60 protein-coding genes and 2 pseudogenes (2 of these 62 cut by a window edge) are annotated in these 57671 nt (G+C 39.6%); 1 reads left to right on the top strand and 61 read right to left on the bottom strand.

The window, feature by feature from the left end; genetic code table 11:
- The 50 genes and pseudogenes from dxr to LIS78_RS21440 all read right to left on the bottom strand — a co-directional run.
- Nucleotides 1-1013, bottom strand: partial view of a 1-deoxy-D-xylulose-5-phosphate reductoisomerase gene (gene dxr / locus LIS78_RS21200; RefSeq protein WP_252284319.1) — the 5' portion only. Its footprint begins 136 nt before the window's first position; the window shows 1013 of its 1149 coding nt (coding positions 1-1013); its start codon is at nucleotides 1011-1013; the stop codon falls past the left edge of the window.
- Nucleotides 1014-1048: 35 nt separating this feature from the next.
- A complete protein-coding gene (locus tag LIS78_RS21205) occupies nucleotides 1049-1840 on the bottom strand; it encodes a phosphatidate cytidylyltransferase (RefSeq protein ID WP_195782009.1) in 792 nt (263 codons plus the stop codon).
- Between the two features lie 18 nt (nucleotides 1841-1858).
- Nucleotides 1859-2641 (bottom strand): undecaprenyl pyrophosphate synthase, encoded by a 783-nt coding sequence (gene uppS / locus LIS78_RS21210; RefSeq protein ID WP_195782008.1) that lies wholly within the window; start codon nucleotides 2639-2641, stop codon nucleotides 1859-1861.
- Between the two features lie 134 nt (nucleotides 2642-2775).
- A complete protein-coding gene (gene frr, locus LIS78_RS21215; RefSeq protein WP_013058847.1) occupies nucleotides 2776-3333 on the bottom strand; it encodes a ribosome recycling factor in 558 nt (185 codons plus the stop codon).
- Between the two features lie 2 nt (nucleotides 3334-3335).
- Complete coding sequence (gene pyrH / locus LIS78_RS21220) at nucleotides 3336-4058, bottom strand: UMP kinase (protein WP_028411409.1); 723 nt, start codon at nucleotides 4056-4058, stop codon at nucleotides 3336-3338.
- Nucleotides 4059-4134: 76 nt separating this feature from the next.
- Nucleotides 4135-5016 (bottom strand): translation elongation factor Ts, encoded by an 882-nt coding sequence (tsf, locus tag LIS78_RS21225; RefSeq protein ID WP_013058849.1) that lies wholly within the window; start codon nucleotides 5014-5016, stop codon nucleotides 4135-4137.
- 107 nt (nucleotides 5017-5123) lie between these two features.
- Nucleotides 5124-5843 carry a 30S ribosomal protein S2 gene (gene rpsB / locus LIS78_RS21230; RefSeq protein WP_013058850.1) on the bottom strand — a complete coding sequence of 240 codons (720 nt, stop codon included), beginning with the start codon at nucleotides 5841-5843 and terminating at the stop codon, nucleotides 5124-5126.
- A 158-nt stretch (nucleotides 5844-6001) separates the two neighbouring features.
- Nucleotides 6002-6391 carry a hypothetical protein gene (locus tag LIS78_RS21235; RefSeq protein ID WP_434092365.1) on the bottom strand — a complete coding sequence of 130 codons (390 nt, stop codon included), beginning with the start codon at nucleotides 6389-6391 and terminating at the stop codon, nucleotides 6002-6004.
- A pseudogene (locus LIS78_RS21240) lies at nucleotides 6391-7161 on the bottom strand (ATP-binding cassette domain-containing protein); the annotation flags it as partial. The pseudogene LIS78_RS21240 and the gene LIS78_RS21235, both read right to left, overlap by 1 nt.
- Nucleotides 7136-7924 carry a flagellar assembly protein FliH gene (gene fliH / locus LIS78_RS21245; RefSeq protein WP_116076178.1) on the bottom strand — a complete coding sequence of 263 codons (789 nt, stop codon included), beginning with the start codon at nucleotides 7922-7924 and terminating at the stop codon, nucleotides 7136-7138. The pseudogene LIS78_RS21240 and the gene fliH, both read right to left, overlap by 26 nt.
- Entirely contained in the window at nucleotides 7917-8936 is a 1020-nt protein-coding gene (fliG, locus tag LIS78_RS21250) for a flagellar motor switch protein FliG (protein WP_025750326.1), read from the bottom strand. The genes fliH and fliG overlap by 8 nt, the downstream gene beginning before the upstream one ends.
- Before the next feature lie 11 nt (nucleotides 8937-8947).
- Nucleotides 8948-10530 (bottom strand): annotated as a pseudogene (gene fliF / locus LIS78_RS21255) (flagellar basal-body MS-ring/collar protein FliF).
- A 49-nt stretch (nucleotides 10531-10579) separates the two neighbouring features.
- Nucleotides 10580-10870: a flagellar hook-basal body complex protein FliE gene (gene fliE / locus LIS78_RS21260; protein ID WP_209150628.1), complete on the bottom strand. Its 291-nt coding sequence runs from the start codon at nucleotides 10868-10870 to the stop codon at nucleotides 10580-10582.
- 12 nt (nucleotides 10871-10882) lie between these two features.
- A complete protein-coding gene (gene flgC / locus LIS78_RS21265) occupies nucleotides 10883-11257 on the bottom strand; it encodes a flagellar basal body rod protein FlgC (protein WP_434092366.1) in 375 nt (124 codons plus the stop codon).
- A 172-nt stretch (nucleotides 11258-11429) separates the two neighbouring features.
- On the bottom strand, nucleotides 11430-12209 hold the full coding sequence (codY, locus tag LIS78_RS21270) for a GTP-sensing pleiotropic transcriptional regulator CodY (protein ID WP_013058882.1): 780 nt from the start codon (nucleotides 12207-12209) through the stop codon (nucleotides 11430-11432).
- Nucleotides 12210-12237: 28 nt separating this feature from the next.
- Entirely contained in the window at nucleotides 12238-13638 is a 1401-nt protein-coding gene (gene hslU / locus LIS78_RS21275) for an ATP-dependent protease ATPase subunit HslU (RefSeq protein ID WP_252284321.1), read from the bottom strand.
- 16 nt (nucleotides 13639-13654) lie between these two features.
- Complete coding sequence (gene hslV / locus LIS78_RS21280; protein WP_013058884.1) at nucleotides 13655-14197, bottom strand: ATP-dependent protease subunit HslV; 543 nt, start codon at nucleotides 14195-14197, stop codon at nucleotides 13655-13657.
- Between the two features lie 14 nt (nucleotides 14198-14211).
- On the bottom strand, nucleotides 14212-15114 hold the full coding sequence (xerC, locus tag LIS78_RS21285) for a tyrosine recombinase XerC (protein WP_047930786.1): 903 nt from the start codon (nucleotides 15112-15114) through the stop codon (nucleotides 14212-14214).
- Between the two features lie 65 nt (nucleotides 15115-15179).
- Nucleotides 15180-16484, bottom strand: a complete 1305-nt coding sequence (gene trmFO, locus LIS78_RS21290) for an FADH(2)-oxidizing methylenetetrahydrofolate--tRNA-(uracil(54)-C(5))-methyltransferase TrmFO (RefSeq protein ID WP_013058886.1) — start codon at nucleotides 16482-16484, stop codon at nucleotides 15180-15182.
- Between the two features lie 206 nt (nucleotides 16485-16690).
- The gene (gene topA, locus LIS78_RS21295; protein ID WP_195782001.1) at nucleotides 16691-18766 is read right to left on the bottom strand and encodes a type I DNA topoisomerase; all 2076 of its coding nucleotides are present in this window, start codon (nucleotides 18764-18766) and stop codon (nucleotides 16691-16693) included.
- A 154-nt stretch (nucleotides 18767-18920) separates the two neighbouring features.
- Entirely contained in the window at nucleotides 18921-19802 is an 882-nt protein-coding gene (dprA, locus tag LIS78_RS21300; protein WP_195782000.1) for a DNA-processing protein DprA, read from the bottom strand.
- Between the two features lie 63 nt (nucleotides 19803-19865).
- Nucleotides 19866-20768, bottom strand: a complete 903-nt coding sequence (gene sucD / locus LIS78_RS21305) for a succinate--CoA ligase subunit alpha (RefSeq protein ID WP_013058889.1) — start codon at nucleotides 20766-20768, stop codon at nucleotides 19866-19868.
- A gap of 18 nt (nucleotides 20769-20786) precedes the next feature.
- Nucleotides 20787-21947: an ADP-forming succinate--CoA ligase subunit beta gene (gene sucC / locus LIS78_RS21310; RefSeq protein ID WP_013058890.1), complete on the bottom strand. Its 1161-nt coding sequence runs from the start codon at nucleotides 21945-21947 to the stop codon at nucleotides 20787-20789.
- A 369-nt stretch (nucleotides 21948-22316) separates the two neighbouring features.
- Complete coding sequence (gene rnhB, locus LIS78_RS21315; RefSeq protein WP_252284322.1) at nucleotides 22317-23084, bottom strand: ribonuclease HII; 768 nt, start codon at nucleotides 23082-23084, stop codon at nucleotides 22317-22319.
- A gap of 107 nt (nucleotides 23085-23191) precedes the next feature.
- The gene (gene ylqF, locus LIS78_RS21320) at nucleotides 23192-24058 is read right to left on the bottom strand and encodes a ribosome biogenesis GTPase YlqF (protein ID WP_195781998.1); all 867 of its coding nucleotides are present in this window, start codon (nucleotides 24056-24058) and stop codon (nucleotides 23192-23194) included.
- A gap of 21 nt (nucleotides 24059-24079) precedes the next feature.
- Nucleotides 24080-24631: a signal peptidase I gene (lepB, locus tag LIS78_RS21325; RefSeq protein ID WP_252284323.1), complete on the bottom strand. Its 552-nt coding sequence runs from the start codon at nucleotides 24629-24631 to the stop codon at nucleotides 24080-24082.
- A 179-nt stretch (nucleotides 24632-24810) separates the two neighbouring features.
- Complete coding sequence (gene rplS, locus LIS78_RS21330; RefSeq protein ID WP_013084808.1) at nucleotides 24811-25155, bottom strand: 50S ribosomal protein L19; 345 nt, start codon at nucleotides 25153-25155, stop codon at nucleotides 24811-24813.
- A gap of 161 nt (nucleotides 25156-25316) precedes the next feature.
- A complete protein-coding gene (trmD, locus tag LIS78_RS21335) occupies nucleotides 25317-26057 on the bottom strand; it encodes a tRNA (guanosine(37)-N1)-methyltransferase TrmD (RefSeq protein WP_195781996.1) in 741 nt (246 codons plus the stop codon).
- Nucleotides 26057-26569 carry a ribosome maturation factor RimM gene (gene rimM / locus LIS78_RS21340; RefSeq protein ID WP_252284324.1) on the bottom strand — a complete coding sequence of 171 codons (513 nt, stop codon included), beginning with the start codon at nucleotides 26567-26569 and terminating at the stop codon, nucleotides 26057-26059. The genes trmD and rimM overlap by 1 nt, the downstream gene beginning before the upstream one ends.
- A 12-nt stretch (nucleotides 26570-26581) precedes the next feature.
- On the bottom strand, nucleotides 26582-26965 hold the full coding sequence (locus LIS78_RS21345; RefSeq protein WP_014458417.1) for a YlqD family protein: 384 nt from the start codon (nucleotides 26963-26965) through the stop codon (nucleotides 26582-26584).
- A gap of 151 nt (nucleotides 26966-27116) precedes the next feature.
- Nucleotides 27117-27347, bottom strand: a complete 231-nt coding sequence (locus LIS78_RS21350; RefSeq protein WP_013058898.1) for a KH domain-containing protein — start codon at nucleotides 27345-27347, stop codon at nucleotides 27117-27119.
- Between the two features lie 11 nt (nucleotides 27348-27358).
- Nucleotides 27359-27631: a 30S ribosomal protein S16 gene (gene rpsP, locus LIS78_RS21355; RefSeq protein ID WP_013058899.1), complete on the bottom strand. Its 273-nt coding sequence runs from the start codon at nucleotides 27629-27631 to the stop codon at nucleotides 27359-27361.
- Between the two features lie 136 nt (nucleotides 27632-27767).
- Nucleotides 27768-29111: a signal recognition particle protein gene (gene ffh, locus LIS78_RS21360; RefSeq protein WP_013058900.1), complete on the bottom strand. Its 1344-nt coding sequence runs from the start codon at nucleotides 29109-29111 to the stop codon at nucleotides 27768-27770.
- 12 nt (nucleotides 29112-29123) lie between these two features.
- Entirely contained in the window at nucleotides 29124-29456 is a 333-nt protein-coding gene (locus LIS78_RS21365; RefSeq protein WP_013058901.1) for a putative DNA-binding protein, read from the bottom strand.
- 204 nt (nucleotides 29457-29660) lie between these two features.
- Nucleotides 29661-29795: a hypothetical protein gene (locus LIS78_RS31510; RefSeq protein ID WP_268241086.1), complete on the bottom strand. Its 135-nt coding sequence runs from the start codon at nucleotides 29793-29795 to the stop codon at nucleotides 29661-29663.
- Nucleotides 29796-29931: 136 nt separating this feature from the next.
- Entirely contained in the window at nucleotides 29932-30930 is a 999-nt protein-coding gene (gene ftsY / locus LIS78_RS21370; protein WP_195781994.1) for a signal recognition particle-docking protein FtsY, read from the bottom strand.
- A gap of 25 nt (nucleotides 30931-30955) precedes the next feature.
- A complete protein-coding gene (gene smc, locus LIS78_RS21375; RefSeq protein ID WP_252284325.1) occupies nucleotides 30956-34516 on the bottom strand; it encodes a chromosome segregation protein SMC in 3561 nt (1186 codons plus the stop codon).
- A 77-nt stretch (nucleotides 34517-34593) separates the two neighbouring features.
- On the bottom strand, nucleotides 34594-35340 hold the full coding sequence (gene rnc, locus LIS78_RS21380; protein WP_013058904.1) for a ribonuclease III: 747 nt from the start codon (nucleotides 35338-35340) through the stop codon (nucleotides 34594-34596).
- Nucleotides 35341-35521: 181 nt separating this feature from the next.
- On the bottom strand, nucleotides 35522-35755 hold the full coding sequence (acpP, locus tag LIS78_RS21385; RefSeq protein WP_013058905.1) for an acyl carrier protein: 234 nt from the start codon (nucleotides 35753-35755) through the stop codon (nucleotides 35522-35524).
- A 138-nt stretch (nucleotides 35756-35893) separates the two neighbouring features.
- On the bottom strand, nucleotides 35894-36634 hold the full coding sequence (gene fabG / locus LIS78_RS21390) for a 3-oxoacyl-[acyl-carrier-protein] reductase (protein WP_013058906.1): 741 nt from the start codon (nucleotides 36632-36634) through the stop codon (nucleotides 35894-35896).
- 1 nt (nucleotide 36635) lies between these two features.
- Nucleotides 36636-37580 (bottom strand): ACP S-malonyltransferase, encoded by a 945-nt coding sequence (fabD, locus tag LIS78_RS21395; protein ID WP_195781991.1) that lies wholly within the window; start codon nucleotides 37578-37580, stop codon nucleotides 36636-36638.
- A gap of 3 nt (nucleotides 37581-37583) precedes the next feature.
- Nucleotides 37584-38588, bottom strand: a complete 1005-nt coding sequence (plsX, locus tag LIS78_RS21400) for a phosphate acyltransferase PlsX (protein ID WP_195781990.1) — start codon at nucleotides 38586-38588, stop codon at nucleotides 37584-37586.
- Between the two features lie 20 nt (nucleotides 38589-38608).
- A complete protein-coding gene (gene fapR / locus LIS78_RS21405; RefSeq protein ID WP_013058909.1) occupies nucleotides 38609-39172 on the bottom strand; it encodes a transcription factor FapR in 564 nt (187 codons plus the stop codon).
- A 192-nt stretch (nucleotides 39173-39364) separates the two neighbouring features.
- A complete protein-coding gene (locus tag LIS78_RS21410; protein ID WP_195781989.1) occupies nucleotides 39365-39550 on the bottom strand; it encodes a hypothetical protein in 186 nt (61 codons plus the stop codon).
- A gap of 127 nt (nucleotides 39551-39677) precedes the next feature.
- A complete protein-coding gene (recG, locus tag LIS78_RS21415) occupies nucleotides 39678-41726 on the bottom strand; it encodes an ATP-dependent DNA helicase RecG (RefSeq protein WP_252284326.1) in 2049 nt (682 codons plus the stop codon).
- A complete protein-coding gene (gene sdaAA, locus LIS78_RS21420; RefSeq protein WP_014458410.1) occupies nucleotides 41719-42606 on the bottom strand; it encodes an L-serine ammonia-lyase, iron-sulfur-dependent, subunit alpha in 888 nt (295 codons plus the stop codon). The genes recG and sdaAA overlap by 8 nt, the downstream gene beginning before the upstream one ends.
- A gap of 98 nt (nucleotides 42607-42704) precedes the next feature.
- Nucleotides 42705-43367, bottom strand: coding sequence for an L-serine ammonia-lyase, iron-sulfur-dependent subunit beta (gene sdaAB / locus LIS78_RS21425; protein ID WP_252284327.1), 663 nt, complete (start codon nucleotides 43365-43367; stop codon nucleotides 42705-42707).
- A gap of 212 nt (nucleotides 43368-43579) precedes the next feature.
- The gene (locus tag LIS78_RS21430) at nucleotides 43580-44608 is read right to left on the bottom strand and encodes a PTS sugar transporter subunit IIC (protein WP_252285366.1); all 1029 of its coding nucleotides are present in this window, start codon (nucleotides 44606-44608) and stop codon (nucleotides 43580-43582) included.
- Between the two features lie 196 nt (nucleotides 44609-44804).
- Nucleotides 44805-46472 carry a DAK2 domain-containing protein gene (locus LIS78_RS21435; RefSeq protein ID WP_252284328.1) on the bottom strand — a complete coding sequence of 556 codons (1668 nt, stop codon included), beginning with the start codon at nucleotides 46470-46472 and terminating at the stop codon, nucleotides 44805-44807.
- Nucleotides 46473-46488: 16 nt separating this feature from the next.
- A complete protein-coding gene (locus LIS78_RS21440) occupies nucleotides 46489-46851 on the bottom strand; it encodes an Asp23/Gls24 family envelope stress response protein (protein ID WP_013058913.1) in 363 nt (120 codons plus the stop codon).
- Between the two features lie 314 nt (nucleotides 46852-47165).
- Between LIS78_RS21440 and rpmB the strand changes: the two genes are divergently transcribed.
- Nucleotides 47166-47354 carry a 50S ribosomal protein L28 gene (gene rpmB, locus LIS78_RS21445; protein WP_013058914.1) on the top strand — a complete coding sequence of 63 codons (189 nt, stop codon included), beginning with the start codon at nucleotides 47166-47168 and terminating at the stop codon, nucleotides 47352-47354.
- A 57-nt stretch (nucleotides 47355-47411) separates the two neighbouring features.
- Here the strand turns inward: rpmB and spoVM are convergent, their stop codons facing one another.
- The 11 genes from spoVM to priA all read right to left on the bottom strand — a co-directional run.
- On the bottom strand, nucleotides 47412-47492 hold the full coding sequence (gene spoVM, locus LIS78_RS21450; protein ID WP_016765421.1) for a stage V sporulation protein SpoVM: 81 nt from the start codon (nucleotides 47490-47492) through the stop codon (nucleotides 47412-47414).
- Between the two features lie 79 nt (nucleotides 47493-47571).
- Nucleotides 47572-48219: a thiamine diphosphokinase gene (locus LIS78_RS21455; RefSeq protein WP_195781984.1), complete on the bottom strand. Its 648-nt coding sequence runs from the start codon at nucleotides 48217-48219 to the stop codon at nucleotides 47572-47574.
- Between the two features lie 116 nt (nucleotides 48220-48335).
- Complete coding sequence (gene rpe, locus LIS78_RS21460; protein ID WP_013058916.1) at nucleotides 48336-48992, bottom strand: ribulose-phosphate 3-epimerase; 657 nt, start codon at nucleotides 48990-48992, stop codon at nucleotides 48336-48338.
- 2 nt (nucleotides 48993-48994) lie between these two features.
- Entirely contained in the window at nucleotides 48995-49876 is an 882-nt protein-coding gene (gene rsgA / locus LIS78_RS21465; protein WP_013058917.1) for a ribosome small subunit-dependent GTPase A, read from the bottom strand.
- Between the two features lie 13 nt (nucleotides 49877-49889).
- On the bottom strand, nucleotides 49890-51935 hold the full coding sequence (gene pknB, locus LIS78_RS21470) for a Stk1 family PASTA domain-containing Ser/Thr kinase (protein WP_252285367.1): 2046 nt from the start codon (nucleotides 51933-51935) through the stop codon (nucleotides 49890-49892).
- A gap of 5 nt (nucleotides 51936-51940) precedes the next feature.
- On the bottom strand, nucleotides 51941-52684 hold the full coding sequence (locus LIS78_RS21475; protein ID WP_013058919.1) for a Stp1/IreP family PP2C-type Ser/Thr phosphatase: 744 nt from the start codon (nucleotides 52682-52684) through the stop codon (nucleotides 51941-51943).
- Between the two features lie 4 nt (nucleotides 52685-52688).
- The gene (gene rlmN / locus LIS78_RS21480) at nucleotides 52689-53780 is read right to left on the bottom strand and encodes a dual-specificity RNA methyltransferase RlmN (RefSeq protein WP_013058920.1); all 1092 of its coding nucleotides are present in this window, start codon (nucleotides 53778-53780) and stop codon (nucleotides 52689-52691) included.
- Between the two features lie 2 nt (nucleotides 53781-53782).
- Complete coding sequence (gene rsmB, locus LIS78_RS21485) at nucleotides 53783-55123, bottom strand: 16S rRNA (cytosine(967)-C(5))-methyltransferase RsmB (protein ID WP_252284329.1); 1341 nt, start codon at nucleotides 55121-55123, stop codon at nucleotides 53783-53785.
- Entirely contained in the window at nucleotides 55116-56054 is a 939-nt protein-coding gene (fmt, locus tag LIS78_RS21490; RefSeq protein WP_195781983.1) for a methionyl-tRNA formyltransferase, read from the bottom strand. The genes rsmB and fmt overlap by 8 nt, the downstream gene beginning before the upstream one ends.
- 10 nt (nucleotides 56055-56064) lie before the next feature.
- Nucleotides 56065-56538 carry a peptide deformylase gene (def, locus tag LIS78_RS21495; RefSeq protein ID WP_013084828.1) on the bottom strand — a complete coding sequence of 158 codons (474 nt, stop codon included), beginning with the start codon at nucleotides 56536-56538 and terminating at the stop codon, nucleotides 56065-56067.
- Between the two features lie 70 nt (nucleotides 56539-56608).
- Nucleotides 56609-57671, bottom strand: the final stretch of a protein-coding gene (gene priA / locus LIS78_RS21500; protein WP_195781981.1) for a primosomal protein N'. 1352 nt of this gene lie beyond the right edge of the window; only the last 1063 of its 2415 coding nucleotides appear in the window; its start codon lies beyond the right edge, outside the window — the gene reads right to left on this strand; it ends in the stop codon at nucleotides 56609-56611.

Consider the following 57671-nt stretch of genomic DNA (forward strand, 5'->3'; position numbering starts at 1 on the left):
ATGTGACCATCTAGAAAGGCTTGAACAGCTTCTTCATTAGCTGCATTTAAAACAGTCGGAAGTGTTCCACCCGCTTTGCCAGCCTGAAATGCAAAAGCTAAACAGCGAAAACGCTCTTCATCCATTTTAGCGAAATGAAGCTGGCCAATATCCGCCAAACTTAAACGCTTGGTGTTAGGCAAAGACATGCGTTTTGGATACGTTAACGCGTATTGAATTGGCACGCGCATATCAGGCGTTCCAAGCTGAGCAATAACGCTTGTATCAGAATACTCTACCATAGAATGAATGATGCTTTCCTTATGTAACAATACATCAATTTTCTCATAGGGAAGATCAAAAAGCCAATGTGCTTCAATCACTTCTAGTCCCTTATTCATCATCGTTGCCGAATCAATTGTAATTTTAGCTCCCATTGACCAGTTTGGATGATTTAACGCATCTTCAACCGTTACTCCCTGTAGTTCTGCTCTCGTCTTATCTCGAAAACTCCCTCCAGAAGCCGTTAAAATTAAACGGTCTATTGCTTTTTGATCTTGCCCTTGCAAACTTTGAAAAATAGCCGAGTGCTCACTGTCTACCGGTAAAATATCAGCGCCATATTCCTTGGCTGCTTCCATGACAAGGTGACCAGCGGTAACAAGTGTCTCCTTATTTGCAATAGCAATTGTTTTTCTCATTTTGATTGCTTCTAGCGTAGGAGTCAACCCTACACTTCCAAGAACAGCATTTACCAAAACTTCTGTGGATGGATGAGTTGCCACTTCCACAAGCCCTTCTTCTCCATAAACAAATCGAATAGAAGGGAATTCTGCTTGCAGTGACAGACAATCTTCTTTCTTCATCACAGAAACAAGGGCTGGCTTACACTGCTGAATAATCTTTCTTGCTTCATTAATATTTCGACCTACAGAGATTGCTGAGAGCTCAAAATGCTCAGGATGCGCTCGAACAATATCAACGGTTTGAGTACCGATTGAACCTGTAGCTCCTAACAAGGAAATTTTCTTCAAGTATATTCACTCCTATTAAAACAAAGACATCTTTTTTATAGAGATAATAAAAAAGCTAAAATTGGCATGATGAACATTAAACTGTCAAAACGGTCTAAAACCCCACCATGACCTGGTAAAATCTTCCCTGAATCTTTTACACCATAGTGACGTTTGAACGCTGATTGTACAAGATCGCCCATCTGTCCAAATAACGATACGATAATACCAATTACAAGTAGTTCGATCATGGTTTGATCAATATTTGCTAACAGCTTAAATACAACGGCTACTACGATCGCGCATACGACGCCACCAACAAAACCTTCAATTGTTTTATTAGGGCTGATTTCCGGCCATAGCTTTCGTTTCCCCATTGCTCGTCCAATAAAATAAGCTCCTGAATCCGTCGCCCAAATAATAAGGAAAGCAAAGAACAAATAAGCTAACCCGAACTCTTGACGAACCTCGATAAAATAATGAAAGCCAAAGCCAACATATACTGTCGTTAATAAAATAAACCCAACGTCATCGAAGGTAAATTTATTTTTGACGACAACCGTGTACATCAACAGAAGAAGGACAGCAGCAAGCGCTACTTCTATCTTATGTTCACTTAAGAATTGAAATGCAACATCTCTTCCGTTTGGCAGTAAAAACATCCAAGTTAGCAATAAACTAATGATACTTGGAAAAGACATTGCTTTCAAATGTTTCATTTTTAAAAGTTCAATTACACCAACTGTTCCGATTACATACATGATAAGGGTAAAAGGTAACCCTCCAATTAAAACAATCGGCACAAATACCGCAAGTGCTACAATCGCGGTGATAATGCGCTGTTTCATCTTGTTTTCCACACCTTCTTATACACCACCAAAGCGGCGACCGCGCTTTTGAAACGCCTCGACTGCTTCGATTAAATGATTTTCTTTAAAATCTGGCCATAATACTTCTGTAAACCAAAACTCTGTGTAAGCTAGTTGCCAAAGCATAAAATTACTTAAGCGAAGCTCGCCGCTTGTACGAATAAGCAAATCCGGATCTGGAAGGCTTTTGCTCATCAAATAGGAAGAAAATAAATTTTCTGAAATAGAAGAAGAATCTACTTTTCCCTGCTCTACATCTTCTACCAATGACTGAATAGCGCCTATAATTTCGTGACGGCTACCATAATTGAGCGCGAAGTTTAAAATCAGCCCCGTGTTATGCTTTGTTCTTTCAATTGCGTTATCCACGGCTCGAATCGTATGGGCAGGGAGCTCACTTTTATCTCCCATAATACGAACTTGCACATTTTTTTCAATTAGCTCAGGCAGAAAGGTTGTTAAAAATTCTTCTGGCAGTTTCATTAAAAACTCGACTTCAGTTTTGGGGCGCTTCCAATTTTCAGTGGAAAATGCATATAAAGTTAATACTTTAACACCTAATTCATTGGCCAGTCTGGTCACATGACGCACTACCTTCATTCCTTCATGATGGCCCATCATGCGAGGAAGAGCTCGTTTTTGCGCCCAACGACCGTTCCCATCCATAATAATTGCGATATGTTCAGGAACAGGGTGCTGTTTCACTTGATCTTTTCGTTCTGACAAAGACAGTGTATTTAAATCTTGACTTTTCTTCCATGCTTGAAATTTTCTTAACATGCAAAGGTCCCCCGTTGTACGCTCTCACATAAACGTGTGGCTTATGTGAGTTTTTTCTTACTACACATTATTAACAAAAAAACCCCCTGTAAACAATAGAGGGTCTTTTACAATATATTTTACCTTGAAATGACTTAAACTGCCATAATTTCTTCTTCTTTATCTTTCGCCACTTTATCCACTTTTACGATATGGTCATCTGTTAGTTTTTGAATGTCATCACTGTAGCCGCGTAAATCGTCTTCAGTAATTTCACCTTTTTTCTCTAACTTTTTGAAATCGTCGTTTGCATCACGGCGTACGTTACGAACCGCAACTTTTGCTTCTTCAGCATATTTTTTCACCATTTTCACTAACTCACGACGACGCTCTTCCGTTAAAGCAGGAATCGATAAACGGATAATAGTTCCATCGCTTGTAGGTGTTAATCCTAAATCAGATTTTAAAATGGCTTTTTCAACTTCACCAATTTGTGATTTGTCATAAGGCTGAATAACAAGCATACGAGCTTCTGGTACGCTTACTTGCGCCAATTGGTTGATCGGTGTTGGTGCACCGTAGTATTCTACCGTTACGCGGTCAAGAAGTGACGCGCTTGCACGTCCAGCACGAATTGATGCTAGTTCACGACTAAATGATTGAATTGCTTTTTCCATTCTTTCTTTTGCGTTTTGCAACACTTGTTTTGGCATGTTTATTTCCCCTTTACAATTGTTCCAATGTTTTCGCCTGTTACGGCACGTTTAATATTGCCTTCTTCCGTAATTGAAAAAACAATTAGCGGAATATCGTTGTCCATACATAATGAAGAAGCTGTAGAATCCATAACAGCTAGTCCATCTTTTAAAACATCAATATACGTTAATGTTTCGTATTTTACAGCATCAGGTACAAGCTTAGGATCTGCATTATAAACGCCATCTACATTGTTTTTAGCCATTAAGATAACGTCAGCCTCGATTTCAGCTGCACGCAAAGCTGCTGTTGTATCTGTAGAGAAATAAGGGTTTCCTGTACCCGCGGCGAAAATAACAACGCGTTTTTTCTCAAGATGACGAACAGCTTTTCTTCTAATATAAGGCTCTGCTACTTGTCTCATCTCGATAGAAGTCTGAACTCGTGTTTGCACACCAATGTTCTCTAAGCTATCTTGAAGAGCCAGCGAGTTCATTACTGTTGCCAGCATTCCCATATAATCAGCAGCTGCACGATCCATACCCATTTCACTACCAATTTTACCACGCCAAATGTTTCCACCACCAACGACTACAGCAATTTCCACACCTAATTCATAAACGGCTTTTACTTGTTCAGCAACAGATTTGATGATGGATGGGTTAATACCAAAACCATCTTCACCAGCTAATGCTTCTCCACTTAACTTTAATACGATACGATTATATTTTGCTTGACTCATGCTTACCTCCATCGTTAACGGTGAGATCTCTTTTGTAAAAAAGGGAACACACAGTGTTCCCTATACGGTCAAACCCTTACTTTTTAACTTGGTTCATTACTTCTTCAGCGAAGTTGTCTTGACGTTTCTCAATACCTTCTCCTACTTCAAAACGAACGAAGCTTTCAACAGTAGCGCCTTTGCTCTCAACGAACTGACGTACTTTTTGATCAGGATTTTTAACAAATGTTTGATCTAGTAAGCAAATATCTTCGAAGAATTTGCCAAGGCGACCTTCAACCATTTTTGCAACGATTTTTTCTGGTTTGCCTTCGTTTAATGCTTGTTGAGTTAATACTTCGCGCTCACGCTCAGTTTCTTCAGCAGAAACTTGGTCACGAGAGATGTATTTAGGGTTGATTGCAGCGATGTGCATAGCAACGTCTTTTGCAACAGCTTCTTCAGTTGTACCAGATAATACTGTTAACACACCGATACGTCCGCCAGCATGTAGGTAAGCACCGAATGCATCAGCATCAGTTTTTGTTGCTACAGCGAAACGACGTAGAGATAATTTTTCTCCGATTGTAGCGATTGCAGAGTTGATGTGTTCTTCAACAGTTGCACCGTTTTCCATTTTTTGAGTAGCAGCTTCAGCAGCGTCAGCTGGTTTGTTAGCTAAAATGTGAGCAGCTAATTCTTTTGTTAATTTTTGGAAACCTTCGTTTTTCGCAACGAAATCAGTTTCAGAGTTAACTTCTAAGATAACAGCTTCGTTACCTTGAGTTTCGATGTAAGTTAGACCTTCAGCAGCAATACGGTCTGATTTTTTAGCAGCTTTTGCAATACCTTTTTCACGTAAGAAATCGATTGCTTGCTCCATATCACCGTTAGTTTCAGTTAACGCTTTTTTACAATCCATCATACCAGCGCCAGTTTTTTCACGTAATTCTTTTACCATTTGAGCAGTAATTGCCATAATGTGTAGCCTCCTTGTTTGGGTATGTAATTAATGTATATAAATGGGTTAAATCTTTTCAAAAAAAGGTGATAAAAGGCTATTCCCCCTTATCACCTTTCACGGAATTAAGCAGTAGTTGTTTCAGTTTCAACTGCTGTTTCTTCACCTTGTTTAGCTTCTAAAATAGCATCAGCAACTTTAGAAGTTAAAAGTTTAACAGCACGAATTGCATCATCGTTTGCAGGGATTACATAGTCAATTTCGTCTGGATCACAGTTAGTGTCTACGATACCAACGATTGGAATGTGTAATTTTTTAGCTTCCGCTACTGCAATACGCTCTTTACGAGGGTCAATGATGAATAATGCATCTGGAAGTTGTTTCATATCTTTAATGCCGCCTAAGAATTTTTCAAGACGCTCTAACTCTTTTTTAAGTTGAACTACTTCTTTCTTAGGTAGTACTTCGAAAGTACCGTCTTCTTGCATTTTTTCGATATCTTTTAAACGTTTGATACGTTTTTGGATAGTTGAGAAGTTAGTTAATGTACCACCTAACCAACGTTGGTTAACGAAGTACATACCAGCGCGAGCTGCTTCTTCTTTAACAGAATCTTGAGCTTGTTTTTTCGTACCTACGAATAAAACAGTACCGCCGTCTGCAGCTAATTCTTTAACGAATTTGTACGCTTCTTCTACTTTCTTAACTGTTTTTTGAAGATCGATAATGTAGATGCCGTTACGCTCAGTGAAGATGTATTTCTTCATCTTTGGGTTCCAACGGCGAGTTTGGTGACCGAAATGTACACCAGCTTCTAGTAATTGTTTCATTGAAATTACTGACATGTGTTTTTCCTCCTAATGGTTTTAAGTCTCCTCCGCTTATTTCATCTTCAGCCGAAACTACAAAAAGTAGCACCATCAACCGAATCAACAAGCGTGTGTAATAACACCAAAAACAAATATAGCACACTCCTTTTTCACAAGCAAGCGTTTCATTAAGTTTATTGATGAAATTTCAATAATAATTCAATTTCAGTTTTCCCTCTGTGTAAATGTTTTGCAATTTCTTTAATTGTTAAACCTTGTTTCTTTAAATAAACGGAAAATTCTTTTATCTCTTCACATGACAAATCTTGAATTTGGTCTGTAGTTAATTCTTCAAACGATGTGCTTATACGTTTCTGACTTTCTTCTATAGAGAGAAGTTCATACAGTGACTCAGAAGGCTCACTTTTTAGATTCACTCTTTGAACAGGTACGTCTTCTTCCTCTACCAAAGGTGATTTCGCGCTGTTTTTTTCCGTTTCTGAAGAAAAGGCAATGGGACGCTGTTGAAGCTTTCGTAGAAACTTCTCGTTTTGTTCCTGAAATTCAGCGAGATATGACCCCAGGTAACAGAATCCATCATCATCATGACGCTCAACCCCTCATCTCGAAAGTATTCAGCAATAGAAGTAGCTGTATATGCTGCTTTCATTCGAAGTAGAGCAGGCTGATCAGAGGTAGCAACTACTACAACGGAGCGCTTTAACCCTTCCTCTCCAAGATCTCGTTCAATAAACTCTCTAACTTCTCTTCCTCGCTCGCCTACAAGGGCAATGACATTCATATCTGCTTTTGTATTGCGTGCAATCATCCCGAGCAGCGTACTTTTCCCAACACCGCTTCCTGCAAAAATGCCTATGCGCTGCCCTTGACCTACTGTTAGCAAACTATCAATCGTTCGTACCCCTACTTCAATCGGCTGTTCAATAGGCGGACGCTCTAAGGGATTAGGGGGGTCTTGATCGGTTAAAACAAACGGCAAATAATGAGAAAGTTCAGACCCATCTAAAGGGTTCCCTAACGAATCAAGCACTTGACCTATTAACTCTTTCCCCACGCTTACCTGCAGAGGTTTTTCTGTCGTTTCCACTAGGCAGCCAGGTCCGATATATCGAACAGATGTATAAGGCATTAAAACGACGTGCTCACCGTTAAAACCAACAACTTCTGCACGAATTTTATCTCCTCGTTCACTAAGATGAATAAAGCAAACATCTCCTATTGACGTTCTAGGTCCTTTAGATTCAATCATCATTCCTACTACCCGGCTGACTTTCCCGTACCGTTTAAAAGAAGATGTGCGCGGGATTTCATGAATGAGTTGTGCGACTTTCATGTTTACTCTCCTCTAACAAACGTTCTTTTAATTTTTTCTTCATTTCCGTTAACTGACTATCAAAAGAAGCAACAAGACGCCCATAAGAAGAATCGATGACACAATCCATTTCCTGAAGATTTTCATCTGCATAAATAAACAGCCCGGTTTCTCCGTTCAATAAATCGAACAGTTCTCGTTTATGTTCACATACATATGCATATTTTTTCGGAGAAACAAAAAGCTGGATTTCTTTATGTTCTCTAACTTCTTTTAAAGACCTTGCAACAAGTGATAAAAATGATTCATTTCTTTGAAGCTGCTCATTTAAAATCGTTTCAGCTAGGGTGAAACCTAATTCAAAGATGACTTCTTCAGATTGATTTATATATTCGTAGTACTGATTCTTTGTTTCGTCAACAATGTTTCGCGACATGGCTAATACATGTTCATACTCTTGTTTTCCTTGAAGCAGCCCTTCTTCGTATCCTTCTTCATAGCCTCGCTTTTGTTCTTGTTGAAACAGCAGCACCTTCTCTTCTTCCCACTGCTTTTTCAAACGTTCAACTTCGTTTTGAGCTTGTTTGCGGTAGGCGTCTGCCTCGGCCTTTATTATTTCAGCTTCACTGTGCGCTTGCTCAATAACGTGCTGTGCATTTTCTTGCTGAAGATGTTCTTCTGTGGGCTCATCTTGTATCGGAAAACCAAATGGAATGACTTGAATGTGCTTAGCATTTTCGTCTGAAAGTTTGTTCGTATAAGTTGATTTAATGATATTAGACAATAATATCGTCTCCTCCACCTCGAGCTAGTACAATTTCACCAGCATCTTCTAAACGTCTAATTGCAGCAACGATACGTGACTGAGCTTCCTCTACATCTTTCAAACGCACAGGACCCATAAATTCCATTTCTTCTTTAAACGTTTCCACCATACGGCTAGACATATTTTTAAAAATAATAGATTTCACTTCTTCACTTGCTACTTTTAAGCTCAACAATAAATCATCATTTTCTACATCTCGTATCACACGCTGAATAGAACGGTTATCGAGCGTTACGATATCCTCAAATACAAACATTCGCTGTTTGATTTCTTCTGCTAATGCCGGATCTTGAATCTCAAGCGTATCAATAATAATTTTTTCAGTCGCTCGGTCTACTCCATTTAATACTTCAACTACTGCTTCTAAACCACCTGTTTGAGTATAGTCTTGGGTAACAGTAGCAGAAAGCTTTCTCTCTAAAATTTGCTCCACTTCATTAATGACTTCCGGAGATGTACTTCCCATCGTTGCAATCCGCCTTGCAATATCCGCTTGCCTTTCCTGAGGCAGTGATGATAAGATTTGTCCTGCCTGCGGCGGCTCTAAGTAAGATAAAATAAGAGCAATCGTCTGAGGATGCTCATGCTGAATAAAATTTAACAGCTGCATAGGATCAGCTTTTCTGGCAAAGTCAAACGGACGAACTTGCAAAGAAGAAGTTAATCGATTGATAATCATCATAGCCTGCTCTGGTCCAAGTGCTTTTTCTAACACCTGTTTCGCATAGCTTACTCCTCCTTTTTCAAGGTAGTTTTGAGCAAGCGTTATTTGTTCAAACTCATGAAGCACAGCTTCTTTTAGAGACGGCTCTACTTTTCTCACTGAAGAAATTTCAAGCGTTAGTTGCTCAATTTCATCTTCACTGAGATGTTTATAGATAGAAGCTGATACATCCGGACCGAGAGAAATCAACAAAATTGCTGCTTTTTGCTTTCCAGTTAACTCATTTTTTTGCATAGCCTTTACCATTAGCTTTCCTCCTAATCCTCACTAATCCATGTTCGCAGCAGTTTTGCAAACTCTTCCGGGTCTTGCTTCGCTAACGTTTCAAGATTGCTTTTTGTTTGCTGTTCAGCACTTAAAACAGGAGCTTTTTGTGCCGCTTCATATGCTTCAAAAGTTTCATCATACTCTTCATGATATTCGTCTTCATCTAAGTCTTGACGCCTTTTCCTAACCAACAGCACAATAAGAACAACAATAATAAGCAGCAGTGCTCCTCCGATTACGTACATCCACAATGGAATTGAACTTGCTGTGTTGTCAGATGTTTCTTGTCCATTAAACGGCTGAACAGAAACGGTAATCTTATCGCTGACCGCGTTATCGGAGAGAGCTTTCGTATTTGCATCTTTTGAAATAGAAGTACGGACAATTGGACCTAACATTTTTTGAACGTCTGACTCAAGCGTATCCGAAACTTGTGATTTCCCTTTTGCATTGGACGGATCTATCATTACTTGAATGCCAAGGTCTTGAATTTTATATGGACTTTCGACGATTTCTTTATGAATTCGATTCACTTCATAATTAATTCGTTCTTCATGTTTTTCGTAGTCTCCGTCTCCACTTGTTGTGCTAGATGAGTAATTTGTTGTATCTTCTTCTCCTGTTCCAGCAACGCCTCCATCTTGAGCATTTTTACCAGAAAATGTTTCATTAATTTTTTCAGCGCTAACTGCAATTCCTTGCATATTATCTTTATCAACAGGCTCTACTAGTTTTTCTTCGCGATTTTCCTGTGTAAAATCAAGATCTGCTGTAACAGAGACCATTACTTTATCTTGACCGACCAGTCTTCCTAGCATTTGCTGTACTTGACGCTGAATATCTCGCTCAACTTCTTTTTTCGCTTCGTTCTGCGAAGCAAATGAGCTAGAAGCTGAATTCGTTTCATTTCCTTTTAAATCAAAGTACTCAAAATATTGGTTCATGATGACGACATTATCTGTAGGAAGGTTTGGCACACTTTTGGATACTAAATGATAAAGAGATTTAATTTGCTGATCATCAAATTTATAACCAGCCTTTGTATTAAGTACAATGCTTCTCCCTGCTTTTCATTCGCCCATACGCTTTCGTTGGGAAGGGTAATCATCACTTTTGCATCGTTGACCCCTTGAATGTTTTTCATTAAGTTAGCCAATTCAGTTTGCATCGCATCGAGTTTTAACACATCAAATTCATTATCTGTCATACCAAAGCTTGCATTTTTCCCAAAAAACGAATAGTCGATACTTCCGCTATCAGGAATTCCTTGTGCAGCTAAATCAACTTTTAGCGAGTCAACGCTTTGTTCCGGCACCGAAATGGTTGTTCCGTTATCAGAGATTTCTGAAGGAACGCTTCTAGCATCAAGCTCTGCTTTGATTTGTCCTGTTTCTTGAGCCGATAGATTGCTATAAAGAGGGACAAATTTATCTTTGTTTAAAAAAACAGATGCTAAACTAATGACTAGAATAGCCGCAAGAGGAGCAGCGATAAGGGCTATTTTCTGTCCTTTTTTGCGGTTATTCCAAAAGACTTTCATCTTATCTTGATAAAGAGCTATTCTTTCATTCATGGTATTCCTCCGGTTATTACTATTTTCATTTTCTTTAATAACCGCTCAATTACATTTGCATTCTCATCATTTCCTGATAGGCTTCAACAGCTTTATTGCGTATTTCAAGAGCCGTTTGCATCGTAATACTTGCTTTTTGAGCAGTAATCATTACATCTTGGAGTTCGACGTTTTCTCCTTTAGCAAGCTTTTCAGTCGCTATATCTGAAGCGCGTTGAGTATTGTTTAACTCATTGATTGAGTCTTTTAAAAACGTTGAAAACTGTTGAGTTGTTTGTCCAGTGCTAGTAGAAGCTGCTGTTTTTGCTATTGCTGTTTGATTGCTGATACCATTAATCATTTTATCGCTCCTTTATTTCCCAATTTCTAACGCCTTTGTTAATATACTTTTGTTTGTATTAAAGACCGTAACGTTTGCTTCATAGGATCGAGTAGCACTAATTAAATCCGTCATTTCCTTTAAAGGATCTACGTTCGGCATCTGCACGTATCCTTGGTCATTCGCATCTGGATGCGTCGGGTTATATACTAAATTAAAAGGAGTATTATCTTCTACGATATCTGTGACTTTTACACCGTTGTTCTGACTTTTATTTATTTCGGAGTGTAAGAGGGACGAAAAAGAAGGCGAACGATCAGACTGCATGACAACCATTTTTCTTTTGTAAGGCTGCCATAAGTCCTGAACAATATGTAATAAAAGTAACGATTTGTAATCAACTAGTATCTTTTTACTATTTAAAGATTCTATAATATAATTTTTAGATTTTTATATGAAGTTTGTTAAAGATTTATAAAAATAGTGAACGAATCGTCTTAACTCACTGCGAATCTTTTCGTACTGAGAGCATAAAAAAAAAGCACACGGACTTTGCCCGTGTGCTTTTTGGTTCATACACTTAGTTAGATTTTAATTTTTCAAGCTCTACTAAGAATTTGTTGTTAAGAACTTTAATGTAAGTTCCTTTCATTCCTAAAGAACGTGATTCGATAACGCCAGCGCTTTCTAATTTACGTAGCGCATTTACGATTACTGAACGTGTAATTCCAACGCGGTCAGCAATTTTACTTGCTACTAATAGTCCTTCATTTCCATTTAACTCTTCAAAGATGTGCTCAATAGCTTCTAACTCACTGTATGATAATGAGCTAATTGCCATTTGTACAACAGCTTTGCTACGTGCTTCTTCTTCAATTTCTTCTGCTTTTTCACGAAGAATTTCCATACCTACTACCGTTGCACCGTATTCAGCAAGGATTAAATCATCGTCTTCGAACTGACGGTCTAAACGAGATAGTACAAGCGTACCTAGACGCTCTCCGCCTCCGATAATTGGAACGATTGTTGTTAGTCCTGCATCAAATAAGTCTTTATTTTCAACTGGGAAAGCTGTATATTGACTTTCAATGTTTAAGTTAGAAGATGTTTCTTGAATGTTAAATAGGCTTTGAGTATATTCTTCTGGGAACTGGCGTGCTTCTAACATATCTTTCATGCGCGCATTCTCAATTTGCTGTTTAACAGCGATTCCTAATAATTTACCGCGACGGCTTACTACGAATACGTTTGATTCGATCACTTCGCAAAGTGTTTCAGCCATTTCTTTAAAGTTTACTGGTTTACCAGCTGCTTTTTGTAGCATTGCATTAATCTTTCTAGTTTTCCCTAATAAATCCATTAGTACTCTTCCTCCTGCGATTTCAGTTCTATAAAATAAATTGACTCAAATCTTTGTTTTTAGCGATTTTTTCTAATTTTTCTTCCACGTACTGCGGAGTAATCACAATTTTCTCTAATGTTACTTCTGGTGCTTCAAACGATAAATCCTCTAGCAAACGTTCTAAAATCGTATGAAGCCTTCTTGCACCAATATTGTCTGTATCTTGATTTACCTGATATGCAATTTCTGCAATCTTACGTATAGCATCGTCAGAAAATTCAATTTGTATACCTTCAGTTTCCAATAATGCCGCATATTGCTTTAATAACGCATTATCTGGCTCTACTAAAATGTTTATAAAATCTTCAACGGTTAGCTTCGTTAATTCAACGCGAATTGGGAATCGACCTTGCAATTCTGGAATTAAATCCGACGGTTTTGATACATGGAAAGCACCGGCTGCTACAAATAAAACATGATCAGTTTTGACTGCGCCATATTTTGTAACAATCGTTGACCCTTCTACAATTGGTAAAATATCTCGCTGCACGCCTTCGCGTGAAACATCAGCGGAAGATGAATTACCACCTTTCTGAGCAATTTTATCAATTTCGTCAATGAAAATAATTCCGTATTGTTCTGCACGATTCACAGCTTCTTGCGTCACTTCATCCATATCAATCAATTTTTGCGCTTCTTCATTTGTTAATACTTTTCGTGCATCTTTAACAGTAAGTTTGCGCTTTTTTTGTTTTTTAGGCATAAAATTGCTTAAGGCATCCTGCATGTTCATGCCCATTTGTTCCATACCCGAACCTTGTAACATATCAAACATAGAAGGCTGTTGCTCTTCTACTTCAATTGTGACATAATGATTTTCAAGCTCTCCTAAAGCAAGCTGATGAGCAATCTGCTTGCGCTTCGTTGCAATATTCGTTTCCTCATCTTGATCAGGATCCGTATCGCTTGACTGTGTACCGTTTGAAAAAATCATTTCAAACGGATTTTTAAACGATTGCTGCTTCTTTTTGCTTGGAACAAGAAGCTCTACTATCCGCTTGTTTGCATTTTCTTCTGCGCGATCACGCACGCCGTTCATTTTTTCTTCTTTCACAAGTCGCACTGACGTTTCCACTAAATCACGAACCATTGATTCTACATCGCGTCCTACATATCCAACTTCCGTAAATTTTGTTGCCTCAACCTTAATAAAAGGTGCACCGACAAGCTTAGCTAAGCGGCGTGCAATCTCGGTTTTACCCACACCTGTAGGACCAATCATTAAAATGTTTTTCGGCACAACTTCATCACGTAAAGATTCGTCTAGCAGACCGCGTCGATAGCGATTTCGCAGCGCAACAGCGACCGCTTTCTTTGCCTTCGTTTGACCAATAATATACTGATCGAGCTTTTCTACAATTTGTCGAGGTGTTAAATGAGAATTCATAAAAAAATCCCCTTTCCTACAGTTCTTCTACAATAATATGATCATTTGTATAAACACATATCTCACTTGCTACATCTAAAGCTGCTTTTGCAATTTCTTTAGCTGTTAAATGTTCGCCTGCATGTTGTTTTAATGCACGTCCCGCTGATAAAGCATAATTTCCGCCTGATCCAATTGCTAAAATGCCGTCGTCCGGTTCAATAACTTCACCCGTTCCTGATACTAACAGTAAGTTATCTTTGTTCATAACAATAAGCATTGCTTCTAACTTTCGCAATACTTTGTCACTTCTCCATTGTTTAGCAAGCTCAACGGCTGCACGCTGAAGATTTCCGTTATACTCTTCAAGCTTCGTTTCAAATAATTCAAAAAGAGTGAATGCATCAGCTACTGAACCTGCAAAGCCGGCAAGAACTTGCCCTTGAAATAGACGTCTTACTTTTCGAGCAGTATGTTTCATCACAACAGCGTTTCCGAACGTTACTTGTCCGTCCCCAGACATGGCACATTGACCGTTATGCTGAACCGCAAAAATCGTAGTAGCATGGAAAGTAGACAAATTAACTCCTCCTTTTATGCGCGAGGATGGTGATTCATATAAACTGCCTTTAAACGATCCTTCGTCACATGTGTGTATATTTGAGTGGTTGATAAATGTTCATGACCTAGCATTTCTTGAACTGTACGTAAATCTGCCCCTTCATTTAACATATGAGTCGCAAAAGTATGCCGTAAAACGTGTGGACTAATATGTATATTCTCAGCGGTCTTCTTTACTAACTGATCAATGACTAAGCGTATGCCTCGGTCTGTCAACGGTGTCCCCTTATAATTTAAAAAGAGCGAATGAGTATCAGAAGGAGCCTTTTTTAAAAGAAGCTTTCTTCCATTATCTATATATACTCTAAGAGCGTCCTTGGCATAACAGCCAAATGGCACGTACCGTTGTTTTTTCCCTTTGCCATATACGAGCAAAGTTTGAAGTGAAAAATCTATATCGCTAAGCTTAATAGATGCACATTCACTCACTCGTATTCCGGTGGCATACAGCAATTCTAATAGAGACTGATTACGCTGCCCTAACGAAGTTGTTAAGTCATTCATTTGAAATAATTTCACAATCTCCTCTTCATACAGGAAGCGAGGATTTCGCTCTTCCTTTTTAGGAAGGGTAACGAGCGCAAATGGATTATCTTCTACTAATTCTTCTCTATTTAAGTAACGATAAAACGTTCTCAAACAAGAAATTTTGCGTGACATCGATCTTTTTGAATACTGCTTTTCATATAGGCGTGTTAAAAACAGCCTTGCATCAGCATATGTAACACTTTGTAGGTTTTGTATTTGCTCTTCCTGCATAAAAGACATGAAGATACCTATGTCTTTTTCATAGCAGTCAACTGTATATTTTGAATAATTTTTCTCAATTTGTAAATATTCTAGAAAGGAATTTAATACATCTTTAACAAATTCCAGTGTTATCACCTCACAAGGGCTACTAAATATTATCACAATTAAGTAGCCCTTGCAAACAATTTTGATTATTTTGTTGTAAAATTCTGAATAGTTTCCAATGCTCTTTTAGCAAGCGTTTCATTTCGTTCTTGTTTGTTTTTGATTCGCACTTCCAATTCTTTGAATAAGCCAAAGTTGGCATTCATCGGCTGGAAGTTTTTAGCGCTTGTATGTGTGATATAGTGAGCCATACTGCCAATCGCCGTTTCCTGCGGCAATACAACCAATTCTTCACCAAGTACAAGTCGAGCTGCGTTCATTCCTGCCATTAATCCGCTCGCCGCTGATTCTACATATCCTTCTACTCCCGTCATTTGTCCAGCAAAGAATAAGTCATCACGCTCACGATATTGATACGTAGGCTTTAACAATTTAGGAGAATTAATAAACGTATTTCTATGCATAACTCCGTAGCGTACTACTTCTGCATTTTCTAAACCTGGGATTAAGCTTAATACTTCTTTTTGTGCTCCCCATTTTAAATGTGTTTGGAAACCTACGATATTATATAGTGTACCTGCTGCATCATCTTGACGAAGCTGAACAACTGCATAAGGTCGCTTTCCTGTTTTCGGATCTTCTAACCCAACTGGTTTCATTGGTCCAAAGAGCATTGTTTTTTCTCCGCGTGAAGCCATTACTTCAATTGGCATACATCCCTCAAAATAAATTTCTTTCTCAAATTCTTTTAAAGGAACCGTCTCTGCATTGATTAATGCTTCATGAAAACGTTGGAATTCTTCTTTTGTCATCGGACAGTTTAAATAGGCAGCTTCCCCTTTGTCATAGCGAGATTTAAGATATACTTTATCCATATCAATGCTGTCTTTTTCAATAATAGGTGCAGCCGCATCGTAAAAATATAAATAATCTTCACTTGTTAACGCGCGCAGCTTTTCCGATAAATCTTTTGACGTTAACGGACCTGTTGCAATAACAGTTGGTCCTTGTGGAATTTCCGTAATCTCTTCATTAACAACCGTTACGTTCGGATGATTTTTAACACTTTCCGTCACACGAGCGGCAAATTCGTGACGGTCAACAGCCAGTGCTCCACCTGCTGGAACCGCACACTCGTCTGCTGAACGAATAATTACAGAGTCTAATAATCGCATTTCTTCTTTTAAAACGCCAACTGCATTTGTTAATGTATTCGCACGCAGTGAATTACTACATACTAATTCAGCAAATTTGTCCGTATGATGAGCAGGTGTTTGCTTCACTGGTCTCATCTCATAAAGACGGACTTTTAAACCGCGCTTTGCGATTTGCCAAGCTGCTTCACTTCCAGCAAGGCCTGCTCCGATAACATTAATTACTTGTTCATTCATTGTAAATCCTCCAACTTCATTTCTATCTTTTCTATCATTTTCCTTATTCATTCACTTGTCTTTTCCTTTTTTAACGGGACAAAGAAAATGCGACATTACTCAATGTCGCTAATAACGTTTCCATTTTAGCACATGAAGCAATGTCGCCGCATCTTATATAACTGCTATTTTTAAATTTAAAGTGTGGGAATTCATCCCATTCTCTTTTACTGCTGAGCTTCCTCTTTATAATCACAACTTGTACAGACGACTTGAGTTCCTTTTTTCTGTTTCTTCTCCACAAGCAGATTTTCACATTTCGGACATTTTCTTGCAATTGGCTTATCCCAAGATACGAAGTCACAGCCTGGGAATCGATCACAGCCATAAAATGTACGCTTTTTCTTCGATTTTCGCTCAACGATATTTCCTTCTTCACATTTCGGACACTTTACGCCAATTTCTTTTACAATTGGCTTCGTGTTGCGGCAGTCAGGGAAATTAGAGCATGCCATAAATTTTCCGTAGCGCCCCATTTTGTATACCATAGGTGAACCGCATTCTTCACAATCTTCTCCGGCAGGTTCATCTTTAATCTCCACTTCGCGCATTTCTTTTTCAGCATGTTCTAAGCGTTTTTCAAAATCACTGTAAAATTCGTCAATAACACGCACCCATTGAACATTACCATCTTCCACTTCATCCAAATCGTTTTCCATTTTAGCTGTAAACTCTACATCTAAAATTTCCGGGAAAAACTCCAATACAAGCTCTAGTACAATTTCTCCAAGTTCTGTTGGAACAAAACGCTTGTTATCGAGCGCTACGTACCCGCGCTTTTGAATCGTGTCAAGTGTTGGAGCATATGTAGACGGTCGACCAATGCCTAGCTCTTCTAATGTCTTGACTAAACGAGCTTCTGTATATCTTGGCGGCGGCTGTGTGAAGTGCTGCTTTTCATCGATGTCCTTAGAATAAGCTACTTCTCCTTCTTCTAAGTCTGGAAGAAGATTTTCTTTTTCCTCCACTTGATCATCATTGCCTTCAACATACACTTTCATAAAGCCTGGAAATTTAACTTTCGAGCCGTTCGCTCTAAATGTTACGTCTCCATTTTTCAAATCTACAGCCATTGTATCCATAATTGCAGGTGCCATTTGACTAGCAACGAAGCGCTCCCATACTAACTTATACAGTCGATACTGATCACGCGATAAGAACTCTTTTACCTCTCCTGGTTTACGAAGAGCTGAAGTTGGACGAATCGCTTCGTGGGCATCTTGCGCATTCGAATTTCTCTTTTCTTTACGCTTTTCCGTTGCCACAAACTGATTTCCGTATGCGTTCGTAATGTAATCTCTAGCTTCTGTTTGAGCTGTTTCTGAAATACGAGTAGAATCGGTACGCATATACGTGATAAGACCTACTGTACCTTCTTTTCCTAAATCAATTCCTTCATATAATTGCTGCGCAATCATCATTGTTTTTTTCGCTCGGAAGTTCAGTTTCCGCGCTGCCTCTTGCTGTAATGAAGACGTGGTAAAAGAAGGAGCTGCATTACGCTTTCGCTCACGTTTTGTTACTTTAGAAATTGAAAATTCATTTCCATCTAATTGTTTAACAATGTTGGTTACATCATTTTCATTTGATAGTTCTACTTTTTTCCCTTGATATTCGATTAACTGGCCTTCAAATTGGTCGTTTCCTTTTTGAAAAGTTGCTTTTACCGTCCAGTATTCTTCTGGGATAAACTTTGCAATTTCTTTTTCACGATCAATAATTAACCTCACTGCAATTGATTGAACCCTTCCGGCACTTAATCCTTTTTTCACTTTTTTCCACAGCAATGGACTGATGTTATAGCCAACCAGCCTGTCAAGAATACGGCGTGCTTGTTGAGCATCTACTAAATCCATATTAATTGCTCGTGGATGTTTAAAAGATTCTTTAATCGCTTCTTTTGTAATCTCGTTAAATACTACGCGACAGTCCGATGCAATGTCTACATCCAAACTGTGCGCCAAGTGCCATGCAATCGCTTCTCCTTCACGGTCTGGATCGGCTGCTAGGTAAATCTTTTTTGCTTTTTTAGCCGCTGTTTTTAGTTCTTTTAAAACCGGGCCTTTCCCGCGAATTGTAATATATTTCGGATTGTAATCCTGTTCAATATCAATTCCCATTTGACTTTTAGGTAAATCGCGAACATGTCCCATCGATGCTTTTACTTTATATTTCTTTCCTAAATAACGTTCAATTGTTTTAGCCTTTGCAGGCGATTCTACAATTACTAGGTAGTCAGACATCTATTTGTTCCTCCTCAAGAGGTAGAATAAAATCTTCATTATTATTAAATATTTGGTTCTTGTTTGTCAAATGTCAAAAAGATAAGTCATACGATTTTACTACGTATCTCACTAGTATTTCATACCATGCAAGAATATGACTACTTTGAAACATTCATCTTATATACATCATTTCATCTGTAATATCAGCAGCGCTTTGCACAAGTTTTGCCCCTAATTGGATTAACTTATTCGTTCCACATGATGTTTCTTCAAAAATAGAACCCGGTATGGCAAATACTTCTCTTCCTTGCTGAAGCGCCTGGTCGGCGGTAATAAAAGATCCACTTCTTTCTTTTGCTTGCACCACCAACGTGCCTCCTGTTAATCCGCTAATGATTCTGTTTCTGCGAGGGAAAAACCATTTCGTCGGCTTCATAAACGGGGCATATTCAGAAAGCAGCAAATGATGCTGCGCAATTTCTCTTGCTAAATTTTGGTTTCCTCTTGGGTAAATATTATAAAACCCTCCGCCTAAAACTGCAATCGTTTTAGCTTTTTCAGCGATAGCCAGTTCATGAGCAGCCTGGTCAATTCCTAAGGCTAGTCCACTTACAACGACAAATTCTTCATGCAGCATCGGCTTAACAATATGAGTCAGAGCTGCAGTTCCATATGAAGTGGGATTCCTTGTTCCTACAACGCTTAAGCTTTCTGGAGCGTGTAGAAGAGAAACCTTTCCTCTTGCAAATAATACCCAAGGCGGATCATAAATATGGCGCAAAAGCTCAGGATATTCATCATCTAGGATGGTGATACATTGAATATTCTCAGCGTCATATTTATCTAGAATATCTCGTATTGGAATAGTTTGCAAATCTTTTTTTATTTGATTAGCACGTTCAATCGAGAGAGTCAATAGTTTTTGAAGCTGTGATGGAGAGTACTCGTAGAGATTTTGTAATGAAGAATTCTGTTGAAGTAGCGTAAAAATTTGTTTCCAATTAACAGATGGACAATGTGCTAAATGAATTAATTTTTCCCGTAAATCAGACATTCTACAATCTCCTTTTTAAATGGACAAAATAGCCCCCGGTCAAAGGAGGCTATATGTCTTCTATTAATGAGTCTTACACTGCTCGTAAATGCCTTGTTCTTTTAACACTTTAATAAGTGTTTCTCCCATAACAGATGGTGTTTCAGCTACTTGGATACCGCACTCATTCATTGTTTTAATTTTTTCAGACGCTGTCCCTTTACCACCTGAAATAATAGCACCAGCATGGCCCATACGTTTTCCTGGAGGTGCTGTTTGACCGCCAATGAAGCCGACCACAGGTTTTGTCATATTTGCTTTTACCCATTCTGCCGCTTCTTCTTCTGCCGTACCGCCGATTTCCCCAATCATAATTACTGCATACGTATCTTCATCTTCATTAAACGCTTTTAATACATCGATAAAGTTCGTGCCATTCACTGGGTCACCGCCGATACCAACAGCTGTTGATTGGCCAATGCCAGCTTCAGAAAGTTGATGAACAGCTTCATATGTTAATGTACCAGAACGTGAAACTACACCTACATGACCTTTTTTGTGAATGTACCCTGGCATAATTCCAATTTTACATTCTTCCGGTGTAATAACACCTGGGCAGTTAGGTCCTACAAGGCGCGTACGTTTTCCTTCCATATAACGCTTTACTTTTACCATATCTAATACTGGAATACCTTCCGTAATACAAATAACTAAATCTAAATCTGCGTCAACTGCTTCAATAATGGAGTCAGCTGCGAATGCTGGCGGAACATATACAACAGAAGCCGTTGCGCCTGTTTTTTCTTTTGCCTCGGCAACCGTATTAAATACCGGAACACCTTCTACTTCTAAGCCGCCTTTACCTGGCGTTACGCCACCAACAATTTTTGTTCCATATTCTAACATTTGCTGTGTATGAAAAAGGCCAACTCCGCCTGTAATTCCTTGTACAATTACTTTTGTATCTTGATTAATAAATACGCTCATTCCTATCCCCCAGCCTTTCTATTTCACTAGTGAAACGATTTTTTGTGCGCCGTCTGCCATAGATTCAGCAGCTGTGATATTTAAGCCTGATTTTTGTAAAATTTCTTTTCCAAGTTCAACGTTTGTTCCTTCTAAGCGAACAACTAATGGAAGGCTTAATCCAACTTGTTTCGTTGCTTCAACAACACCTGTTGCAATAACATCACATTTCATAATCCCGCCAAAAATATTAACGAAAATACCTTTTACATTTTGGTCAGATAAAATAATTTTGAATGCTTCTGTTACTTTTTCAGCAGTTGCGCCGCCCCCAACATCCAGGAAGTTAGCAGGGTCGCCTCCGTAATGCTTAATAATATCCATCGTTGCCATTGCTAAACCTGCACCGTTTACCATACAACCGATATTACCGTCTAGTGAAATGTAGCTTAAGTCATATTTAGATGCTTCAATTTCTTTAGCATCTTCCTCTTCAAGGTCACGATATTCAAGAATATCTTTTTGACGATACAGGGCATTTGAATCAAAGTTTAACTTCGCATCCAATGCCATAACGTCCCCGTCACCTGTTACAACTAGAGGATTAATCTCTGCGATTGAGCAGTCTTTTTCAACAAATACTGTATATAAACCTGTCATGAATTTAACTGCTTTTCCAACTAATTCTTTTGGAATATTAATATTAAATGCAAGTCTGCGAGCTTGGAATGCTTGTAAACCAATCGCAGGATCTACATATTCTTTAAAGATTTTTTCAGGCGTTTTTTCCGCCACTTCTTCAATTTCAGTTCCACCTTCTTCAGAACCCATCAATACAACTTGAGACGTTGCACGATCAAGAACTAAACCGATGTAGTATTCTTTCTTAATATCGCATCCCTCTTCAACTAACAAGCGCTTAACTTCTTTTCCTTCAGGGCCTGTTTGGTGCGTTACGAGGGTCTTTCCTAAAATATCTTGTGCATATGTACGAACTTCATCTAAGTTTTTTGCTACTTTGACACCGCCCGCTTTACCGCGTCCACCAGCATGGATTTGTGCTTTCACCACTGATACTTGTGAACCTAATTCCTTTGCTGCTTCAACTGCTTCTTCAACAGTAAAAGCTACTCGACCGTTTGGTACTGCAACCCCATATTTTCTGAGTAGTTCTTTTCCTTGATACTCATGGATATTCATTTCCCATCCTCCTAACATAATCAACCACAAAACTATACTGCACAAAATAGACTGCGCTTTCATTGTATAAAAATAATTGTCTAATTGTCTACTATTCTAGTGAAAAATATTGAAATAATAAGAAAATTGATATTTTTATGGAGATAGTACTTAACCATACCTTATGAAGTCGATGAGGCTTTGCGGACGTTAAACGTGTGGTTGATTATATAAATCAACCTTCATAACTAAAGCAAACTGAGAGGAAAATAATTTACGAACTTTCCCCGCAGCAATATCTCCGCTTAAATAGACTAGATTCTTTTTGAGCCTAAAATCCCGCGCGTGAAACATGCGCTAAAAAGCAGAGATATGCTCGGGTATCATGTTCTATTTTACTTGGTTTTTTATCGGTGCAAAAGATCGGCGATGTTCTGGCAAAACTCCATATTGTTCGATTGCTTCTAAATGTTGTTTTGTTCCATATCCCATATGTTTTTCGAATCCGTATGCAGGATAGCGTTCACCAAGTTCTTTCATCATTCGATCTCGCGTCACTTTTGCAATAACAGAGCTTGCAGCAATCGAAATGCTTGTAGCATCGCCTTTGATGATTGACTGCTGCGAAATAGGCACCGGCAGCTTCATCGCATCAATAAGCAGTTCATCAGGCTGAACAGCTAGCAGCTCAATTGCTTCAGTCATTGCCTTTTTTGTTGCTTCATAAATGTTAATAGAATCAATGACCTCTGCGTCTATAATCCCTATACCGATAGCGACAGCATTTTCACAAATTTCTTCATAAAACGCTTCTCGCTTTGCTTCTGATAACTTCTTTGAATCCGTTAGACCAGGGAGAAAAAAATCAGGAGGTAAAATAACAGCAGCCGCTACTACCGGGCCTGCTAACGGTCCTCTTCCTACTTCGTCTACTCCGGCAATATAAGTTGCTCCTTGACTGTATAATTCATTTTCATATGTCATCATTTTATCAAACTGTTTCTTCAAGCGCTCAGCAGCTTCAAATTGCCTTTGTTTTTGAATAATAACCTGCTGCACACCTTTACGCTCATCTTGCGCATATGCCTTAAATAAAGCATCTTCCGGGCTTCTCACTTGCTTTAGTTCCTCTTTTATTTCCTTAACACTCTTTTTCATTAGTTCCACCTTCTTTATATCAACTTTTTCATACTGCATCTTCACATAAAAAACGCCTCATGCTGAAAAGGCAGAGGCGTTTTTTGTTTCAGTTCGCAATGTGTTGCTTACAGCTGCTGTTCAGCTTCATTTGGATCATCAAATGTAAAGGTGCCAATTTTATCCGTTCGAATTTCTCGAAGAACAAGCTCAGCTGTTTTATCATAATCCACCATGCCGCCACCCATTAAACAGCCGCGGCGCGATCCAATTGCATCAAACAGTTCCACAATATCTTCAGGGATTTCATTTAAATCATAACGCTGCTTTAACTGTTCCGGATAATGGCTAGATAAGAAGCGCAGAGCATAAACAGCAACATCTTGCATATTTAAAATAGTATCTTTGATAGCACCCGTTGTCGCAAGCTTATATCCAACTGTTTCATCTTCAAACTTAGGCCACAAAATACCAGGTGTATCAAGAAGCTCCAGCTCATTTCCTACCTTAATCCACTGCTGTGCCTGCGTCACCCCTGGACGGTCTCCGGTCTTCGCAATTTTTTTGCTGGCAAGGCGATTAATCAACGTCGATTTACCGACGTTAGGAATCCCTACAATCATCGCTCGGATGGCGCGGGGTTTTTTGACTCCTTTTGCGCGCATACGGTCAAACTTCTCTTGAAGAAGTTCTTTCGAAGACGAAACAATTTGTTTCATTCCTTTACCTGCTTGTGCATCAATAGCTAAGGCATAAATACCTTGTTCTTTATAATAATCTAACCACTGCTGAGTAACGCGCGGATCCGCTTTGTCCACTTTATTCAGCAATACGATTCTCGGTTTATTCACAATAATCTCGTCAATCATCGGATTTCGCGATGATTGCGGAATGCGTGCATCAACTAGTTCGTATACAATATCAATCAATTTTAGCTTTTCAGTTACTTGTCTTCTGGCCTTGGCCATATGACCAGGGAACCATTGAATTGTCATATTTTACTCACCTTTTATTTTTTACTTTGCAAAACGCGCTTCTTTAATTGGCCAGTATACGGCGCTCGTTTTACCAAGCACCTTGTCCATGCTCACAAAGCCAATCTGACGGCTGTCTTTACTGTAGCGTCGATTGTCCCCCATCACGAACAAATAACCTTCTGGCACGGTCTTTTTACCCGTTACATCTTCTAGTTTAAAATCTTCGGTTAAATTACCGTCAATCACTTCTTTTTTATACTGATCTAAATAGGGCTCTTCATAAGCTTTTCCATTTACATACAGCGTATCATTTCGATACTCAATATGATCACCCGGCAGTCCGATAATACGTTTTATGTAATCTTTTTCCGCTGTAGCATGAAAAACAATAATATCAAAGCGATCAGGATCACCAATCTTATAGGAGAACTTATTTACAATCATTCGATTTTGGTCATGCAGCGTAGGCATCATAGAAAGTCCATCTACTACAATCGGTGCAAATAAAAAATAGCGAATTACAACAGCTAACAGTACGGCAATGGCGATTGCTTTTATCCATTCCCACAGTTCATTTTTCTTTCGAGCCATCTTCAGTCCTCCAACTCTTATGTCGTACCTTTATTTTAAACGATAATGTTTGAAACGCCTAATAAATAAATAGAATAAAAAATGATGACTTGTGCGTCTATTTTTTACTGTCAGAGAACGAATCGTTCTAAAAAAACATTTGAAAAAAGGAGCTTGTATGAACAAGCTCCCCTTTACTATTATCGAATTTCTTTAATACGCGCAGCTTTACCACGTAATTCACGTAGGTAATAAAGTTTCGCACGGCGTACTTTACCGCGGCGCATTACTTCGATTTTTGCAATTTTTGGCGTATGAAGTGGGAATGTACGCTCTACACCTACACCGTAAGAAATCTTACGTACTGTAAATGTTTCGCTGATACCACCGCCACGACGCTTAATAACAACACCTTCAAATACCTGAACACGTTCACGAGTACCCTCAACGATATTTACGTGTACACGTACAGTATCACCAGGACGGAACGTAGGAAGATCTGTTTTTAATTGTTCTTTTGTAATCTCTTCGATTAATTTTTGCATCGCGTGTTTCAACTCCTTCCAACAGACGCTCATACCAATGCTTTTCAATCATTGCAGCGGAACATCGTTATAGGTGACCAGACATCTGCCCAAGCCACAAAATCTATCTTAGCACACTCTTATACCGTATGCAACAGAGTTTATGCATAAATTTTATGGATTTATGAAAGGTGATTTTCTTCTTTTAATTGAGCTACTAGTTTCTTTTGCTCTTCCGTTAGCTCCATTTTTTCAAGCATATCCGGTCTTCGAAGCAACGTGCGCTTTAAAGACTCTTTTTGGCGCCACTGTTCAATTTTTTTATGATTTCCTGACATAAGTACTTCAGGAACTGTTAAGCCTCTAAAATCAGCAGGACGCGTATAGTGCGGGTGCTCTAATAAACCGGTGCTGTGTGAGTCTTGTACAGCTGAGTGATTATTGCCAAGCACATCAGGAAGCAGGCGAACAACGCTATCGATTACAACCATTGCACCAAGCTCTCCTCCGGTTAATACATAGTCACCAATTGAAATTTCATCGGTTACCAGCTGCTCACGAATTCGTTCATCATACCCTTCATAATGGCCGCAAATGAAAATTAGATGCTCTTCTGCTGCTAGTTCTTCTGCTTTTGCCTGCGTATAGCGTTCTCCTTGCGGACAAAGCAAAATCACCCGGGGCTTTTTTGCTGTTTCAGTGAGCTTTTCTACGGCGTCAAAAATAGGCTGCGGCGTTAATACCATTCCAGCACCTCCGCCGTAAGGATAATCGTCCACATTTTGATGTTTGTTCGTAGAATATTCTCGAAAATTAACTACATTCATTTCAACCGCATTTTTTTCCTGCGCTTTTTTCAAAATTGATTCGCCAAAAACACCGTCAAACATAGAAGGAAATAACGACAGTACATCAATTTTCATTAGTCCAATAACCCTTCCATTACTGTAATAACAATCTCTTTTTCATCTATATCAATAGATTGTACTACGTCGTCGATATAAGGAATAAGAACTTCTTTTCCGCCTTTTCTAACAACCCACACATCATTAGCTCCCGGCGTTAAAATTTCTTTGACCGTTCCTACCTCTACTCCGTCTTCTGTTTTTACTGTACAGCCAATAATTTCATGGAAATAGAATTCACCGTCTTCTAAATCCGTTAGCTGCTCCTCAGGGATTTTCACTTCGCAGTTTTTATACTGCTCAACATCATTTACGTTTTGATAGCCTTCGAATGTAAGCAGATCAAAATTTTTATGCCTGCGGTGGCTTGCTACCGTTACTTCCACCGGCTCGCTTTGCTTTTCTTTGAAGATATAAAGTTTATTTCCTTTTTCATAGCGCTCATCAGCAAAATCCGTAGTTGATACAATACGAACTTCTCCTTTTACACCATGGGTATTCACAATTTTTCCAACCTTAAACCATTTCATGCTTCTTCACCTCTATCTAATCTCAACAACTTTGCTATCTTTTATAATAATTGTTTTACTTTCTTTTATCTTTTCCCAATCATCGCCGATTTTTACCTCTACTAAGGCATCCAGTTCCGTTTCAACGAGTTCGCTCCCTAAAGGAAGCTTTTCTAATTGCGTCAGCTGAAAGTTCAACACTTCAATTTTTTCAAGGCGAGCGGATTTTTCTTTTTCAAATTGACTATGTAATAAAGAAGAACCTTTATTGGCTTTTTCCATGTGCTTTAACTGAAATTTCAGCTGTTCCATTTCTTTTTCAAGTGCCTGCTTGCGGTTTACAAAACGATTTTCAAGATCTTGTTTGCTTGCTTCAGTTAACACTTGTTTCACAACCACTTTTTGAATAATGTTCAAAACGTTCCCTCCGCCCTCAAGATAGTGACCTTGTGCTTTTTGCATGCATATTGACATAGCTGCTTCTTGCTCGCAAAAGACTTACTGTGATCAAAACGTTCATCTTATCATAACATAAAAAAAGGGCGAGGTTATCCCTCTCCCTTTTTGATTACTCTTGAATTTTCACATACACTTTTTTACCTTGCTGTGATGCTGCTGCATTCACAACAGTTCGAATCGCTTTTGCAACGCGGCCTTGTTTGCCGATTACTTTGCCGACATCTTCTTGGTGAACAGTAAGGATGTACGTCACTTGACGTTCATCTTCTTGTTCCTCCACTTTAACATCAGCTGGATAATCAACAAGCGGCTTTACAATTGTTTCGATTAGTGATGTCATCTCGAGTGAAATTATTTTCCTAATTTAGCATTATGGAATTTTTCCATGATGCCTTCGTTAGAGAAAAGGTTACGAACTGTATCAGATGGTTTAGCACCATTTTGTAACCATTTAAGAGCTAGCTCTTCATCGATTTTAACTTCAGCTGGTTGAACTACAGGATTGTAAGTTCCAACTACTTCGATGTAACGTCCATCACGTGGTGAACGAGAGTCTGCTGCTACGATACGATAGAAAGGAGATTTTTTAGCTCCCATACGTTTTAAACGAATTTTTACTGCCATTTTATAAAGCACCTCCGAATATGTTTCAACAAGATAATATAATATCAAATAGGTAAAATGTTTGTAAAGGTTTTTTTCTTAACACTAGAAAAATATTTTATTTTCTTTGGTTTTTCAGTCCAAATCAAGCGTTTTATCATGAAAAGAATGGAAGTTTCATACCCTTTTTCTTGCCTTTTGACATATTTGTCATTTGTTTCATCATTTTTTTCATGTCTTCAAATTGTTTAAGCAAACGGTTGACTTCTTGTACAGAACGTCCGCTTCCTTTTGCAATACGCTTTCTTCGACTTGCATTAATGATTTCAGGGTTTGTTTTTTCCGCTTTCGTCATAGAACGAATAATTGCTTCTACATGATTAATTTGCTTTTCATCAACCTGCAGGTTTTTGAGCCCCTTTACTTTATTGGCGCCCGGAAGCATACCAATTAGCTCATCAAGCGGTCCCATTTGACGCACCTGAGCAAGTTGATCTAAAAAGTCATCAAATGTAAATGACTGCGTGCGCAGCTTAGCTTCAAGCTCTTTTGCTTTTTCAGCATCTACATTTGCCTGAGCCTTTTCGATAAGCGTCAGCACATCACCCATACCTAAGATACGGGAAGCCATACGCTCTGGATGGAATGCTTCAATAGCATCCATCTTTTCTCCAAGACCGACAAACTTAATTGGTGTATCGGTTACTGCACGAATAGAAAGCGCTGCACCACCGCGCGTATCGCCGTCTAGTTTCGTTAATACAACTCCAGTTAATCCTAATTGCTTATTAAAGCTATCCGCAACGTTTACTGCATCTTGACCCGTCATCGCATCGACAACAAGGAAAATTTCGTCTGGGTTAGAAAGCTCTTTGATCTGTTCTAACTCTTCCATTAGATTTTCATCAACATGCAAACGTCCCGCTGTATCAATTAATACATAATCGTGATGCTCTTCTTTCGCATGAGCAATAGCTTGTTTCGCAATCTCCACAGGACTTACTTGATCACCTAATGAAAAAACAGACATGCTAAGCTGTTTCCCTAGTGTTTCAAGCTGTTTAATAGCTGCCGGACGATAAATATCTGCTGCTACAAGCAATGGATTACGGTTATATTTTTTACGTAATAAATTGGCAAGTTTACCGGTTGTTGTTGTTTTACCTGCACCTTGAAGTCCAACCATCATAATTACAGTTGGAGCTTTTGGAGCTACTGCAATCTTGCTTTGCTCTCCGCCCATAAGTGCAGTTAATTCTTCTTGTACAACCTTAATAACTTGTTGTCCAGGCGTTAAGCTCTTAAGAACGTCTTGACCTACAGCACGTTCGCTTACGCGCTTAACAAAGTCTTTTACTACTTTAAAGTTTACATCGGCTTCTAAAAGGGCAAGTCTAACTTCACGCATCATTTCTTTAACATCAGCTTCGTTAACTTTTCCTTTTCCTTTTAACTTTTGCAGTGTGCTTTGCAAACGGTCGGCTAATCCTTCAAATGCCATATACGCCGCCCCCTAATCTAATTTCTCGAGCGAATCAAGAAGAGAAGAAAGCTTACTGTTCTTGTTTAAGTCGGCTGCAAGTTCGTCTTTCAGTTGTTGAACAATTGATTGACGCTCTTGAAACCGTTGAAATAACAATAGCTTTTCCTCATATTGTTCAAGCATTTGCTCTGTACGTTTTATATTATCATAAACTGCTTGACGACTCACATCAAATTCTTCCGCTATTTCACCGAGGGAATAATCATCCAAGTAATAAAGTGACATATAACTTCTTTGTTTGGGCGTCAACAGCGCCTGATAGAAGTCAAATAAGTAATTCATTCTTGTTGTTTTTTCGAGCATATGCACGCTCTTTTCAACCATCTGACCGCCCCCTTGTTAAGTGAAAAGCCTTTACATGTTATTAGTTTAACTAGGCTAGGTTTGAATGTCAAGTTTTTTCCTTAACACCTGACATTTTCCCACTTAAAAGAGATGGAGGCATAACTAACTTACTTCAATTTAAAGACGAACAAATGGGATAAAGGAGCCCGTATGAATCACTTGTTACACCGCTGTGGATTTCCGTGCAAGACTTCGCTCTCCGCGGGCGGCCGATGAGCCTCCTCGTCGCTTATGCTCCCTCGGGGTCTCATCTATTGCGCTTTTCCCGCATGAGTCTTCGCCCTGCCCTCCAATCAACCGCTAGAAGTACCTACATATATGAAACCTGCGTCCACCCTACTAATGAAAAAATCCGAACGATTAATCGTTCGGATCTTCCTTCAACTAAGATACTTTTATCCCAGCCTCTTTTGAGATTACGCCTCTTTTGAGATTACGCCTCTTTTTCTGTTTCTTCTTCTACAGCATTGGCAAATAATCCATAGATATATTGCTCCGTGTCAAACGGCTGAAGGTCGTCTACTTTTTCTCCAAGTCCAACGAATTTAACGGGAAGCTTCAGTTCGTTTCGAATAGCAAGAACAATTCCGCCTTTAGCCGTACCATCTAGTTTTGTTAACACAATTCCCGTCACGTTCGTTGCTTCTGAGAATGTTTTAGCCTGACTTAAAGCGTTTTGACCCGTCGTCGCATCAAGTACAAGAAGTACTTCATGAGGAGCACTAGGAATTTCTCGCTCAATAACACGCTTTACTTTCTCTAATTCTTTCATTAAATTCACTTTGTTTTGAAGACGCCCTGCTGTATCACATAGTAAAACATCTGCTTTTCGAGCCTTGGCTGACTGAACAGCGTCATACATGACAGCGGCAGGGTCAGAACCTGCAGATTGCTTAATAACATCAACACCAACGCGTTCTCCCCATACTTCTAGCTGCTCAATCGCACCGGCACGGAACGTATCACCTGCTGCCATTACGACTTTTTTGCCTTCTTGTTTGAATTTATGCGCAATTTTCCCAATTGTTGTTGTTTTTCCAACGCCGTTTACCCCTACAAACAAAATCACCGTTAAATCATTTTGCTGCATATTCAGTTCACCAATCTGCTCTTCACCAGACTCATAAATGTCAATTAATTTCTCAGAGATGACAGCCTGCACATCTTGAGGGTCCTTAATATTACGGCGTTTCACTTCCGATTTTAAGTCATCAATTAAATCCAACACGGTAGCCACACCGACATCAGCACTAATTAAAATTTCTTCTAATTCCTCAAAAAATTCTTCGTCTACTTGACGATAGCGAGACACTAGATCATTCACCCGTTCTGAAAAAGAATTGCGCGTTTTTGATAATCCATCTTTAAATTTTTGTGTAACAGAATCCGTTTGCATTGTAATTTTTTCTTTTAGTTTCTTAAAAAAGCTCATTCGTACCACCCTTTCATTCTATGAGTTAAACATATTGCTTTGATTCTTCTAAACGAACAGAGACTAATTTCGATACGCCAGATTCTTGCATCGTCACACCGTACAGTACATCAGCTTCTTCCATTGTACCTTTTCGGTGAGTAATAACAATGAACTGTGTTTGATTACTAAATTTGCGTAAATACGTAGCAAAGCGATGAACGTTTGCTTCATCAAGCGCCGCTTCCACTTCATCTAGCACACAAAACGGAACTGGACGTACTTTCAAGATAGAAAACAGGAGGGCAATAGCTGTTAACGAACGCTCGCCGCCTGACAGCAACCCTAGATTCTGCAGTTTTTTCCCAGGAGGCTGGGCAACAATTTCCACCCCTGTATTTAATAAATCTTTCGGATCTGTTAATTTCAAATCCGCTTTTCCTCCGCCGAATAGTGAAGAGAACACTGTACCAAATTCATTGCGGATACGAGAAAACGTATCAGAAAAGCGTTTCTTCATTTCCCCGTCCATTTCTTCAATCACTTGATACAGGGTATTTTTCGCTTCGTCCAGGTCCGCTCGCTGCGTATTTAAAAATTCATAGCGCTCTGAAACGCGTTCATATTGTTCAATAGAACCTAAGTTTACGGTTCCTAATTCATCAATTGCCAACTTAATGAGCTTGATTTTTTTCCTCGCTTCTTGAATATCTAATGTTAAAGGATACTTTTCTTTTGCTGCTTCAAAGCTAATTTCGTACTCTTCTGTCAGCTGCTGCAGACGGCTGTCTAGCTCTACGTCAATTCGATTGATTTTGACTTCTTCATCTTTTAAAGCATCCGCAATTTGTTTGTACTGACGCTGCAGCTCTTTTACAATCCTCTCTTCGTCTTCAAGTTTATTCTGGGCTTTCAACCGCTCTGATCTGCAGTCATCCATTAATTTTAACGTTTCTGTCTTTTCTTTTATTCGCTCATGCGCCGCTTCTTCGAGCTGAAGTTCACCCGAGTCGTTGCTCGTGATTTCACTGGTTAAAAGAGAAAGATCATCTGTAGTTTCAGACAAACGCTGAATGGTTTGATCAAGCTCAAAACACACTCTTTCATATTTTTCTTGCTGATTTGCAAGGAACTGTTCTTTTTTCGCAAGAAGGACTTTTACTTCTGTAAGCTCATGTTGAACCGTTTCTTTAGACGTTTGCTGTGTATGCTTGCGTGCAGCTAACTCTTCAATATTTTTCTCTAATACATTTGCTTGCTGCTGATTTCCTTGCAAACTCGTATGCAGCTCATCAATTCGAGCGGACAAGCTTGTTTGATCTTGTCTAAAGCTAGCAATATCATGATCGTACATGGTTAAGCGGTCATTCACTGCTTTTTCTTCGATGTCAATTTGCTTTACTTCTCGGTCAGATTCCTGCTCTTTGTCTTTCAAGCGTTCCACAAATGCCTGCTGTTTATTAATTTCCTGTTGAAGCTCTTCAATCTGTGACTTTTTATCTTTTACATCTTGCTCGAGCACAAGCGTCTTTTGTTCCATCTCTTCTATTTTTGCCGTAATGGCTTCCACTTCACGCTGACGGCCTAACAAAGAGTTGGACTTTTGCTTCATTGAACCGCCTGTCATCGAACCACCAGGGTTGACGACATCTCCTTTAATGGTCACAAAACGATAGCGGTGCTGCACAAGACGGGCAAGTTCATTCGCACCTTTTAAATCATTGACAACAATAACGGTTCCAAGCAAATTTTTAATAACTCGGTCGTAGGTAGCTTCGTATTTAACAAGAGATGAAGCGATTCCTACATACGCTTCGTGACTCTCTAGCATAGAAATAGTTTGAGCCGGAACATAACGGTCTTTTACAGACGTCAGTGGTAAAAATGTAGCTCTCCCGTAACCATTTTGTTTTAAAAAGCCAATTGCCTGACGTGCACTTTGTTCGTCTTGAACGACAATATGCTGAGCTGCTCCTCCAAGCGCAATTTCAAGCGCTGTTTCATACTCTTTTGGGACATTGATTAGCTCAGCAATGGCGCCTTTGATACCTGCAAGCTTCTCATCACGCGCTTTTAATACTTCTTTTACACCGTGAAAATAACCTTCATAGTCTTCTTGCATCTCTTCAAGCATTTCTTTTCGTGATTTTGTCTGTTGCACGTACTGATAAGCTTGATAAAGCGTAGACTCTTGTTTGCGATAGGCTTGCCTTAATGACTCAAGCTTCTCTCCTTGCTGCTTATACACTTGCACAGCTTGCTGAAGCTCTTGACGAAACTGAGCAAGCCTTTTGATCGCCGCTTCTTTTCGCTGCGTTAATTCACGGCGCTGTTCTACGTATTGCTCGTTGGATTTTGTTAAACGCTGCTCTTTTTCAAACGTTTGCATTTTTTGCTGCTCTAAAAATGAAATTTCATTTCGAGCGGATGTTTGAGCGTTCGCTAATTCAAAATACTCGCTTTTCATCTGTTCAAGTTTTTCTTCTAGATTCTCGCTGTACTGTCTGAACAGCTGTTCCTGCTCAGTAAGCTTCAGACGTATCTCTTGTACTTCTTTTTGAGATTGCTCAAGATCTTTTCCTTCGCTGTCTTTTGCTTTACTTAGCTCTTGATGCTTATGAGTATACTCTTTTACTAAACGTTCCAGCTGCTCTTTATTTTGAAAGGCATTTTTCTTACGCTCTTTTAGTACTTCTTTTTTGCCTTCTAGCTTTTCTACTTCTTCACTTACATATAGTAGTTTTTTATGTAGAGAATCTAGTTGTTCATCTATTTGCTGAATGTGCAAACGAAGGGTCTGGATTTCTCCTTCGCGCGTGCGAATATTCGTCGCGAGAGATTCTTCAAGCTGCTCGTGCTGAGCCATTTCAGCTTTTAATTTTTCCCATTTCTGATGAAGATCTTCAACTTCAAATACCGTAACAGCCACATCCATGTGCTCTAATTCTTCTTTTTTCTGCAAATAATCTTTTGCAATAGACGATTGAATCTGTAAAGGCTCTAACTGACCTTCAATTTCATGAAGAATATCTACCACTCGGTTTAAATTTTCTTGCGTTTCGAGAAGTCGAAGCTCCGCTTTTCGTTTACGCGTTTTGTATTTTAATACACCTGCTGCTTCTTCAAAAATTTTACGGCGCTCGTCAGATTTACTGCTTAGTACTTCTTCTACTTTTCCTTGACTGATAATCGAAAAAGCTTCTCTTCCAAGTCCTGAATCCATAAATAAATCGACAATATCTTTCAAGCGGCACGGCTGGTTGTTAATAAAAAATTCACTGTCTCCTGAGCGGTACACGCGCCTTGTAATACTAACTTCATGGTAGTCAAGCGGGAGAAACTGGTCATCATTTTCCAACGTAAGCGTTACGTCAGCCACATTTACCGCACGGCGCGATTCGCTTCCTGCAAAAATAATGTCCTCCATTTTCCCTCCACGAAGCGATTTGGCTGACTGTTCTCCAAGCACCCAGCGTATGGCATCCGTAATGTTGCTTTTTCCGCTTCCATTCGGTCCTACTACCGCCGTTACACCTGGCACAAAATCTATCGATACTTTTTCTGCAAACGATTTGAACCCTGCAATATCTAATCGTTTGAGGAACATAGAAATCCCCCCTCACACATGTAATCTTTTCATAGCAAATCCCCCTTTATAACGAATACGTTAAGAGGGGGATCATTTTATTTCGTTTGACTTGCTCTAATTTTCGTAATAGCTACTTGAGCTGCTTTTTGCTCTGCTTCTTTTTTCGAACGGCCTACACCAACGCCGAGCTCTTCACCATTTAACGATACGCGAGATAAGAATTCGCGATTATGCGCTGGACCTTTTTCTTGCAAAACTTTGTATTCTAATTGTCCAACTCCATCACGTTGAATCACTTCTTGAAGCTGGCTTTTGAAATCCATCACATGAGAAAAAGCACCTTCATTAATTTTTGGAAAGACAACTTTTTTTAGAATCGTTACTACCGTATCAAGCCCTTGGTCTAAATAAAGAGCTCCGATAAATGCTTCAAACACATCGGCCAGTAAAGCCGGTCTAGATCGGCCGCCTGTCATCTCTTCACCTTTTCCAAGTAACACTAGTTTACCAAAATCCATTTCATTTGCAAAAGTAACAAGCGACGGTTCGCACACAACTGCTGCACGAAGCTTCGTTAACTCACCTTCACTCATCGTTGGATACTTTTTAAATAAAAATTGTGATACGGTTAGCTCTAATACGGCATCTCCTAAAAACTCAAGACGCTCGTTGTCTTCATACGGTCTTCTGCGATGCTCATTCACATAGGATGAATGTGTAAATGCTTGAAAAAGAAGCGCTTCATTTGTAAACTGAATACCAATTTCCTTTTGAAACTCTGCAAAATTTTGCTTGAATTTCACGTTCATCTTTCGATCTCGATTTGAATATTGTTTAGGCATAAAATACCTCCGCTTACCTGCTTCAATTGTTTCGTAGTTTTTTCCTAACATCTCTCATTATAAAACGAGGTATCCTAAAAGATACACTACCTTTTCAAAAAAAAGAGGTCTTTTTTTGAAATTCTTAAAAAGAAGAGAAAGCCCCGCTGTTTAACGGGGCTTTTCATACATATACTACAGATTAAATTTGGCTCTGTATGTAATTAACTGCATCTCCTACAGTTGAAATTTTTTCAGCTTCTTCGTCAGAAATTTCGATATCGAATTCCTCTTCAAGCTCCATTACAAATTCAACTACGTCTAGAGAGTCAGCACCTAAGTCTTCTTTGAAACTAGATTCTAGTTTCACTTCACTTTTGTCTACACCAAGACGATCAACAATGATTGTTGTTACGCGTTCTAGTACCTCTGCCATTGTTCTTCACCTCCCCTCAAGTCATTATAGATGATTTCCATCTAAAATACTATGGTTGAATAATAAAGTTTATCGGTCGCCTAGTAAACGTCCCTTTGTACTTTATCACCAAATTACACTTTTCGTAAAGTGCATTTTTTACATCACCATTCCGCCGTCAACGTGAATCGTTTGACCCGTAATATAACGGCTTGCATCTGATGCTAAAAACGCAACTGCGTTCGCAACATCCTCAGGCTGGCCGAAGCTTGCAAGAGGAATTTGCTTTAACATTTCCGCCTGCACTTCTTCATTCAATTTATCCGTCATGTCTGTTGCAATGAAACCAGGAGCAACTGCATTCACTGTAATATTGCGGCTTGCTAATTCTTTGGCAGTTGTTTTTGTTAAACCAATCACGCCTGATTTTGCTGCTACATAATTTGCTTGTCCAGCATTACCGCTGACGCCGACAATTGATGAAATATTAATGATGCGTCCTGCGCGCTGCTTCATCATTTGACGAGTAACCGCTTTTGTACACAAAAATACGCCTTTTAAGTTTGTATTAATAACATCATCCCATTCGTCTTCTTTCATACGCATAAGAAGATTATCACGTGTGATGCCCGCGTTGTTCACTAAAATATCTACTGAACCAAATGTAGAAATCGCTTCTTTTATCATTGCTTGTACAGAATCACTTTCTGCCACATTTGCTTGTACAGCAATTGCATCCGTTCCTAATCCTTTAATTTCATCCACAACTTCAAGAGCTTTCGCTTCGCTGCCAGAATAGTTTACAACTACTTTAGCACCAAGCTTTCCAAGCTCAATTGCAACGGCACGACCAATTCCGCGAGAAGCGCCTGTTACAACCGCAACTTTCCCTTGTAACATTTTATTCTCCCCCTTTTAGTGCGTCAATCGTTGATTTTAATGATGTAAGATCATTAACAGCATGAACAATCGCACGGCGATTTACTTTTTTCACAAGACCTGATAATACTTTTCCTGGTCCAATTTCAACAAATGTATCTACACCTTCTGCAAGAAGTGTCTCAACTGTTTCTTCCCATCTCACTGGAGAATACAGTTGTTCCACTAGCTTGTTTTGAATATCTTGACTGTCAGTAACCGGCTTTGCTGTTACGTTTGCTATGACTGGAACTTTCGCATCGCTAAAGCCCACTGTTTCTAGCGTATCACGTAGTTTTTCAGCAGCTGGCTTCATTAAACTAGAGTGGAACGGACCGCTTACCACTAGAGGAATCACGCGTTTTGCACCTTTTTCTTTGGCAAGAGCTCCTGCTTTTTCTACGCCATTTACCGTACCTGAAATAACAATTTGACCCGGACAGTTAATATTTGCAAGCTGAACAGCGTCGCCTTCGCTTGTAATTTGAGCGGTAACGGCTTCTAGATCTTCCGCTGACATGCCAAGCACTGCTGCCATTGTACCTTGACCTGCTGGTACAGCTTCGTCCATATAGCGACCTCTTTTGTGAACAGCAACAACGGCATCTTTAAACGATAAAACCTCAGCAGCCACAAGCGCACTGTATTCTCCTAAACTGTGACCTGCAACAAAATCGGGTGTAATTCCGCTCGTTTTAAATGCTTCAAGCAGCATTGTACTCGTTGTTAAAAGAGCAGGTTGAGCGTGATAAGTTAAAGTCAATTCTTCTTGAGGCCCTTCAAAAATAATGTTTGAAAGACTGAACCCTAAAGCTTCGTCAGCTGTATGAATCAGCTTTTTCGCTTCCTCTGTTCCATCATATAAATCTTTTCCCATACCAACAGTTTGTGACCCTTGGCCTGGAAAGATAAAAGCAATTTTCCCCATTTCTTATCTCTCCTTTTCTTCATTAGCAGTTTGTTCGATTGCTTTTTGAATAGTGGAAGACACATTGTTTTCCACCATATTCACAGCTTGCTTAATCGCGCTAAATACTGCATTCGCATCCGACGAACCGTGCGCTTTGATAACAGGCGCATGCAATCCAAACAGCCCTGCTCCTCCATATTCACTGTAATCCATTTTTGCTTTTAAACCCTGCAGCTGAGGCTTTAGCACCGCTGCGGCTAACTTGCTTTTTAACGTGCTCATTAATTCTTGTTTAATCATAGAAAACAAGGAAAGCGCCGTTCCCTCAATGCTTTTAAGAGTCATATTCCCTGTAAAACCATCTGTTACAACCACATCCGCTACGCCGTTTAGCAAATCACGAGATTCCACGTTGCCTACAAAATTGAGATCAGCGTTCTTTAGTAGCTGAAAGGCTTGCTTTGTTAAATCATTTCCTTTTTTATCCTCAGTTCCAATGTTCAACAGTCCCACTCTAGGAGCTTGAATGCCGCGTACTTTTTCGGCATACACAGACCCCATCACAGCGTACTGGAGCAAATGTTCAGGCTTGGCATCAACGTTTGCTCCAACGTCTAGCATTAAAAAGCCTTTTCCATCTAGTGTCGGAAGCGTCGGAGCAAGTGCTGGACGTTCAATGCCTTTGACGCGACCTACAATAAAAAGTCCCGCTGTCATTAACGCACCTGTGTTTCCTGCTGAAATACAAGCATCAGCACGACCTTCGGCTACTTCATTTGCCATTAATACCATAGATGCTTGTTTTTTACGGCGCACAGCTCGCACTGGCTCATCAGTTGCATCAATGGTTTCTTCTGTATGAATAATCGAAATACGATCTGAATTTGTTAAATACTTTTTTATTTCTGATTCGTTTCCAATTAACGTAATATGTAATTCTTTAAATTGAGCAGTAGCTTTTTCTACACCTTCAATAATGGCTTTCGGTGCATGATCTCCGCCCATTGCATCAATAGCTAGTTTCATGTTGCGTCTCATCCTTTTTATTATTTATCCTTTGTAGAACGATACATTTTAAAAGTGCCAGAGAACACTTGCTCTTGCCCTACATAGCTGTTTACCTCAACGGTGGTTCGCACTTCACTAGTTGACAGAACTTTCGCTTTTGCTATCACTCGTTCATGAAGCTTAACAGGGCGATGATAACGGATCGACGCATCTGCTGTGAGCGCTAGTTCGTTGTTAATAACAGCCACAGCTAACGAATTAGCTTGCGCAAAAAGGTGGTGACCACGAGCAATTTGATTACGCTGAAACACATGCTCTGTTTTCACATCAAAAATAGATATCGCTGATTGATCTAGTTCAATGTCGATAACTTCTCCAATTACTTCTTCAATCGGAAGCGAGCGCACTTCCTCGTCTAGTTGTTTTGAAGCTACATGCTTAATACGTTCTCGCAGTTCAGGAATCGACAACTCTAGGCGGTCTAATCGAATTGTTTGAACGCTCACTGAAAAACGGTCTGCTAGTTCTTCATCCGTAATAAATGGGTTTTCTTCAATTGTCGTTTTTAATAGCTGCTGTCTTTCTTTTTTACTGCGCTTCATTCTCCACCATCCGAACTTTTAATACTAGGTACTAATAGCAGTATATAATCATTACCTTCTAATTGCAACATTTTTCACATGCTGTATTCTGTGCATTGACGTGGATTTTATTAATGGCTAACAGCCGCTAACTCTTTCACTCTAAGCCGCTTTTTATCTTTATAGACGAAAAGAGATTGAGACATAACTAAATCACTCCAATCTAAAGATGAACAAATGGGATAAAGAAACTCGTATAGATTGCTTGTTATACCGCTGCTGATTTCCGTGCAAGACTTCGCTTTCCGCAGGCGGCCGGTGATTCTGCTCCTCCCTTACGCTCCTGCGGGGTCTCATCTCTTCCGCTTTCCCCGCAGGAGTGCCTTGCCCTTCACTCAACAGTTAGAAGCACCTACATACCCATCACATACATGAAATCTACGTTCATCATCACAATGAAAAAAACCCGAACGATTGATCGTTCGGATTTTCCTTCAACTAAAATACTTTGTTCCAGTCTCTTTTACTAATCAAATTTTTCTCCAGTTAATACGCCCGTTGCTTCTAATTGTATTCTCAGCAGTGCAAACTGATCTTCTGTCCAAAAGCTGTCGGAATTTACAAGCTTAGCAGCATCTTCTCGAGCTACTTCAAGCGCACGGTAATCGTGCACCATATCGGCTACTTTAAACTCAGGCATCCCGCTTTGTTTTCTACCAAAGAAATCACCAGGCCCACGAAGCTCTAAGTCTCTTTCTGATAATACAAATCCATCGTTTGTTTCCGTCATAATGGTCATTCGTTCTTTTCCAACTTCTGATTTCGGATCCGCGAGCAGAATACAATACGACTGTGCATCTCCTCGTCCTACGCGTCCTCTTAGCTGATGAAGCTGAGATAACCCAAAGCGCTCTGCATCATAAATAACCATCACGGTTGCATTCGGAACGTTCACTCCTACTTCTACAACCGTTGTTGACACTAAAATCTGCACGTCATTTACGCTAAACTGTTTCATCACTTCTTCTTTTTCATCAGGTGACAATCTTCCGTGCATGAGACCAACGCTTGCTTTTCCATTAAAATAGTGAGTGAGTGTTGCATGCACATCAATTGCATTTTGAACATCCAGCTTGTCCGATTCTTCAATCAACGGACAAATAACGTAAGCTTGTCTGCCGTCATGTATTTCTTTTTCAACGAAATGTAAAATACGTTCAAGCATATCATGTTTTACCCAGTATGTTTCAATTGCCTTACGTCCTGCTGGCATTTCATCAATAATGGACACATCCATTTCTCCAAACACCGTAATAGCAAGGGTTCTTGGAATAGGAGTCGCCGTCATAAACAGTACATCCGGACTTTCTCCTTTTTCACGTAAAACCCGGCGCTGCCCAACTCCAAAGCGGTGCTGTTCATCCGTAATAACGAGCCCTAAACTATTATATATAACTTCGTCTTGAATTAAGGCATGTGTACCTACTAATACATGAACATCTCCGTCTTTCACTCGCTGAAGCAGCTCTCTTCTTGCTTTTCCTTTAACAGACCCTGTTAGCAAGCCTACGCTGATTCCTACCTTTTCAAGCATCGCAGTTAATGACTCAGCATGCTGTTCAGCTAAAATTTCAGTCGGTACCATTAAAGCACCTTGATGCCCCGCTAAAACAGTGGCGTATAAAGCAACCGCTGCTACGACTGTTTTACCTGACCCTACATCACCTTGCAGCAAGCGATTCATGCGATAAGGCGATTTCATATCGTGCGTAATTTCGTTTACTACACGTTTTTGAGCGTTTGTTAACGAAAACGGCAGCAAGTTCGTGAAGTTTACCAGCTCAGTTGAATCAAATGCTTGCTTCATTCCAGGCGTTTCTTCTCTTTCGCGCTTTCTAAGTGCCTGCATTTTTAATTGAAAAAGTAGAAATTCTTCATAGACAAATCGACGTCTTGCTTGTTTTAAATCTTCATGATCACGAGGTAAGTGAATACTTCTAACCGCTTCTTCACGCGTTACTAGTTTGTACCTAGAACGAATAGAGGCCGGGAGCATATCCTGAATGCTACTGCCATAATTCTTCAACGCAAGAGAGACGAACTTCCGCATTCCTTTGACCGTTAAGCTGCCTTTAACTGAGTAAACAGGCTCAATCGTTTGATTTTTAACAAACGGAGAAAATTGAAGCTCCTGCAAGTTAATCGTTTGCCGATGCTGATCCCATTTCCCCGTAACCGTAACAGTTTGATCGATTTCTAACTTTGATTTATAGTAAGGACGATTAAAACAAGTAACCGTAATCAAATAGCGGTTTACTAGCAGCCGAAACGTAAGGCGCGAACGTTTTTTTCCGTAATACGTAAGCGAGGGGACGCTGTGAACCTTTCCTTCTACGGTGACCTTTTCGTCGTGCTTTGCTTCAGCCAAATCTTTTAACTCATAATCTTCATAGCGATATGGGAAATGTTCTAACAAGTCATGCACACTGTGAATATGCATATCCTCTAATGCTTGTGCTGTTTCATCTCCAATACCTTTAATGGTTTTAATTGAAATAGTTGTTAGTTCATTCACTTTTATTTAATGCAATACCAAAGATCTTCGCTTCAAGCTCGCGACCTGTTGGTGTTGCCGCTAAGCCTCCTTGTGCAGTTTCTCGTAATGCAACCGGCATTGTTTGACCAATTTTATACATAGCATCAATGACTTCATCACATGGAATACGACTTGTAATGCCTGCTAAGGCCATATCTGCTGCAATCATTGCATTCGCCGCTCCCATTGCGTTTCGTTTCACACATGGAACTTCTACTAGCCCCGCTACTGGGTCACATACTAATCCTAGCATATTTTTGAGAGTAATTGCCATTGCTTCAGCTGCCTGACTCGGTGTACCTCCTGCCATTTCAACAATCGCTGCAGCTGCCATACCTGAAGCTGAACCAACTTCTGCTTGACATCCGCCTGCTGCTCCTGAAATAGACGCATTATTGGCTACAACAAACCCAAAAGCACCTGATGTAAATAAAAATTCAATCATTTCTTTACGAGTTGGGTTTAGCTTATTTTGCACTGCAAACAGCGTTCCTGGCACTACCCCCGCAGATCCAGCAGTAGGCGTTGCACAGATTGTCCCCATTGCCGCATTTACTTCGTTTGTCGCTACAGCTTTGCTGACTGCATCTAAAATTAAATTGCCAGATAAAGATTTTCCACTTTGAATATAGTTTTGAAGCAGCACTGCATCCCCGCCTGTTAAACCTGTAACAGACTGTACCCCTTTTAAACCGCGTTCAACCGCTTCTTCCATAACCGTTAAGTTCCGGTCCATTTTTTCCATGATTTCTTCACGAGTAACTCCCGTGATATCTATTTCCTGTTGAATCATAATCTCTGCAATTTTTACATTTTGACTTTCTGCTAATTCTACTAGTTCTGCTACGTTTCGAAACATAGTAACCTCCGCTATCATTCTGTCTTATTTTCACTTTAGAATTATATATAATCACTCGACCCCTGTTATTCGCACTGGCCGTTCCTATTCACTCTATCCTATTCAACCATTCTTGTTACTTGAATAATATGAGGCAATGTTTTTAACTCTTCAATTACATCATCTTCAATATTCGTATCCATTTCAATTGCCATGAGCGCTACTTCTCCGCGCTCTTTGCGAGATACTTCCATATGTCCGATATTAATTGAGTGTTTCATCAAAATATTCGTAACGGTCGCAATGGCACCAAATCGGTCATTATGCACAACGAGAATAGCTGGATTCATACCTGATAAATTTAATTCAAATCCGTTCAGCTCCGTAATTTGAATTTTTCCTCCGCCAATTGAAATTCCAACAATTTCAATTTCCTTTAATCCGTCGCTCATTTTGATGCGAGCAGTATTCGGATGATCTGTGATTGCCGCTTCCTCAACAAATGTGACGTCAATTCCTTCTTTTTTAGCTAAGTTCAAAGACTCCGGAATACGCTGGTCGAACGTATCAAAATCTAAAATACCGCCAATCAGCGCTACGTCTGTTCCGTGCCCTTTATACGTTTGAGCAAAAGAACCGTACAATGAAACCACAACTTTTGTGGGCTGCTTGCCAAAAAGTGTTCGGGCAACGCGTCCAATACGCGCTGCACCAGCTGTATGTGAACTAGATGGTCCAATCATTACCGGACCAATAATATCAAAGACAGATTTATATTTCATAAGGATTTTCCCCCTGCTATTTAGACATTGTTATTACTTATATGTTACTTGAGCTTTTGACTTTTTGGAAGCTTTGTTTCATGTTCTTAAAAAATTTAAAAATTCTCATTTTTATTAGGAATTCACGCAAAAAAAAAGAGGTGTATTTATCCATAAAAATAGGATAAGCACACCTCTTTTTTTGCTATATTATGCAGGAAAAGATGAATTACTTAAGCTGCTTCTTGCTCAGAAGCTACATCGTCTACTGTTTTAATTTTAAAGTTTTTAAAAACAACGGAACCTATAAACCCAGCTAATGCTCCCGCTAGTGCGCAAAGTACTGCACAAATTGTGACCTTGATAGGGTCATTAAACCCAAACATCACCGCAAGTCCTGCGATGGGAGTTGCCGTGCCTGCAGCATCATTTACCAATCCAAAAAGCGCCACGATTACACCAGCTAGTGCACCTCCAAAAAAGTTTGTGATGTAAATAGGAATCGGATTTGCTGAAATAATATTCGTTTGTGTTAAAGGCTCGACCGCAACTGAAATGGTCGTTCGGCGATCTCCAAATTTTAATCGATCAAACAGCACGTAATTCATAAAAGAAGATCCAAATACAGCGAGGGCTCCAATTGCCATTGGCAATCCCGTTAACCCTAGCATAGCCGTTAGCGCCATTGAGCTAAGCGGAGCCGTTGCCACCACTGTAATAACCCCTCCTAAAATAATTCCCATTAAAATAGGGCTAACATTTGCTGTATCTTTAATAATCCCACCAATATTTAAAAGCGTTGCATCTACAATAGGTGAAAATGCATTGCCAATTAGTCTTGTTAAAGGTGCCGCAATTAAAATATTTCCTAATAAGTCGAGACCAGCAGGTGCTTTTTTTTCAATAAATTTTACGACAAACGCCATGATGTACCCGGCAAAAAATCCGGGGAGCAAACCTAACCCTGAACATACTACCCCCATCATAAGAGCATATACAGGAGATACTCCTAATGCTAAAGCAACTAGTGCTGCTGCTGCAACTCCTCCCATTTCTCCTGCAGCCTTTCCGACTTCATCTAAAAATGAGATACCTAGTACATCTCCTCCTACGTAAGACTGAAAAGCTTCTACGAGAAATGCCGCTACCGCTCCGCCTGCCAACGCCCCCATTGCTTTCATTCCATAAGGCGCCTTATTGCTAAACAGCCAGAACAAAAATAACACTAATAACAATAAACCTGTTCCTTTTAAAATATCCACTGCTGTCTCTCCTCTCATGCTGTTTTCTTTCACATTTGACATATTCAGTTTTCCAAACTACCATATAAACGAGTTCTTTTCAACCAATACGCTTAATAAAACGAACAATAAAAATATTATCAATAAAATAATTCGTGTTTAACTTAAAAAAATAACAAAAAAGCGGCACTCCTTAGTAGGAATGCCGCTTTTTTTGTTATTCAATTGCAAAAATGTAAGAATATAAAGGTTGATCTCCTTTATGAAGCTCTACCTCAACTTCTTCAAACGTTTCTTCTACAAATGATGTTAGCGCTTTAGCTTCATCGTCTGAGACATCCTCTCCTTGAAGAATCGTAAGGATTTCCGCTTCGTCATCAATCATATAAGTCAATAGCTTTTTCGCTGCTTCTAATTTCTCTGAATCTTTTACGACGATTTTCTTTTCGGCAATACCCATAAAATCGCCTTTAGCTAATTCAAGACCATCGATATTTGTATCGCGAACTGCATACGTTACTTGTCCTGTTTTCACGTGCTGTAGAGCTTCTGTCATTACTTCCTCGTTTTCTTTTAAGCTTTGCTGAGGATTAAATGATAGCAGCGCTGTCATTCCTTGAGGAACCGTTTTAGACGGGACAACCGAAACGTGACTGCCGGCAACAGCAGCCGCTTGATTAGCAGCCATCACAATATTTCCGTTATTAGGTAAAATCAGTACCTGTTCAGCATTTGTTTCTTCAATCGCTTTGACAATATCCTCCGTACTTGGATTCATTGTTTGTCCGCCTTCAATGACAACCGTTGCCCCAAGGCTCTTGAACAATTGAGCAATTCCTTTTCCCATTGACACAGTAACAATGCCAAAGGGCTGTTTTTCAACATTTTTTACTGCAGGCTTTTCTTCACCTGAAACAATGCTGCTATGCTGTTCTCTCATGTTTTCAATCTTCATTTTAATTAAACTTCCATATTGCTGCCCGTAGTTTAACACTTCTCCAGGATGCTCGGCGTGAATATGAACTTTCACGATTTCATCATCAGATACTACAAGCAATGAGTCGCCCCATTTACTTAAGTCTTGACGAAACGTTTCTTCAGAAAATGTTTTAGCTGCAGGCTTATCCTCTTCCAGCCTTACCATAAATTCTGTACAATAGCCAAATTCAATATCTTCTGTATTCATATGGCTTTGCGCATGCTTATGATGCTCAGCATTTACGAGTTCATTCATCGAAGGAGCTGACATGGGTACACCCGGAAGTTTTTCACCTTTTAATTCAGCTAAAAACCCTTCATAAATTAAAACAAGCCCTTGACCTCCGCTATCCACTACGCCTACTTCTTTTAACACGGGTAAAAGATCTGGCGTGCGATTTAACGAAGCATTAGCTTCCTTAAGTACTTCTTCCATGAACAGAATCATATCAGCTTGCTTTTTAGCAATAGCCGCTGCTTTTTTAGCAGTATCCTTAGCTACTGTTAAAATGGTTCCTTCGATTGGTTTCATAACAGCTTTATAAGCAGTTTCTACACCGAGCTCAAGAGCTTCAGCAAACTCAACTGTTGTAATCGATGACTTTTGCTCAACCGATTTCGCAAAACCGCGGAATAATTGAGATAAAATAACTCCTGAATTACCGCGCGCCCCCATCAATAAGCCCTTAGACAAAGCTTGACTCACTTGGCCGATGTGATCAGATAGTTTATTTTTTACTTCTTTAGCACCAGACGTAATCGATAAGTTCATATTTGTTCCAGTATCACCATCTGGTACAGGAAAAACGTTCAGCGCATCTACATAATCTGCATTGTTAGATAGATGCTGGGCTCCTTGAAGCACCATTTCTCTAAACCGCTTTCCGTCCAACGTTGTCATTGACACGAATCTTCCTCCTTAATTAAACGTTCGTTACACGAACACCCTGCACATAAATATTTACTGAATCAACCGTTAAACCAACCGTTTGTTCCAGTGTGTATTTTACTTTTGTTTGCACATTATGAGCAATTTCAGAAATTTTTGTTCCATAGCTTACGATAATGTACATGTCGATATGTACGTCATCCTCTTCTTGTCTTACCACAATACCTCGTGTAAAGTTTTCTTTGCGAAGAATTTCTGTAAGACCATCTTTAAGCTGATTTTTTGAAGCCATTCCGACAATCCCGTAACAATCAACAGCTGCTCCTCCAGCAATTGTTGCAATTACATCTGTAGAGATATCAATTTGACCATACTTCGTTTTCATTTCGATGGACATACTCGTTCCCCTTTCTACTTTCATAGGTTATAAATATTCTACTATAATCAATCTCGTTTTAAAAGAGGCGTCCAGCTTGTCCCTTTTAAGGATGACAGTATTAGGTATCAACTTGTCTTAAAATGAGTAATAGACCAAGTTATACCTATTTCTACTCTCTATATTATTGAACATAGATTCATTTTATATGTCAAGGAAAATTTCTTGAAAGCTTTTCTCCAGAACTATTGCATTCTCTTTAAGGCTGTGATAAATTAATATAGTATTTCTCAAAACAGAATTGAGTAGTTTTTTTGGTGTTAGGAGGGAAAATCATGGCACGCAAATGTGTAGTAACTGGTAGAAAAGCTCGTTCAGGTAACGCACGTTCTCACGCAATGAACGCTACTAAGCGTAAATGGGGTGCTAACGTTCAAAAAGTACGTATCTTAGTGAACGGTAAACCAAAACGTGTGTACGTTTCAGCTAGAGCCCTTAAGTCTGGTAAAGTTCAACGCGTTTAATCTTTATAATGAAAAAGCACCATATTTTATGGTGCTTCTTTTATTATTCCGGCGTTGTTAATCTTTTTTGAACGAATTAAGCATGACCTTTACGATGCCACCTAAAAACTTTGGAAGTTTGATTGTATAGAATTTCATACTGTCCCTCCTAACCGTCTCCACACTTTATCTCCTTTTAAAGAAAGCCCTATGTCCTGCTCTCATTTTCCATACTTCATCACAAGCAATTTTTATCATTGCTTCTTACCATCATTAATATGCCTTTTGTAAATGAAAAAGTACCTCTTTGTTGAATAAGTTCATTGCTAATACATAAAGTTGAGCCGAGTTCTACTTCATGCTTATTGAGCGGATATTTGAAACCTTCTAGCGTAAGCTCTTTTACACCGCCTGCAAAAGGAACGAATGAAATATAGTGAAACTCCTTTAAACGATCAACATGATAAGTGCCTGGTTCAAACAATTGAATGATATTTTGATTGTCAATCATTTGTACATTCGCTTTCTTTTTTAACCCTTTGTACAGGAGCTGAATGCTTCCAAACATGTGGTCAAGCCTTCCACCTGTTGCTCCAAAGATACAAATACTGTCCGGTTTTTGCTCTATTGCCCACTCAAAAGCAAGTTCCAAATCCGTTGCATCTTTTTCTGCAGGATACAATTCAACATCTTGTAATGCTTCTCTCACTAGCTTAAGCTGAGCATTTGTAATGGAATCAAAATCTCCGAATGCTTTCACGGGCAAAATGTCTTGTTGAAGAAGAAGGAATACGCCGCGGTCTACTCCTACCCACTTTACATCATTTGATTGGTGCAGGGGTGGCATATGTTCATCCGGTCCCCCTGCTAGAATATGAATTTTCATTATGTATATGCTCCTTTTCTATCAAAAAATGAACGAAATAAATATGTTTTCTTTATCCTAAAAGAAAAAGCTGCTGTGTACAAGTTCTACTCGTTGTACACAGCAGCTTTTATTACTTACGCTTGAACAGTTGTGCGAATTTGACTAATTGCGCCAGCTCGATCTTCTTGATTATAAATAGCTGAGCCAGCCACTAAGACATTCGCTCCTGCTTCCACACATTTTCGTGCTGTTTCTTCATTAATTCCTCCATCAACCTCTACTTCAATAGAAAGGTGACGAATTTCAATAAGCTGAGAGATTTGCTCAATTTTCGGCAGTACACTTGGAATGAAGTTTTGTCCTCCAAAGCCTGGGTTCACCGTCATTAATAAAATAAGATCGATATCTTCTAAGATATGCTTGACCACGTCAATTGGCGTTGCAGGATTTAAAGCAACGCCTGCTTTCATGCCGTGCTCTTTAATTAATTGAATGGTGCGGTGCAAATGAGTACACGCTTCAGCATGTACCGTTAAAATATCAGCACCTGCCTTTGCAAACATTGGAACGTATTGATCTGGGTTTTCAATCATTAAATGCACATCTAATGGCAGTGTTGTGACAGGGCGTACAGCCTCAACGATAAGCGGTCCAATTGTAATATTAGGAACAAAATGGCCATCCATAACGTCTATATGGATGTAGTCTGCTCCACCTGCTTCAACTTCACGAATTTCTTCAGCAAGCTTTGAAAAATTGGCAGATAAAATGGAAGGTGCGATTTTTGTCATTTTTAATACCTCGGCTTTCTTTGCTTAATTTCCTCAATAAATTGCAAGTAATGTTCGTAGCGATAACTCGGAATTTCTTTTTGTTCGTATGCTTCTTTCACCGCACATTTTGGTTCTTTCACATGCAAACAACCTCGAAATTTACACTGTTCACTCAAACGCGACATTTCAGGAAAACAATCGGTTAACTCTTCTACTTCTAACGTTAAAAATTCCAGTGAGCTAAAGCCTGGCGTATCGGCTACTAACCCTTCACCAAACGAAATAAGTTCTACATGACGTGTTGTATGCTTTCCTCTTCCAAGTGACATTGAAATATCATTTGTCTTTAACTCAAGCTCTGGTTTAAGTGTATTTAACAGTGAAGATTTACCTACACCTGACTGTCCGGCAATAACCGTCACGCGATCTTCAAATAACGGCTGAATTTGTTCCATGCCTTTTTCTGTGACTGTCGACGTTAAAATGACCTCATATCCTATTTTACGATATTCTTCGGCATATTGCTCGATTTCTTGTTTTTGCTGCTGTGATAAAAGATCTACTTTTGAAATACAAATAATAGGTTCAATATGATTAGACTCCACTAACACTAAAAATCGGTCAAGAAGCATTGTGCTAAAATCAGGTTCAATCGCTGAAAAAACAAGCAGCGCCTGATCAACATTTGAAATAGGGGGACGAACTAATTCATTTTTACGTTCTTTAATTTCAAGTATATATCCTTCAAGCTTATTTTCTGCCTGAAATACTACATTGTCACCGACTAAAGGCGTTACCTTCTTTTTACGAAAAACACCTCGTCCTCGACATTGCGTTACTTGTCCGTCATGAAGAACATAATAAAATCCGCTAAGGGATTTAATAATTCTTCCTTCTGGCATAACCTCACTCCTATCACTCTGGATATTCAACGTCTTTTTCTTCAATAACTTCCCCGTCTCGGACAATTTTATAAGACGCTTTTTCATTTTCATCGACTAAGACATCGAACGATTCTTTTGTTGTTTCAGTAATCGTTAGTTCTTTAGCAGGAACGGACATATCGTTATCTGCATCTTCGATATAAATTTGTACTTTTTGCGGCTTTGGCTTTTCCTCTTCTGTTTCAGTGGCATCGCCTGTTTCCGTTCCGTCGCCTTGTTCCGTGCTTGCTTCGGTGTCAGCCTCTTCTTTATACGGAATGGCAACATCCACTGACACCGTTTGAGGAGCTTTTGGCTCTTTCCCCATTGAGACCGTAATCGTAAGCTTATCACCTTGCTCGATACTCTGCTCCGCTGCAGGCTTTTGAGACATCACAAGACCTTTTTCAACAGTGTCGGAATACGCTGTTTTTACGTCCACTTCAATATCTTCATCTGATGCATAATCTTTTACGCTTTTTTCCGTCCAGCCCGAGAAATCCTTTAATGTAATCTTCGGCGGACCCTTACTTACCCATAGCGTAACCGTTGTATCTTCCGGCACGACTTGTTCGGTTTCTTTAGGCGTCTGATCTGTAATATTGCCTTTTGGTTCTGTGCTTTCAACTTCGATAGATTGGATATCTTTATAATTCTGCTTTTCTAACAGACTTTTTACTTCCGTAAAGCTTCTTCCAATGTACCGGTTAAATGCTTCTTTTTTCTTTCCTGTACTTCGATAAATAATGACGTTAGATCCTTCTTTGATAACGTCTCCTGCTTCTGGCATCGTTTTAACCACGTCGCCTTCTTCCACCTCATTATCGGATATATCTTTAGGATTCTTCACTTTAAAGCCTAAAGAAACTAAATCGGTTACTGCTGATTCATAATCTTGATTATGTAAATCAGGAACCTTTACGTCTTTTGGCAGTAATAAAGCTGGAATAAACGTAACGGCGGCTACGCTAGCAGCTGCAAGCAGCAAAAAAATTAAAACAAGCGTTACAATCAGCTTGCTTTTGCCTTTTTTCTTTTTCTTCTTTTTTTTCTTAGGCTTTAACTCTTCTTCCTCTTGTTCTTCGCGCTCTAAGTGAGGTGGTTTTCTCACAGGTACGTGCGTTTCTTCGGATTCAACAAAATCCTCCTTAATAACTGGAATGGCTTTTGTCACTTCTTCATCATCAGGCACCGTAAACCTTTGTTCATTATAACGATTTGGATGAACAGCAGACTGTAAATCCGCTTCGAGTTCTTCGACTGAACTGTATCGGTAAAATGGATCTTTAGTTGTTGCTTTTAATACAACATTCTCCACGCTTTGAGGGATAGATGGATTCCATCTTTTTGGAGAAGGTGTTTCTGTCTGTAAATGTTTTAATGCAATTGACACAGCCGATTCCCCAGAAAAAGGGACTCGACCCGTTAGCAATTCAAATAGGACGATGCCAAGCGAATAAATATCAGAACGCTTATTCGCAAGCCCTCCCCTTGCCTGTTCAGGAGATAAATAATGAACAGAGCCCAAAACAGAATTAGTATGCGTAATGGTTGTAGAACTTAGTGCTACGGCAATGCCGAAGTCAGTAACTTTAATGGTATCATCATGATCAATTAAAATATTTTGAGGCTTAATATCCCGGTGAATAATTCCGTACTGATGAGCATGGGCAATAGCTGATGTAATCTGCGTCATAATATGTATGGCTTTATCAAGAGATAGTGGTGATTCTTGCAGAATGTATTGCTTTAATGTCATACCCGGTACATATTCCATGATGATATAGTAAATATCTTCTTCTTCTCCAACATCATAAATGCTGACAATATTAGGATGAGCAATACTCGTAGCAGATTGTGCTTCTCGATGGAAACGCTTTATAAACGCATCGTCACTTGCAAAGTCTAAACGAAGCACTTTAATTGCTACATCACGATCCAAAATCATGTCGCGACCTAAATAGACGTTTGCCATTCCGCCTCCACCAATTACTTGCAATACCTTATAACGGTCGTTTAGCCGTCTACCTATTAGCAACACTCTCACCCACTTTCAGATGTAAAGTCCACAATTGCAAGTGTAATATTGTCTTCTCCACCAAGCTCATTTGCTAATTGAATCAGGCTCGTACCCTTTTCGTGAAGTGATGAACTTGTTGATAACGTTTCGTTCAGCTTTTGTTCCGTTACCTTATTTGTCAGTCCATCTGAACATAATAATAATCGATCTTCTTTTTCCACTTCAATTGTTTTTACATCTAAACTAACATTTTCTTCGGTACCTAGTGCTCGCAATAAGATATTTTTTCGTGGATGATGCTCAGCATCTTCTTTTGTGATTTGACCATTTTTTACAAGTTCATTCACAAGAGAATGATCTTCTGTTACTTGTTGAAATCCATATTCATTTGAAATATAGCACCTGCTGTCTCCTATATTACCAATCGCACAAAACGTATCGGCGCATAAAGCAAGCACAACTGTTGTACCCATGCCTTTACACTCTTCATGCTCCTGAGCATACTGATAAATATCTTGATTAATTTGCGAAACATGCGTACGAATCCACTGCGTCGCCTCATCAGGAGACGTTACTTTGTCCGCTTCTTCCCACGCTATTTGCAATTTTTGAACCGCCATCTCACTGGCGACGTCGCCAGCTCGATGACCTCCCATACCATCAGCCACAATTGCAAGCAGCTGATTGTGTTGGTTCAAAAATACCCCTCCGTTATCTTCATTGTGTTGTCTAACTCTCCCTCGGTCTGTCATGAAGACAGTTGCCATACAATCACCTCGTCTCTTCTTTACGCTCCTTCGCACGTAATTGGCCACAAGCTGCATCGATATCATGACCTTGCTCACGTCGAATAGTCACGTTAACGCCACGCTTTTTAAGCGTACGTTCAAATGCAAAAATCTGTTCACGCGGTGTACGAACATAATCACGCTCAGGCACGTAGTTTACCGGAATCAAGTTCACGTGACATTTAACGTCTTTAATCAAATCCGCTAATTCCTCGGCATGCTCTACTTGATCGTTTACTCCTCCGAATAGACCATACTCAAAGCTAATACGTCTTCCCGTTTTATCCGTATAATATTTAATGGCTTCCATCAAATCAGGAAGTTTGTACGCACGGTTAATCGGCATTAAGCGTGAGCGGATGTCATTGTTTGGAGCGTGAAGTGAAATCGCAAAATTGATTTGCATTTTTTCATCAGCAAACTTATAGATTTTCGGAATGATCCCACTTGTCGATACTGTGATATGACGTGCACCAATATTTAATCCATCATCACTGTTAATTGTTTTTAAGAAGCGCATCATTTCATCATAGTTATCAAACGGCTCCCCAATACCCATAATTACGACAGAGCTCACGCGTTCTCCTTGTTCATCTAGAGCTTTTTGTACTTTTACTACTTGCGCTACGATTTCTCCAGCTTCTAAATTACGCTTTAAACCTCCAAGAGTAGACGCACAAAACGTACAGCCGATGCGACAGCCAACTTGAGTCGTTACGCAGACAGAATTTCCGTATTCATGACGCATAAGCACTGTTTCAATCGTATAACCGTCATGGAGTTCGAATAAAAACTTCATCGTGCCGTCCCCAGACGTTTGCTGAACAACTGTTTTTAATGTCGTTAATGCAAATTTGTCTTTTAATTGTTCACGTAATCCTTTAGATAAGTTTGACATATCGTCAAAGTCCGTTACGCGTTTAACATATAACCAGTCAAAAATTTGTTTAGCACGGAACTTCTTATCTCCGTGTTCCACTAACCAATTTTCTAGGTCGTGCATTTCTAATGAATAAATAGATGGTTTTTGCGGTTTTTCTTCTGCTTTTGCTTTTCTTTTAGCTACTTCTTCCATTTTTACACCTTCTTCTGTAAACATGCAATATAAAATCCATCACTTTGTGCATCTGGCAGCAATTGAATTTCACCATGTTTTACGTTTTGTTTAAGCTTTTGCGGCATCCGTGCAGCAAGTGTTTCATCTTTTTGAAAATCAGCATGATCTGCTAAAAATGCTGCTACAACATCCCCATTTTCATCCCGGTCAATTGTACATGTACTATATACAAGGGTCCCACCTTTTTTTAATAAAGACGCAACCGCATTTAAAATATCTTGTTGAATACGCGCCAGCTGCTTTACATCTTGCTCAGTTTTTGTATATTTCAAATCAGGTTTTCGTCTCATTACACCAAAACCTGAGCACGGGGCATCTACTAAGATGCGGTCAAACATTTCTTTATCAAACTGTTCGCCCGCTTTGCGGCTGTCTTGAACTGTCGGCTCAATATTGGTAAGATGCAGACGCTCTGCCTGCTGGGCAATCAGCTTTACTTTATGGTCATGAATGTCCAAGGAAATAACTTTACCACTGTTTTTAAGCTGCTCTGCAATATGAGTTGATTTCCCTCCCGGTGCAGCACAGCTATCTAAAATTAGCTCTTCTGCCTCTGCACCGAGCGCATGAGCCACTAACATAGAGCTTTCATCTTGAACGGTAAACATTCCTTCACGAAATGCTTGTGTATGAGCTGCATTTCCTTTTTGAACTTCTAGCGCTTCTTCTACAAAATGGCCTGGTTCTACAACAATACCTTCTTTTTCAAGCGCTTCTTTTACTTCATTTTGCGTAAAGCGTGCACTGTTTACTCGGATTGTTTGTTTAGGGGCCATTAAATTAGCTAAACAGATTCCGCGTGTTTTGTCCAATCCATATTGTTCCACCCAGCGTTTTACAAGCCACAATGGATGACTCGTTTCAATCGCCAAGCGCTCCACAGGATTTTGTATTTCTTCTAAAGAAGGCGTGCCGCTACGCTGAATATTTCGTAAAACGCCGTTTACCATTGAGGCAATTCCTTTGTGACCGCGTTTTTTGGCAATTTCTACTGCTTCATGAAGGATTGCCCGGTCAGGCACTCGGTCTAAATATACCATTTGGTAAAGAGATAAACGAAGCAGCACTCGCACCCAAGGCTGAAGCTTTTTTGGATTTTTCAAGAAAGGCGCTAACCCGTAATCTAACGTATCACGTCTTTGAATCGTTCCATACACAATTTCCGTTAACAGTCCTGCATCTTTTCCTTGAATACCACGTTTTTGTATGCTGTTATTTAACAATAGATTGCTGAATGCCTGATTTTTTTCAATAGCTAGTAAAATATCTAAAGCTATGTCTCGAACGTTGTACTTACTCATTGACATCCCCTAATACTGTTCCGACTTCAACGGATGTACCTCGTAAGTACTGCGCTGCATCCATACGTTTTTTTCCAGCCGGCTGAAGTTCCGTCACTTTAATAGCTGTTTCATTTCCAGTTGCTACTATAAATCCATCCTCTTCAAGTGATAAAACGGTACCCGGTTTGCCTGATGCGGATACTTTCTCTCCCCACCAAATTTTCATAACCTGACCGTCTGCTGTTGTATAAGCAACGGGCCAAGGGTGAAGTCCGCGGATATGGTTATAAATTTCTTCTCCTGTACGGGCCCAATCAATTTTCTCTTGTTCACGCTTAATGTTAGAAGCAAATGTCGCTTCGTCATCGTTTTGTTTAACCGGCGTAATTTCACCTTTTACAAGAGAAGGAATGGTTTCTGAAAGCAATTTTGCACCAGCAGCGCTGAGTTTATCATGAAGTGTGCCAACGTGATCACGTTCTTCAATCGGAACTTCTACCTGTGTTAAGATATCACCTGCATCTAATTTTTCTACCATATACATAATTGTAACACCAGTTTTCGGCTTACCTTGTAGAATTGAATAATGAATCGGCGCGCCTCCGCGCAGTTCAGGTAACAGAGAAGCATGCACGTTAATACAGCCGTATTTAGGCGCTTCTAAAATAGGGGTTGGTAAAATTTGACCAAAAGCCGCTGTTACAATTAGGTCAGGCTCATACGCTAATACTTTCTGATATTCTTCTTCTAAACGAATCTTTTCTGGCTGCAGTACAGGTATTTCATGCTTTAACGCCTCAACTTTTACTGGAGGAGGTGTTAATAAGCGCTTGCGTCCTTTTGGTCGGTCCGGCTGTGTAACCACTGCGACCACTTCATATCCATCTTTAAGTAATGTTTGTAAAACCGGCACTGAAAAATCCGGCGTTCCCATAAATACGACTTTCATCGTGTAAAACCTACCCTTCTAGTTCATCCTCTTCGTAATACTTTGTTACTTTTTCCGTGAACAATACACCGTGTAAATGATCAATTTCATGTTGAATTGCTCGTGCTAAAAAACCTTTTGCTTCTATAAAATAAGGTTTTCCTTTACGATTTTGCGCACGTACTTTCACATAATCAGCTCGAGCCACGTCACCAAAAAGGCCCGGAAAACTTAGGCAGCCTTCTGGACCGATTTGTTCGCCTCGTTGCTCAATAATTACCGGATTAATTAACTCAATTTTACCGTGTCGGTCATCCACGTCTACCACTGCCACTTGCTGCAGAACTCCTACTTGAGGAGCAGCTAGACCCACACCGTCTGCTTCAAGCATTAAATCATACATGCCGTTTAGTAATTTCGCTAATTTATTATCAAAGTTTTTAACGACTTCACATTCTTGTTCAAGTACTTCATTAGGATGGTAAACAAGCTTAAGCTTAGCCAAATAGGCACCTCCTTTATTCTTTCTATTTATATCCAAAAAGCTTCTTCTTTAACGCCATCAAGACGACTAGTTACATCATCGAGTATGGATTCAAATCAATAGTGATCGTTAAATTCTCCTTCTGCATTTCCGCTTGATAACGTTCTAATATATATTTCAACAGCGGAATCAGGCTTGGTTCCAGCTTGTATTTTAACATGCATTGATAGCGATATCTATCTTTTATCTTAGCAATCGGAGATGCGACTGGCCCTAAGATCGTTGTTTGCGGCGAAAGTTTCTGACGCAGATACTGCGAAATTTTGTCTGTAACAGACACCACTTTTGCAATATTTTCATGAGATACCGTTACAAGCGCCAAGTAAAAGAAAGGCGGATATTTATGCATTTTACGAATTTCCATCTCCTGCTTATAAAACGCATCGTAATCATGCTGACTCGCAAGTTGAATGCTGTAGTGTTCAGGCGTGTACGTTTGAATCACTACTTCTCCTGGAAGTTTGTGGCGTCCTGCTCTTCCGCTTACTTGTGTTAAAAGCTGAAACGTTTTTTCAGATGCACGAAAGTCAGGTAAATTCAGCATCGTATCTGCTGTTAAAACTCCTACAAGCGTGACGTTTGGAAAGTCCAGTCCTTTCGCAATCATCTGCGTCCCTAGTAAAATTTGCGCTTCTCCACTTGCAAACTTGTTCAGGAGCTTTTCATGCGCGCCTTTTCGGCTTGTCGTATCAACATCCATTCGAACGACTCTAGCCTCAGGCAGCACTTTTGTTAATTCTTCTTCCACTTTTTGTGTACCAGATCCGAAAAAGCGGATATGTTCGCTGTGGCATTCTGGGCACTCAGTGTGCACATGTTCTTCGTGTCCGCAGTAATGGCATTTTAATTTATTTTGATAGCGGTGATACGTTAGTGAAATTTCACAGTGCTCACATGTCGGAACGTAACCGCAGTCCCTGCACATAACAAAAGAAGAATGACCTCTTTTATTTAAAAATAAAACAATTTGCTCCCCTTTTTCTAAACGGTCTTTCATCTTTTCAAACAGCATAGTTGAAAACATAGAGCGATTGCCGCTGCGAAGCTCTTCTCTCATATCAACGATATCCACCGACGGCATTGATGACTTATTC

Origin of the sequence: Priestia megaterium, from assembly GCF_023824195.1 — a bacterium.
Lineage (GTDB): Bacteria > Bacillota > Bacilli > Bacillales > Bacillaceae_H > Priestia > Priestia megaterium_D.

What these genes read in the sequence shown, in the direction of transcription:
- sucD (WP_013058889.1), bottom strand. Translation starts at nt 20,768, where the DNA reads ATGAGCGTATTTATTAATCAAGATACAAAAGTAATTGTACAAGGAATT.
- LIS78_RS21205 (WP_195782009.1), bottom strand. Translation starts at nt 1,840, where the DNA reads ATGAAACAGCGCATTATCACCGCGATTGTAGCACTTGCGGTATTTGTG.
- codY (WP_013058882.1), bottom strand. Translation starts at nt 12,209, where the DNA reads ATGGATTTATTAGGGAAAACTAGAAAGATTAATGCAATGCTACAAAAA.
- rpmB (WP_013058914.1), top strand. Translation starts at nt 47,166, where the DNA reads ATGGCACGCAAATGTGTAGTAACTGGTAGAAAAGCTCGTTCAGGTAAC.
- tsf (WP_013058849.1), bottom strand. Translation starts at nt 5,016, where the DNA reads ATGGCAATTACTGCTCAAATGGTAAAAGAATTACGTGAAAAAACTGGC.
- LIS78_RS21455 (WP_195781984.1), bottom strand. Translation starts at nt 48,219, where the DNA reads ATGAAAATTCATATTCTAGCAGGGGGACCGGATGAACATATGCCACCC.
- rplS (WP_013084808.1), bottom strand. Translation starts at nt 25,155, where the DNA reads ATGCAAAAATTAATCGAAGAGATTACAAAAGAACAATTAAAAACAGAT.
- rpsB (WP_013058850.1), bottom strand. Translation starts at nt 5,843, where the DNA reads ATGTCAGTAATTTCAATGAAACAATTACTAGAAGCTGGTGTACATTTC.
- dprA (WP_195782000.1), bottom strand. Translation starts at nt 19,802, where the DNA reads ATGTCTGATTTACGGGAAAAATTAATTCATTTAGCACATTGTCCATCT.
- trmFO (WP_013058886.1), bottom strand. Translation starts at nt 16,484, where the DNA reads ATGAATGAACAAGTAATTAATGTTATCGGAGCAGGCCTTGCTGGAAGT.
- spoVM (WP_016765421.1), bottom strand. Translation starts at nt 47,492, where the DNA reads ATGAAATTCTATACAATCAAACTTCCAAAGTTTTTAGGTGGCATCGTA.
- fliG (WP_025750326.1), bottom strand. Translation starts at nt 8,936, where the DNA reads ATGGTAAAGGCTATGCAAAAAAATGAGTTAACTGGAAAGCAAAAAGCA.
- fmt (WP_195781983.1), bottom strand. Translation starts at nt 56,054, where the DNA reads ATGAAAGTCGTATTTATGGGAACGCCGGATTTTTCAGTGCCGGTTTTA.
- smc (WP_252284325.1), bottom strand. Translation starts at nt 34,516, where the DNA reads ATGTTCCTCAAACGATTAGATATTGCAGGGTTCAAATCGTTTGCAGAA.
- LIS78_RS21475 (WP_013058919.1), bottom strand. Translation starts at nt 52,684, where the DNA reads ATGGCAACTGTCTTCATGACAGACCGAGGGAGAGTTAGACAACACAAT.
- acpP (WP_013058905.1), bottom strand. Translation starts at nt 35,755, where the DNA reads ATGGCAGAGGTACTAGAACGCGTAACAACAATCATTGTTGATCGTCTT.
- hslU (WP_252284321.1), bottom strand. Translation starts at nt 13,638, where the DNA reads ATGAATTCTCATTTAACACCTCGACAAATTGTAGAAAAGCTCGATCAG.
- sucC (WP_013058890.1), bottom strand. Translation starts at nt 21,947, where the DNA reads ATGAATATCCATGAGTATCAAGGAAAAGAACTACTCAGAAAATATGGG.
- rsmB (WP_252284329.1), bottom strand. Translation starts at nt 55,123, where the DNA reads ATGAGTAAGTACAACGTTCGAGACATAGCTTTAGATATTTTACTAGCT.
- ylqF (WP_195781998.1), bottom strand. Translation starts at nt 24,058, where the DNA reads ATGACAATTCAATGGTTCCCTGGTCATATGGCCAAGGCCAGAAGACAA.
- rnc (WP_013058904.1), bottom strand. Translation starts at nt 35,340, where the DNA reads ATGCCTAAACAATATTCAAATCGAGATCGAAAGATGAACGTGAAATTC.
- fliE (WP_209150628.1), bottom strand. Translation starts at nt 10,870, where the DNA reads ATGATTAATGGTATCAGCAATCAAACAGCAATAGCAAAAACAGCAGCT.
- plsX (WP_195781990.1), bottom strand. Translation starts at nt 38,588, where the DNA reads ATGAAACTAGCTATTGATGCAATGGGCGGAGATCATGCACCGAAAGCC.
- ftsY (WP_195781994.1), bottom strand. Translation starts at nt 30,930, where the DNA reads ATGAGCTTTTTTAAGAAACTAAAAGAAAAAATTACAATGCAAACGGAT.
- fabD (WP_195781991.1), bottom strand. Translation starts at nt 37,580, where the DNA reads ATGGGGAAAATTGCTTTTATCTTTCCAGGCCAAGGGTCACAAACTGTT.
- rpsP (WP_013058899.1), bottom strand. Translation starts at nt 27,631, where the DNA reads ATGGCAGTAAAAATTCGTTTAAAACGTATGGGAGCTAAAAAATCTCCT.
- LIS78_RS21440 (WP_013058913.1), bottom strand. Translation starts at nt 46,851, where the DNA reads ATGTCCATCGAAATGAAAACGAAGTATGGTCAAATTGATATCTCTACA.
- sdaAB (WP_252284327.1), bottom strand. Translation starts at nt 43,367, where the DNA reads ATGAAATATAAATCTGTCTTTGATATTATTGGTCCGGTAATGATTGGA.
- rnhB (WP_252284322.1), bottom strand. Translation starts at nt 23,084, where the DNA reads ATGAAAAAGAGTGTTAAGGAAATAAAAGAGGAACTAAAGCAAGTGAGA.
- LIS78_RS21350 (WP_013058898.1), bottom strand. Translation starts at nt 27,347, where the DNA reads ATGACATCACTAATCGAAACAATTGTAAAGCCGCTTGTTGATTATCCA.
- topA (WP_195782001.1), bottom strand. Translation starts at nt 18,766, where the DNA reads ATGTCTGACTACCTAGTAATTGTAGAATCGCCTGCAAAGGCTAAAACA.
- pyrH (WP_028411409.1), bottom strand. Translation starts at nt 4,058, where the DNA reads ATGAGTCAAGCAAAATATAATCGTATCGTATTAAAGTTAAGTGGAGAA.
- rlmN (WP_013058920.1), bottom strand. Translation starts at nt 53,780, where the DNA reads ATGGAAGAAGTAGCTAAAAGAAAAGCAAAAGCAGAAGAAAAACCGCAA.
- trmD (WP_195781996.1), bottom strand. Translation starts at nt 26,057, where the DNA reads ATGAAAATTGATGTACTGTCGTTATTTCCTTCTATGTTTGACGGTGTT.
- uppS (WP_195782008.1), bottom strand. Translation starts at nt 2,641, where the DNA reads ATGTTAAGAAAATTTCAAGCATGGAAGAAAAGTCAAGATTTAAATACA.
- fapR (WP_013058909.1), bottom strand. Translation starts at nt 39,172, where the DNA reads ATGAAGCGCAGTAAAAAAGAAAGACAGCAGCTATTAAAAACGACAATT.
- rsgA (WP_013058917.1), bottom strand. Translation starts at nt 49,876, where the DNA reads ATGCCAGAAGGAAGAATTATTAAATCCCTTAGCGGATTTTATTATGTT.
- rpe (WP_013058916.1), bottom strand. Translation starts at nt 48,992, where the DNA reads ATGACAAAAATCGCACCTTCCATTTTATCTGCCAATTTTTCAAAGCTT.
- frr (WP_013058847.1), bottom strand. Translation starts at nt 3,333, where the DNA reads ATGCCAAAACAAGTGTTGCAAAACGCAAAAGAAAGAATGGAAAAAGCA.
- lepB (WP_252284323.1), bottom strand. Translation starts at nt 24,631, where the DNA reads ATGGCTCGAAAGAAAAATGAACTGTGGGAATGGATAAAAGCAATCGCC.
- fabG (WP_013058906.1), bottom strand. Translation starts at nt 36,634, where the DNA reads ATGTTACAAGGGAAAGTTGCGGTTGTAACAGGCGCTTCTCGCGGAATT.
- sdaAA (WP_014458410.1), bottom strand. Translation starts at nt 42,606, where the DNA reads ATGTTTCGAAACGTAGCAGAACTAGTAGAATTAGCAGAAAGTCAAAAT.
- ffh (WP_013058900.1), bottom strand. Translation starts at nt 29,111, where the DNA reads ATGGCATTTGAAGGATTAGCCGACCGTTTGCAAAGCACACTGCAAAAG.
- LIS78_RS21365 (WP_013058901.1), bottom strand. Translation starts at nt 29,456, where the DNA reads ATGCTCGAAAAAACAACAAGAATGAATTACTTATTTGACTTCTATCAG.
- rimM (WP_252284324.1), bottom strand. Translation starts at nt 26,569, where the DNA reads ATGAAATGGTTTAAGGTTGGAAAAATTGTGAATACCCATGGTGTAAAA.